48 protein-coding genes (1 of these 48 running past the window's edge) are annotated in these 55616 nt (G+C 73.3%); 21 read left to right on the top strand and 27 right to left on the bottom strand.

What is annotated here, in order from left to right; genetic code table 11:
• A protein-coding gene (locus AC069T_RS00655) for a family 20 glycosylhydrolase (protein WP_478780829.1) crosses the window boundary here: on the bottom strand, nt 1-894 show its 5' portion. Its footprint begins 705 nt before the window's first position; 894 of the gene's 1599 nt are visible here — the first part of the coding sequence; its start codon is at nt 892-894; the stop codon falls past the left edge of the window.
• Nucleotides 895-1265: 371 nt separating this feature from the next.
• Here AC069T_RS00655 and AC069T_RS00660 point away from each other — a divergent pair, with 371 nt between their 5' ends.
• The 9 genes from AC069T_RS00660 (at nt 1266) to AC069T_RS00700 (ending at nt 7892) form a co-directional block, all read left to right on the top strand.
• The gene (locus AC069T_RS00660) at nt 1266-1877 is read left to right on the top strand and encodes a 2-oxo-4-hydroxy-4-carboxy-5-ureidoimidazoline decarboxylase (protein ID WP_478780830.1); all 612 of its coding nucleotides are present in this window, start codon (nt 1266-1268) and stop codon (nt 1875-1877) included.
• A 148-nt stretch (nt 1878-2025) separates the two neighbouring features.
• Entirely contained in the window at nt 2026-2406 is a 381-nt protein-coding gene (gene sdhC, locus AC069T_RS00665) for a succinate dehydrogenase, cytochrome b556 subunit (RefSeq protein ID WP_121405616.1), read from the top strand.
• Between the two features lie 5 nt (nt 2407-2411).
• Nucleotides 2412-2897, top strand: coding sequence for a succinate dehydrogenase hydrophobic membrane anchor subunit (locus tag AC069T_RS00670; RefSeq protein ID WP_358854360.1), 486 nt, complete (start codon nt 2412-2414; stop codon nt 2895-2897).
• A 19-nt stretch (nt 2898-2916) separates the two neighbouring features.
• A complete protein-coding gene (sdhA, locus tag AC069T_RS00675) occupies nt 2917-4671 on the top strand; it encodes a succinate dehydrogenase flavoprotein subunit (RefSeq protein WP_358854359.1) in 1755 nt (584 codons plus the stop codon).
• On the top strand, nt 4671-5450 hold the full coding sequence (locus tag AC069T_RS00680) for a succinate dehydrogenase iron-sulfur subunit (RefSeq protein WP_476754472.1): 780 nt from the start codon (nt 4671-4673) through the stop codon (nt 5448-5450). The genes sdhA and AC069T_RS00680 overlap by 1 nt, the downstream gene beginning before the upstream one ends.
• 146 nt (nt 5451-5596) lie before the next feature.
• A complete protein-coding gene (locus AC069T_RS00685) occupies nt 5597-6013 on the top strand; it encodes a VOC family protein (RefSeq protein WP_478780645.1) in 417 nt (138 codons plus the stop codon).
• Between the two features lie 102 nt (nt 6014-6115).
• Complete coding sequence (locus tag AC069T_RS00690; protein WP_478780646.1) at nt 6116-6523, top strand: hypothetical protein; 408 nt, start codon at nt 6116-6118, stop codon at nt 6521-6523.
• 5 nt (nt 6524-6528) lie between these two features.
• Complete coding sequence (locus AC069T_RS00695; RefSeq protein WP_478780647.1) at nt 6529-7047, top strand: thiol-disulfide oxidoreductase DCC family protein; 519 nt, start codon at nt 6529-6531, stop codon at nt 7045-7047.
• An 11-nt stretch (nt 7048-7058) separates the two neighbouring features.
• Entirely contained in the window at nt 7059-7892 is an 834-nt protein-coding gene (locus AC069T_RS00700; RefSeq protein ID WP_478780648.1) for a TetR/AcrR family transcriptional regulator, read from the top strand.
• A 246-nt stretch (nt 7893-8138) separates the two neighbouring features.
• Here AC069T_RS00700 and AC069T_RS00705 read toward each other — a convergent pair whose 3' ends face one another.
• Nucleotides 8139-10550: an MMPL family transporter gene (locus AC069T_RS00705; RefSeq protein ID WP_478780831.1), complete on the bottom strand. Its 2412-nt coding sequence runs from the start codon at nt 10548-10550 to the stop codon at nt 8139-8141.
• 157 nt (nt 10551-10707) lie between these two features.
• Here AC069T_RS00705 and AC069T_RS00710 point away from each other — a divergent pair, with 157 nt between their 5' ends.
• Both AC069T_RS00710 and AC069T_RS00715 read left to right on the top strand, forming a co-directional pair.
• Nucleotides 10708-11424 carry a response regulator transcription factor gene (locus AC069T_RS00710; protein ID WP_478780649.1) on the top strand — a complete coding sequence of 239 codons (717 nt, stop codon included), beginning with the start codon at nt 10708-10710 and terminating at the stop codon, nt 11422-11424.
• A complete protein-coding gene (locus AC069T_RS00715) occupies nt 11421-12890 on the top strand; it encodes a sensor histidine kinase (RefSeq protein ID WP_478780650.1) in 1470 nt (489 codons plus the stop codon). Before AC069T_RS00710 ends, AC069T_RS00715 begins: the two co-directional genes overlap by 4 nt.
• Before the next feature lie 2 nt (nt 12891-12892).
• On the opposite strand, the gene AC069T_RS00720 is transcribed toward AC069T_RS00715, so the two are convergent.
• Nucleotides 12893-14440: a metallophosphoesterase gene (locus AC069T_RS00720; RefSeq protein WP_478780651.1), complete on the bottom strand. Its 1548-nt coding sequence runs from the start codon at nt 14438-14440 to the stop codon at nt 12893-12895.
• 61 nt (nt 14441-14501) lie between these two features.
• Complete coding sequence (locus AC069T_RS00725; protein ID WP_478780652.1) at nt 14502-14744, bottom strand: SCO4848 family membrane protein; 243 nt, start codon at nt 14742-14744, stop codon at nt 14502-14504.
• A gap of 91 nt (nt 14745-14835) precedes the next feature.
• Between AC069T_RS00725 and AC069T_RS00730 the strand changes: the two genes are divergently transcribed.
• Entirely contained in the window at nt 14836-16137 is a 1302-nt protein-coding gene (locus AC069T_RS00730; RefSeq protein ID WP_478780653.1) for a D-alanyl-D-alanine carboxypeptidase family protein, read from the top strand.
• Here the strand turns inward: AC069T_RS00730 and AC069T_RS00735 are convergent.
• The 4 genes from AC069T_RS00735 to AC069T_RS00750 form a co-directional block, all read right to left on the bottom strand.
• Entirely contained in the window at nt 16085-16999 is a 915-nt protein-coding gene (locus AC069T_RS00735) for a YihY/virulence factor BrkB family protein (RefSeq protein WP_478780654.1), read from the bottom strand. The genes AC069T_RS00730 and AC069T_RS00735 overlap by 53 nt on opposite strands.
• Nucleotides 16987-17391, bottom strand: coding sequence for a GtrA family protein (locus AC069T_RS00740; RefSeq protein ID WP_478780832.1), 405 nt, complete (start codon nt 17389-17391; stop codon nt 16987-16989). Before AC069T_RS00740 ends, AC069T_RS00735 begins: the two co-directional genes overlap by 13 nt.
• A gap of 98 nt (nt 17392-17489) precedes the next feature.
• On the bottom strand, nt 17490-18434 hold the full coding sequence (locus AC069T_RS00745) for a decaprenyl-phosphate phosphoribosyltransferase (RefSeq protein ID WP_478780655.1): 945 nt from the start codon (nt 18432-18434) through the stop codon (nt 17490-17492).
• Nucleotides 18431-18955, bottom strand: a complete 525-nt coding sequence (locus AC069T_RS00750; protein WP_478780656.1) for a phosphatase PAP2 family protein — start codon at nt 18953-18955, stop codon at nt 18431-18433. Before AC069T_RS00750 ends, AC069T_RS00745 begins: the two co-directional genes overlap by 4 nt.
• A gap of 142 nt (nt 18956-19097) precedes the next feature.
• Here AC069T_RS00750 and AC069T_RS00755 point away from each other — a divergent pair, with 142 nt between their 5' ends.
• Both AC069T_RS00755 and AC069T_RS00760 read left to right on the top strand, forming a co-directional pair.
• Nucleotides 19098-20471: an FAD-binding protein gene (locus AC069T_RS00755; protein ID WP_478780657.1), complete on the top strand. Its 1374-nt coding sequence runs from the start codon at nt 19098-19100 to the stop codon at nt 20469-20471.
• A gap of 54 nt (nt 20472-20525) precedes the next feature.
• Entirely contained in the window at nt 20526-21281 is a 756-nt protein-coding gene (locus AC069T_RS00760) for a decaprenylphospho-beta-D-erythro-pentofuranosid-2-ulose 2-reductase (protein WP_478780658.1), read from the top strand.
• Between the two features lie 137 nt (nt 21282-21418).
• Here the strand turns inward: AC069T_RS00760 and AC069T_RS00765 are convergent, their stop codons facing one another.
• From AC069T_RS00765 to AC069T_RS00775, 3 genes are all read right to left on the bottom strand, one after another.
• Entirely contained in the window at nt 21419-22000 is a 582-nt protein-coding gene (locus tag AC069T_RS00765; RefSeq protein WP_478780659.1) for a 2'-5' RNA ligase family protein, read from the bottom strand.
• Between the two features lie 165 nt (nt 22001-22165).
• Nucleotides 22166-23179, bottom strand: coding sequence for a tryptophan--tRNA ligase (trpS, locus tag AC069T_RS00770; protein WP_478780660.1), 1014 nt, complete (start codon nt 23177-23179; stop codon nt 22166-22168).
• A gap of 206 nt (nt 23180-23385) precedes the next feature.
• Nucleotides 23386-24831 carry a glycine hydroxymethyltransferase gene (locus tag AC069T_RS00775; protein WP_478780661.1) on the bottom strand — a complete coding sequence of 482 codons (1446 nt, stop codon included), beginning with the start codon at nt 24829-24831 and terminating at the stop codon, nt 23386-23388.
• Between the two features lie 269 nt (nt 24832-25100).
• Between AC069T_RS00775 and rocD the strand changes: the two genes are divergently transcribed.
• Together rocD and AC069T_RS00785 are read left to right on the top strand one after the other, a co-directional pair.
• Nucleotides 25101-26312, top strand: coding sequence for an ornithine--oxo-acid transaminase (gene rocD / locus AC069T_RS00780; protein ID WP_478780662.1), 1212 nt, complete (start codon nt 25101-25103; stop codon nt 26310-26312).
• A 60-nt stretch (nt 26313-26372) separates the two neighbouring features.
• A complete protein-coding gene (locus AC069T_RS00785; RefSeq protein ID WP_478780833.1) occupies nt 26373-27224 on the top strand; it encodes a DMT family protein in 852 nt (283 codons plus the stop codon).
• Nucleotides 27225-28114: 890 nt separating this feature from the next.
• Here AC069T_RS00785 and pdxR read toward each other — a convergent pair.
• Nucleotides 28115-29545 (bottom strand): MocR-like pyridoxine biosynthesis transcription factor PdxR, encoded by a 1431-nt coding sequence (gene pdxR, locus AC069T_RS00790; RefSeq protein WP_478780663.1) that lies wholly within the window; start codon nt 29543-29545, stop codon nt 28115-28117.
• A gap of 47 nt (nt 29546-29592) precedes the next feature.
• On the opposite strand from pdxR, the gene AC069T_RS00795 reads away from it, so the two are divergent.
• A complete protein-coding gene (locus AC069T_RS00795; RefSeq protein WP_478780664.1) occupies nt 29593-30102 on the top strand; it encodes a carboxymuconolactone decarboxylase family protein in 510 nt (169 codons plus the stop codon).
• A 62-nt stretch (nt 30103-30164) separates the two neighbouring features.
• On the opposite strand, the gene AC069T_RS00800 is transcribed toward AC069T_RS00795, so the two are convergent.
• The 5 genes from AC069T_RS00800 to AC069T_RS00820 all read right to left on the bottom strand — a co-directional run bounded on the left by AC069T_RS00800 (nt 30165) and on the right by AC069T_RS00820 (nt 37552).
• A complete protein-coding gene (locus tag AC069T_RS00800) occupies nt 30165-31130 on the bottom strand; it encodes an ABC transporter substrate-binding protein (protein WP_478780665.1) in 966 nt (321 codons plus the stop codon).
• 1 nt (nt 31131) lies between these two features.
• The gene (locus AC069T_RS00805) at nt 31132-33084 is read right to left on the bottom strand and encodes an ABC transporter permease (protein WP_478780666.1); all 1953 of its coding nucleotides are present in this window, start codon (nt 33082-33084) and stop codon (nt 31132-31134) included.
• Nucleotides 33084-34349: a quaternary amine ABC transporter ATP-binding protein gene (locus tag AC069T_RS00810; protein WP_478780667.1), complete on the bottom strand. Its 1266-nt coding sequence runs from the start codon at nt 34347-34349 to the stop codon at nt 33084-33086. The genes AC069T_RS00805 and AC069T_RS00810 overlap by 1 nt, the downstream gene beginning before the upstream one ends.
• Entirely contained in the window at nt 34346-35878 is a 1533-nt protein-coding gene (locus tag AC069T_RS00815; RefSeq protein ID WP_478780668.1) for a GMC family oxidoreductase, read from the bottom strand. Before AC069T_RS00815 ends, AC069T_RS00810 begins: the two co-directional genes overlap by 4 nt.
• Before the next feature lie 153 nt (nt 35879-36031).
• Complete coding sequence (locus AC069T_RS00820; RefSeq protein ID WP_478780669.1) at nt 36032-37552, bottom strand: aldehyde dehydrogenase family protein; 1521 nt, start codon at nt 37550-37552, stop codon at nt 36032-36034.
• Nucleotides 37553-37778: 226 nt separating this feature from the next.
• On the opposite strand from AC069T_RS00820, the gene AC069T_RS00825 reads away from it, so the two are divergent.
• Nucleotides 37779-38690, top strand: coding sequence for a bifunctional helix-turn-helix transcriptional regulator/GNAT family N-acetyltransferase (locus AC069T_RS00825; RefSeq protein ID WP_478780670.1), 912 nt, complete (start codon nt 37779-37781; stop codon nt 38688-38690).
• A gap of 28 nt (nt 38691-38718) precedes the next feature.
• On the opposite strand, the gene AC069T_RS00830 is transcribed toward AC069T_RS00825, so the two are convergent.
• The 7 genes from AC069T_RS00830 to AC069T_RS00860 form a co-directional block, all read right to left on the bottom strand.
• Nucleotides 38719-39807, bottom strand: a complete 1089-nt coding sequence (locus tag AC069T_RS00830) for a hypothetical protein (protein WP_478780671.1) — start codon at nt 39805-39807, stop codon at nt 38719-38721.
• 250 nt (nt 39808-40057) lie between these two features.
• The gene (locus AC069T_RS00835; RefSeq protein ID WP_478780672.1) at nt 40058-40420 is read right to left on the bottom strand and encodes a hypothetical protein; all 363 of its coding nucleotides are present in this window, start codon (nt 40418-40420) and stop codon (nt 40058-40060) included.
• Nucleotides 40417-42183, bottom strand: a complete 1767-nt coding sequence (locus tag AC069T_RS00840; RefSeq protein WP_478780673.1) for a hypothetical protein — start codon at nt 42181-42183, stop codon at nt 40417-40419. The genes AC069T_RS00835 and AC069T_RS00840 overlap by 4 nt, the downstream gene beginning before the upstream one ends.
• A 199-nt stretch (nt 42184-42382) precedes the next feature.
• Nucleotides 42383-43372 (bottom strand): malate dehydrogenase, encoded by a 990-nt coding sequence (locus AC069T_RS00845; protein ID WP_476754497.1) that lies wholly within the window; start codon nt 43370-43372, stop codon nt 42383-42385.
• A 441-nt stretch (nt 43373-43813) separates the two neighbouring features.
• Entirely contained in the window at nt 43814-45007 is a 1194-nt protein-coding gene (locus AC069T_RS00850; protein ID WP_478780674.1) for a helix-turn-helix domain-containing protein, read from the bottom strand.
• Between the two features lie 690 nt (nt 45008-45697).
• Nucleotides 45698-46189 carry a DUF3017 domain-containing protein gene (locus AC069T_RS00855; RefSeq protein ID WP_478780834.1) on the bottom strand — a complete coding sequence of 164 codons (492 nt, stop codon included), beginning with the start codon at nt 46187-46189 and terminating at the stop codon, nt 45698-45700.
• Nucleotides 46190-46379: 190 nt separating this feature from the next.
• Nucleotides 46380-47234: a bifunctional methylenetetrahydrofolate dehydrogenase/methenyltetrahydrofolate cyclohydrolase gene (locus AC069T_RS00860; RefSeq protein WP_358855001.1), complete on the bottom strand. Its 855-nt coding sequence runs from the start codon at nt 47232-47234 to the stop codon at nt 46380-46382.
• Between the two features lie 268 nt (nt 47235-47502).
• Here AC069T_RS00860 and AC069T_RS00865 point away from each other — a divergent pair, with 268 nt between their 5' ends.
• Nucleotides 47503-48087: a hypothetical protein gene (locus AC069T_RS00865; protein ID WP_478780675.1), complete on the top strand. Its 585-nt coding sequence runs from the start codon at nt 47503-47505 to the stop codon at nt 48085-48087.
• 120 nt (nt 48088-48207) lie between these two features.
• Here AC069T_RS00865 and purH read toward each other — a convergent pair whose 3' ends face one another.
• Both purH and purN read right to left on the bottom strand, forming a co-directional pair.
• Nucleotides 48208-49770, bottom strand: coding sequence for a bifunctional phosphoribosylaminoimidazolecarboxamide formyltransferase/IMP cyclohydrolase (gene purH / locus AC069T_RS00870; RefSeq protein ID WP_478780676.1), 1563 nt, complete (start codon nt 49768-49770; stop codon nt 48208-48210).
• Entirely contained in the window at nt 49767-50393 is a 627-nt protein-coding gene (gene purN, locus AC069T_RS00875; RefSeq protein ID WP_478780677.1) for a phosphoribosylglycinamide formyltransferase, read from the bottom strand. Before purN ends, purH begins: the two co-directional genes overlap by 4 nt.
• Before the next feature lie 473 nt (nt 50394-50866).
• On the opposite strand from purN, the gene AC069T_RS00880 reads away from it, so the two are divergent.
• Nucleotides 50867-51784: a hypothetical protein gene (locus AC069T_RS00880; protein ID WP_478780678.1), complete on the top strand. Its 918-nt coding sequence runs from the start codon at nt 50867-50869 to the stop codon at nt 51782-51784.
• Nucleotides 51785-51808: 24 nt separating this feature from the next.
• Here the strand turns inward: AC069T_RS00880 and AC069T_RS00885 are convergent, their stop codons facing one another.
• A complete protein-coding gene (locus tag AC069T_RS00885) occupies nt 51809-54133 on the bottom strand; it encodes a cell division protein PerM (RefSeq protein WP_478780679.1) in 2325 nt (774 codons plus the stop codon).
• A gap of 104 nt (nt 54134-54237) precedes the next feature.
• Between AC069T_RS00885 and AC069T_RS00890 the strand changes: the two genes are divergently transcribed.
• The gene (locus AC069T_RS00890) at nt 54238-55479 is read left to right on the top strand and encodes a helix-turn-helix domain-containing protein (protein ID WP_478780680.1); all 1242 of its coding nucleotides are present in this window, start codon (nt 54238-54240) and stop codon (nt 55477-55479) included.
• Nucleotides 55480-55616 lie beyond the last annotated feature (137 nt).

The following is a 55616-nucleotide window of genomic DNA, read 5'->3' on the forward strand; positions in this document are numbered from 1 at the left end:
GATCGCGCCGCGGGTGGCCGTGCCCTGCGCGTTGCGCAGCTGGAGGCCGGGGTGGGCGGCGATCACCGCGCCCAGGTGCCCTGGCGAGTCGATCTCGGGGACGACGGTGATGTGGCGGCTCGCCGCCAGCGCCAGGATGCTGCGGACCTCGGCCTTGGTGAGGTGCTCCTTCGACACGATCTCCGGATGCGAGTCCGACTCGATGCGGAAGCCCTGGTCGTCGGAGAAGTGCAGGCCCAGCTGGTTGTACTTGAGGTCGCCGAGTTCGCGTATCCGGTCCTCGATCCAGCGCGCCGTGAAGTGCTTGCGGGCCGTGTCGAGCATGAACCCGCGCACCGGCTTCGCTGGCTCGTCGCGCACCACGCCCTCGGGAGCCGTGCCGCCGCCGTGCACCTCCTGCTTGAGGGTGCGGGTGCCGTAGAAGACTCCGGTCTCGGTGGGCGCGGCCACGGTGACCTGCCCGTTCTTCACGGTCAGCGTGTACGACTCCGGGTTGGCGCCCTTGTCGCCCGCGCCGTTCAGGCTCAGCTGGACGTCGCCGGACCGGGGCTTGGTCTCGCCCGCGTACGACAGCTTGAGTTCCCCGGCGAGCAGCCGTCCCTCGTCCTCGAGGCCGCCGTCGTCCACCACCACGCGTCCGCTCGCCGCCGGGCGCCAGCCGGGACCGCGGGCGGGGGTGTGCTCACGGACGGCGGGGATCGTGCGGGGGGTCTGTGACAGGGCGTAGGAGCGGGACGGGGAGGGGGAGGTCGCGGCCGGGGACACCGAACCGCTCTCGGTGGGGGCCGCCGCCCCCGCCGGCCGGCCCTCGCCGGACGGCCAGAAAGCGACGGTCGCCGCGGTGGCGCCCGCCACCAGCACGCCCGCGGCGGCCAGCGCGCCGTTCTTCCCCAGGGGGCCGGTCCGGCTCGTCCGGGGCCGGCCGTGGGCCCGCCGCCTGCTCCCGCTCACCGCGTCACGCCCCACGCCTCGGCTCCCAGGGTCCACTCCACGTCACCCACCGCCTCCTACGCCTTTCCTCGTGCAGCACCCCGTACGGCTCTCTCGTACACCTCCTGCTACTCCTCCACGGTGAACCCAAGCCAACGTCTCCGCCTCCCCACCGTCCACTCGATGTGCTGAAACTCTCTCGTGCGGGTGAAATTGGGGCATCGCCCGGACAGGTCCTGACCGGCATCGATAACGTGGCAGCACTTCTGTCGCCCCCGCCGAACCACACGTGACGTCCCGAGGACGCCACCGGATCCCACCGCCGAGGACCCACGCTGCCTTCGCACCGTCTCCCACGCCTCCCCGGCCCGGTCGCCCTGCCGGAGCAGAAGGGCGCGGTCCCGTCCCCGGCCCGCCCGGAGCGGTTCAACGCGGCGCCCGCCGGCACCGTCGAGCACGCGCTCCTCACCTGCTGCCGCAGCGTGCGCTGGGCCAGACGGCTCACCGAGCACCGCCCCTACCCCGACCTGGGCGCGCTGCTCGCCGCGGCCGACGAGGCGGCGTACGACCTGACGCCCGCCGACCTCGCCGAGGCGCTGGCCGGGGAGTCCCTCACGGCACTCCCGGAAGGCGCGTACTCCGCCGCGCACACCGCGCTCGGCGCCGCCCACGCCGCGTACGAGAGCCGCTTCGGGCACATCTTCGTGATCTGTCTGGACGACCTCGCCCCGGACGAGGCCCTCGACCGGGTGCTCGCCGGGATCCGCTCCCGGCTCGCCAACGACCCCGAGGAGGAGCGCGTCCTGGCGGCCGAGGAGCTCAGGCGACTCGCCCGTGGCCGGATCGCGCGCCTTGTGCACCTGTTCGAAGAGGCCCCCGGCGCGGGCACCGTATGCCCGGAAACAGCCGGTTCGGGCCGACCTGATAGCCCGTACGTGCCTGTTTGATTGCCTGTTTGATCACACAGACGGGCCCGCTGTAAGCGTTCCGACAACTCGTCGCTACGATGGCCGGGGCCGGTGGACCGTACCCGGCCGGGCCCGTCCGACACAGAAGCCGGCGCGGCCCCAATCCCCGCTCCCGGAGGGTTCTTCCGTGCCGGCTGGAACGCTGTACCGCGGCCGGGAAGGAATGTGGTCCTGGGTGGCTCATCGAGTCACCGGCGTCCTCATCTTCTTCTTCCTGTTCGTACACGTCCTGGACACCGCTCTCGTCCGTGTCTCCCCCGAGGACTACGACAAGGTCGTGTCCACGTACAAGACCCCGATCGTCGCGCTGCTGGAGTACGGCCTCGTGGCCGCCATCCTCTTCCACGCGCTGAACGGCCTGCGTGTCATCGCCGTCGACTTCTGGTCGAAGGGCCCGCGCTACCAGAAGCAGATGCTCTGGTCCGTCGTCGGTATCTGGGTCGTGCTGATGGCCGGGGCTCTCTACCCGGTCCTCGGTCACGCATTCCGCGAAGTATTCGGGAGCTGACGCCGATGTCCACTGAGACCACCACCTCCGGTATCGGCCCCGTCGAGGGCGCGGGTGCTTCGCTGTACGGCGTCGACAACCCGGCTCCCCTGATCGAGGCCCCGCGCAAGCGGACCAGGAAGACCCCGAAGTCGACCCGCGGCAACTTCGAGATGTACGGCTGGCTCTTCATGCGCCTGTCCGGCATCGTCCTGGTCGTCCTGGTCCTCGGCCACCTGCTCATCCAGCTCGTCCTCGACGGCGGCGTCTCCAAGATCGGCTTCGCCTTCGTGGCGGGCCGCTGGGCGTCCCCCTGGTGGCAGGCCTGGGACCTGGCCATGCTGTGGCTCGCCATGCTGCACGGCGCCAACGGCCTGCGCACGGTCATCAACGACTACGCCGAGCGCACGACGTCCCGGCTGTGGCTCAAGGGCCTGCTCTACACCGCCACGGTGTTCACCATCCTGCTGGGCACGCTGGTGATCTTCACCTTCGACCCGAACATCCGCTAGGCACGGGGCTGCGAGAATCATGAAGATCCACAAGTACGACACCGTCATCGTCGGCGCCGGCGGCGCCGGCATGCGCGCCGCCATCGAGGCGACGAAGCGCAGCCGCACCGCCGTCCTGACGAAGCTCTACCCGACCCGCTCCCACACGGGCGCCGCGCAGGGCGGCATGGCCGCCGCGCTGGCCAACGTGGAGGAGGACAACTGGGAGTGGCACACCTTCGACACGGTCAAGGGCGGTGACTACCTGGTCGACCAGGACGCCGCCGAGATCCTGGCGAAGGAGGCCATCGACTCCGTCCTCGACCTGGAGAAGATGGGCCTGCCGTTCAACCGCACCCCGGACGGCACCATCGACCAGCGCCGCTTCGGCGGTCACTCGCGCAACCACGGCGAGGCCCCGGTCCGCCGGTCCTGCTACGCCGCGGACCGCACCGGCCACATGATCCTCCAGACGCTGTACCAGAACTGCGTCAAGGAGGGCGTGGAGTTCTACAACGAGTTCTACGTCCTGGACCAGCTGATCACCGAGGTCGACGGCGTCAAGCGCTCGGCGGGCGTGGTCGCGTACGAGCTGGCGACCGGCGAGATCCACGTCTTCCAGGCGAAGGCCGTGATCTACGCGTCCGGCGGCACCGGCAAGTTCTTCAAGGTGACGTCCAACGCGCACACCCTGACCGGTGACGGCCAGGCCGCCGTGTACCGCCGCGGGCTGCCGCTGGAGGACATGGAGTTCTTCCAGTTCCACCCGACCGGCATCTGGCGCATGGGCATCCTGCTGACGGAGGGCGCCCGCGGTGAGGGCGGCATCCTCCGCAACAAGGACGGCGAGCGCTTCATGGAGAAGTACGCGCCGGTCATGAAGGACCTCGCGTCCCGTGACGTCGTCTCGCGCTCCATCTACACGGAGATCCGTGAGGGCCGCGGCTGCGGCCCCGAGGGCGACCACGTCTACCTCGACCTCACGCACCTGCCGCCGGAGCAGCTCGACGCCAAGCTCCCGGACATCACGGAGTTCGCCCGTACGTACCTCGGCATCGAGCCCTACACGGACCCGATCCCGATCCAGCCCACCGCGCACTACGCCATGGGCGGCATCCCGACGAACGTCCGGGGTGAGGTCCTCGCGGACAACACCACGGTCGTCCCGGGTCTGTACGCCGCAGGCGAGGTCGCCTGCGTGTCGGTGCACGGCGCCAACCGCCTGGGCACCAACTCGCTGCTCGACATCAACGTCTTCGGCAAGCGGGCCGGTATCGCCGCCGCCGAGTACTCGGCCACGGCCGACTACGTCGAGCTGCCCGAGGACCCGGCGTCGCTGGTCGCCGCCCAGGTGGAGCGGCTGCGCGGCTCCACGGGCAACGAGCGGGTCTCCGACATCCGCCGGGAGCTCCAGGAGTGCATGGACGCCAACGTGATGGTGTTCCGCACGGAGCAGACGATCAAGACCGCGGTCGAGAAGATCGCCGAGCTGCGCGAGCGCTACCGGAACGTGTCGATCCAGGACAAGGGCAAGCGGTACAACACGGACCTCCTCGAGGCGGTCGAGCTGGGCAACCTGCTCGACCTGGCCGAGGTGATGGCCGTCTCCGCGCTCGCCCGCAAGGAGTCCCGCGGCGGCCACTACCGCGAGGACTACCCGAACCGCGACGACGTCAACTTCATGCGCCACACCATGGCGTACCGCGAGGTCGGCGACGACGGCACCGAGTCCATCCGTCTCGACTACAAGCCGGTCGTCCAGACCCGCTACCAGCCGATGGAGCGTAAGTACTGATGGCTACCCCGACCCTCGACAAGGCGGACAGCGCCGGCCAGCCCGAGGCGGGCTTCGCCGACTCCCCCTACATCACCGCCACCTTCCGGATCCGCCGGTACAACCCGGAGATCTCGGCCGAGGCGACCTGGGAAGACTTCCAGCTGGAGATCGACCCGAAGGAGCGTGTCCTCGACGCCCTCCACAAGATCAAGTGGGACCTCGACGGCACGCTGACGTTCCGCCGGTCCTGCGCGCACGGCATCTGCGGCTCGGACGCCATGCGGATCAACGGCAAGAACCGCCTCGCCTGCAAGACCCTGATCAAGGACATCAACCCCGGGAAGCCGATCACGGTCGAGGCCATAAAGGGCCTGACGGTGCTGAAGGACCTCGTGGTCGACATGGACCCGTTCTTCCAGGCGTACCGCGACGTGATGCCCTTCCTCATCACGAAGGACACGAACGAGCCGACGCGCGAGCGTCTGCAGTCCGCCGAGGACCGCGAGCGGTTCGACGACACGACGAAGTGCATCCTGTGCGCCGCGTGCACGTCGTCGTGCCCGGTGTTCTGGAACGACGGCCAGTACTTCGGTCCGGCCGCCATCGTCAACGCGCACCGCTTCATCTTCGACTCGCGTGACGAGGCGGGCGAGCAGCGCCTGGAGATCCTCAACGACAAGGACGGCGTGTGGCGCTGCCGCACGACGTTCAACTGCACGGACGCCTGCCCGCGCGGTATCGAGGTCACCAAGGCCATCCAGGAAGTCAAGCGCGCGCTGATCACGCGCCGCATCTGACCTTAGAGGCCGGGCCGAAGGCCCCGTTCCCTTCCGGGAGCGGGGCCTTCGGCGTGCCCCGCCCACCCCGTCGGACCCTGCGCCATGCCGGTGACGGGCGGGTCGGGTTGCCGGGGGAAGTACGGATGACGTTTTAGCCTGACGCCATGTCAGATGACGAGTCGTACGAGCTGCTCGGTTTCGACAATGTGGTGCTGCCCGTCGGGAGTCTCGGCGAGGCGGTGGGCTTCTACGAGCGGGCCGGGTTCCCCGTGGCCTTCCGGCTCGACGAGGCCGGGATCGCGCTGCTGAAGGTGGGCAAGGAGACGCCCGGCCTGCTGCTGCACCTGGACGAGGAGCTGAGCCACCGCCAGCCGCCGTGGGCCACACCCCGGGTGTGGCTGGAGGTGCGGGACGCGCGGGCCGCGGCCGACGCGCTCGCCGCGTCCGGCATCCAGCCCCTGGACGCGCCCTTCCCTGGGGCGACCGGCTGGACCGTGGAGATCGCCGACCCGTGGGGCAACGTCATCGGCTTCACGGATTACGGCAAGCGCCCCGAACTCGCGCGCACCGCACAGCCGTAGCCCGGAGCGGCGGTGGTCCCCACCCTGACTTGAACATGTTCAAAAGCAGGTCTACAGTCGGTCACGACAACGTTTTGAACGTGTTCAACAAGGGGTGGGGACATGGATCTCACAGTCGTCGCGTACGTCATCTACCTGCTGGTCAGCATCGCGCTGACCATCTGGGTGGCGCGGACGCTCAGCCACAACGGGCGGATCTTCCTCGCCGACGTGCTGCACGGGAACGAGAAGCTCGCCGAAGCGGTCAACCACCTCCTGGTGGTCGGCTTCTACCTGGTCAACCTGGGCTTCGTCGCCCTCTACCTGAACCAGGACGACGAGATCGCCGACGCCCGCGGGGTCTTCGAGGCCCTGTCGACCAAGCTCGGCGTGGTGCTGCTGGTCCTCGGGGTCATGCACCTGGGGAACGTGTTCGTCCTGAACAGGATCCGGCGGCGGGGCGTCATGGAGCGGGAGCAGGTGCCGCCCGTCGCGCCGCAGGGGTGGGTCGCCCCGTCGGCCGGGGTGTGAGCGCGATGCGTGCGACGGCCACCGCCGCCGGCCGGGACCGGGACGCCTCGCGCGTCCCGGTCCGCGGGCTCACGGTCCTGTACGACGCCCGGTGCCCGCTGTGCGCGTTCCTGCGCGACTGGCTGGTGAGGCAGCCGCAACTGGTGCCGCTGCGGCTGGTCCCGGCGGGATCTCAGGAGGCACGGCGCCGCTTCCCCGGGCTCGACCACCGGGTCACCCTCGATGAGATCACCGTCGTCGGGGACTCGGGACAGGTCTACCGCGGCTCCGCGGCCTGGATCGTCTGCCTGTGGGCGCTGCGCGAGCACCGGCCGCTCGCCCACCGGCTGAGCACCCCGGCCGGGGCCCGTCTCGCCAGGGGAGCGATGCTGGCCGCCGCGAAGTGGCGCCGGACGCACCGGTCCGGAGCCGACGGCTGGGGCGGCCGCGCGTACTACGGGAGCGACGGGTGGACCTACGACCCGCGGGCCGGCTGGGACTACACCCCGCCCGCCTGTGACAGCGGTGCCCGCGCCACTCGTTAGGCTCTGTTCCCGTGCCAGCACCGAACGACAGCCCCGGACCCGACGCGGCGCCCGCCCCCGGCCCCGGCCCCGGCGAGAGCGACGGGCGGAGCTCCGCCGCGGGCGCCGACCGGAGCCCGGCCAAGAGCGAGCAGACCCGCGCCCTGATCCTGGAGACGGCCCTGCGCCTCTTCCAGGAGCGGGGGTACGACAAGACGACCATGCGGGCCATCGCCAAGGAGGCCGGGGTCTCCGTCGGCAACGCCTACTACTACTTCGCCGGCAAGGAGCACCTGATCCAGGGCTTCTACGACCGGATCGGGGTCGAGCACCAGACGGCGGTGCGGCCCGTCCTGGAGCGGGAGAAGGACCTGGAGGCACGGATCGCCGGGGTGCTGAAGGCGTGGCTGGACGTGGCGGAGCCGTACCACGAGTTCGCGGCGCAGTTCTTCAAGAACGCGGCCGACCCGGACAGCCCGCTCAGCCCCTTCTCGCCCGAGTCGCAGGGCCCGCGCGAGGCGGCCATCGCCATGCACCGGCAGGTGCTCGCCGGTTCGAGGGCGAAGGTCCCGGAGGAGCTGCGGGAGGTGCTGCCGGAGCTGATGTGGCTGTCGCAGATGGGGCTCGTCCTGTACTGGGTGTTCGACCGCACGGAGGGCCGCGAACGCAGCTACCGCCTCGCCGAGCGCGGGGCCCGGCTCACCACGCGGGGTGTCTCGCTGGCCCGTTTCCGGGTGCTGCGGCCGCTCGTCCACGAGGTGCACGAGCTGTTCACGGACTTCCTGCCGGGCATGACCAGAGTGCTGCCGGACCCGGCGGCGAGGGGCCGGACGGCGGAACCCGCGGGCGAGCCTCCGACGGAGTGAGGCGGCGCCCCACCGGGGACGGACACGTGGCTTCCGCGTCCCCGGCGGGGCCTCGGCGGGCTAGGGCCTGTCGTTTGGATCAGGCTGGCTGTGACCGACGGTTCGTCCTGACCGACCCGAGCGGGGTCTGGCACGTGCAGCTGCAAGGCGGAGGAGGGAGTCGACGCGGAGCGTCGGCGACCGACGACAACGCCGCAGATGTGCGTGCCGGACCCCGCGACGCCGGCATGATCCAAACGACAGGCCCTAGTTCACGGCGTCCACCTCGTCCGACGAGGTCAGCTCCACGTCGTGCACGAGCGGCTCGCCGGTGACCACCACGTGCCGGGCGCGGGACCCGTACGAGGCGGCCGTGGCCGCAAGCAGATACGTGCCCGGGGCGGGCACCGAGACGATGTAGGAGCCGTCGGCCAGCGAGTGCACCCGGTCCAGCCGGCGCCCGCCCTTGGAGAGCAGGGTGAGGACGGCGCCGTCGACGGGCCGGCCGTCGGTGTCGCGGACCAGGCCGTGGACGACCGTCGCCGCTCCCCCGGCGGCCGGCCCGACGGGTCCCGCCTCCTCCCGCGGCTCGACCGCCAGATGCGGCAGGCGCTTGTCGATACCGGCCGGCAGCCACCAGTTCGAGCGCCCGAGCAGATGCATGGCGGCCGGCACCAGCGCCGTACGCAGGATGAAGGCGTCCAGGGCGACCGCGGCCGCCAGCCCGATGCCCGCCATCGCGCCCTCCGTGTCACCGCTCAGCACGAACGCGGAGAACACGCAGATCATGATCAGGGCGGCGCAGTTGATGACCCTGCTGGTCTCGGCGAGGCCGACCCGGACCGCGCGCGCGTTGTCCTTGGTGTGCACCCACTCCTCGTGCATCCGGCTGACCAGGAACACCTGGTAGTCCATCGAGAGGCCGAACAGGAGCGAGAGCATGATCACCGGCAGGAAGGACGTGATCGGGCCCTCCTTGCCGAAGCCGACGGCCTCCACGCCCCAGCCCCACTGGAAGACCGCGACCAGGACACCGAAGGACGCGGCGGCCGCGATCAGGTTCATCAGGGCCGCCGTCAACGGGACGACGAGGGAGCGGAAGGCGACGAGCAGCAGCAGGAAGCCGAGCGCGATGATCGTCGCGACGAAGTACGGGAGCCGGTCCCCCGTCACGGCCGCGAAGTCCTTGAAGACCGCGGTCACGCCGCCGACGTACGCCTTCGTGCCGGACTCGGGGATCACCTCGTCGCGCAGCTCGTCGATGAGCCGGTCCGTCTCCTCGGACTGCGGTGACGTGCTCGGGACGACCTGGATGACGGTGATGCCGCGCGCGGGCGGCGCCGCGGCCACCTGCTCGACCCCGTCCACCGCCTCGATGGCCGACACCAGGCCGGACGCGTCGCCGCGCTCCACGACGACCTGGAGCGGCCCGTTGAAGCCGGGTCCGAAGCCCTCGGCGAGCAGGTCGTAGGCCTGGCGGGTCGTCGTCGACGTCGGCTGGTTGCCCTGGTCGCTGGTGCCCAGGCGCAGCGACAGCACGGGGATCGCCAGCGCGGCCATCACGACCACCGCCGCCAGGGCGGTGGAGCGCGGGCGCCGCTGGACGTACGCCGACCAGCGCGCCGCGAGACCGCTCGTCTGCTCCGACTCCGGTCCCGTCTCGGCCAGCCGGCGGCGCTGACGGCGGCTGAGGACCTTCATGCCCAGCAGCCCGAGCAGCGCGGGCAGCAGGGTGACGGCCGCGAGCACGCTCAGGATGACGGTCAGCGAGGTCGCGATGACGACACCGTCCAGGAAGCGCATGTTCATCACGAGCATGCCGGCCAGGGCGATGCACACCGTGCCACCCGCGAACAGGACGGCGCGGCCGGAGGTGTTGAGGGCGGTGACCGCCGCGTCCTCGGGGGCGGCGCCGCGCAGGATGCCGCGCCGGTGCCGGGTGACGATGAACAGCGCGTAGTCGATGCCGACGCCGAGGCCGATCAGGGAGCCGAGCAGCGAGGCGACTTCGGGCACGTCGGTGACGTGGCTGAGCAGGGTCGTCGACATGAGTCCGGTGCCGACGCCCGCGATCGCGATGACGATCGGCAGCAGCATCGCGAAGAGGGCGCCGAAGGCGAGGAAGAGGACCACGGCGGCGGCCGCGATGCCGACGACCTCGGCGAAGCCGGTCGGCGGCTCCTGGATCCGGGTGATCGCCTGCCCGCCCAACTCGACGCGCAGGCCGTCGCGTTCGGCGTCCTGGGCGCGGTCGACGACGTCCTGCACCAGTTCCTTGGGTACGGCGTTCGCCTGTTCCTCGAAGGTGATCTGGGCGTAGGCGATCCTCCCGTCCTCGCTGATCTGCGCCGCGCCCCGGGAGCCTGCGTACGGGCCGGTGACCTGGCCGACGCCCTTCATCCTCCCGATCTCCTCGAGGGCGGGCCCGATACGGGACCGTACGGACGCGTCCCGCACGGTGCCGTCGTCGACCTTCCAGACCACCGTGTCGGTGTCGCCCGAGCTCTGCGGGAAGGCCTTCTCCATCAGGTCGTACGCGCGCTTGGAGTCCGTGTCCGGGAGGGAGAAGACGTTCGAGTAGTCGGTCCCCGCGGCCGAACCCGCCGCACCGAGACCGAACAAGGCCCCCACCCACAGCAACAGGACCACCAGCCGGTGCCGGTAGCACCACCGTGCCAATGTCGTCACGCTCTACGCTCCTTCATCGGGTCCCCCGGGTCCTGAACCCCAGGATCCCGTCGGACGCGCACCCGGCGACACGGCACACCCGGGACTCTCAAGGAACTCCAAAGCTTGAGCCGCCCCAACTGCCCTGTCACGCGCGGATACTGGGGGCATGACCGGTCACCAGGGAGCGTCCGCCGGGGGCCGCGAAGGCGCGACCGTCCTCGTCGTCGAGGACGAGCCGAGCATCGCGGACGTGCTGGCGATCGCCCTGCGCTACCACCGGTTCGCGGTGATGACGGCGGGCACCGTCCGCGAGGCACTGTCCCTCGCCGAGCGCACCAGGCCCGACGCGGCGCTGCTCGACGTGATGCTGCCGGACGGCGACGGCCGTGCCCTCGGCCGTGAACTGCGCTCCCGGCAACCGGACCTGGCGCTCGTCTTCCTCACCGCCCGCGACGCGCCCGCCGAGATCGTCGGCGCGCTCGGTTTCGGCGACGACTACATCACCAAGCCGTTCAACATCGACGAGGTGATCGCCCGGATCACGGCCGTACTGCGCCGGACGCGCCCCGCGGACGTGCTGCCGCAGCGCCCGCCGCTGCGCTACGGCGACCTGGAGCTGGACGAGTCGACGTACTGCGTCCACCGCGCGGGCCGCTCCGTCGAACTGACCCCGACCGAGTACGCGCTGCTGCGCTTCCTGGTCCGCAACGGCGGCCGGATCGTGCCGAAGGAACAACTCCTGCGGCACGTCTGGCAGTACGAGCACTCGCCCGCCGAGTCGACGGTCGTGGAGACCTACATCAGCTATCTGCGGCGCAAGCTCGACACCCTGGGGGCGCCCGTGATCACCACGCGGCGGGGTGTCGGATACGGACTCGCATGAGGTTTCGGCGCCCGCGGCACGGGATCCACTCGCTGCGCGTCAAGCTCACGCTGGCGAACGTGGCACTCCTCGCCCTCGGCATCGTCATCGCCACCGCCGTGAGCCTGATGGGCATGCGGCACTATCTGCTCGACCAGGTCGACGCCGAGCTGGTCAAGACGCGGTCCTCGCTGGGCGGTTCGCAGCTCACGCTGCGGCAGATCGAGTCGCTGACCGCCCTCGCGATCGTCCGGGACCGGCTTCTCCTGCCCACCGACGACTCGCCGGACCCGGACGCGATCTTCACGGCGGTGGACCGCCGGGGCCAGGCCGTCGCCCTCGGCGGTTTCGCCCCCACCGCCGGCCAGCGCGAACTGGCCGCCGCCGTGGACGATCCGCGCGCGCTCGCGGCCGATGCCGAGCCGCGCGACGTCACCGTGCACGGCGCCGCCTACCGGACCACGGGGGCGCGGCTGGCCGACGGCTCGTACGTCGTGTTCGCCACCTCCACCGACGGACTGCACAAGGGCGTCGAGAAGGCCCTCAAGCTCGATGTGGCCGTGGGGACGCTGCTGTTGGCGCTGCTCGCCGCCCTGACGATGATCAGCGTGAGCCGCCGGACGCGGCCGCTGGAGGCCATGGTGGAGACCTCGACGGCGATCGCCGAGGGGGACCTGACGCGGCGCGTGCCCTCCAGCCACCATCCGACGCAGGAGGTCGAACAGCTGAGGCTCGCCCTCAACTCCATGCTCCACCAGGTCGAGTCGGCCCACCGGACGCGGGAGCGCAGCGCGGCCCAGCTGCGCCGTTTCGTCGGGGACGCCTCGCACGAGCTGCGCACCCCGCTGTCGGCGATCCGCGGCTATCTCCAGCTGTACGACAAGGGGATGCTGCGCGCCCCCGAGGAACGCGCCCGCGCCTGGGAGCGGGTGAACGCGGAGGCCGACCGCATGAGCCGCCTGGTGGACGAACTCCTGACGCTGGCCCGCCTGGACCAGAGTCCCGAGCTGCGGTTCAGGAACGTGGACCTGAGCGCCCTGGTGCGGGACGCGGCCGAGGATCTGCGGGCCCAGCAGCCGGACCGGCCGGTGACCGTGGGCGCCGAGGGGAAGATCCTCGTGCACGCCGACGAGTCGGGGCTGCGCCAGGTGCTCGGCAACCTCGTGGGCAACGTGCGGACCCATACGCCCGCCGACGTGCCGGTGCGGATCGGGCTGGAGCGTGCGGACGGGGTCGTACGCGTGTGTGTCGCCGACCGGGGGCCGGGGCTCGCGGACGACGACGCGGCCCGCGTCTTCGACCGCTTCTTCCGCGCGGGCGGCAACGCGGGCAGCGGCCTCGGGATGGCCATCGTGCAGGGCGTGGTGGCGGCCCACGGCGGGGAGGTGGCGGTGCGCACGGCACCCGGCGAGGGGCTGGCCGTGACGGTGACGCTGCCGACGTGCTCCCACGGGCCCCGGCCGGACCGGGAGCCGGCGGGCGGCTGACCTCACGCCCGTTTCGACGCCAGCTCCACGACCGTGATGTCGGAGGGGGCGCCCACGCGGACCGGCGGTCCCCAGGCGCCCGCGCCCCGGGAGACGTAGAGCTGGGTGTCGCCGTACCGTTCGAGACCCGCGACCGTCGGGTTGGCCAGTTCCGCGACGAGGTTGCCGGGCCAGAGCTGGCCGCCGTGCGTGTGGCCGGAGAGCTGGAGGTCGACGCCGTGCTCGACGGCCTCGTGGATCTGGACCGGCTGGTGGGCGAGGAGCACGCACGCGCGTGCCGGGTCCCGGTCGCCGAGCGCCTTGCCGAAGTCGGGCCCCTGGCCCTCGCTCTCGCCCTGCACGTCGTTGACGCCCGCGAGGTCGAATCCGGCCAGCTCCGTCCGGGCGTTCTCCAGCGGGTGCAGGCCCAGTTCCCGTACCTCGCGGACCCACTGCTCGGCTCCGGAGAAGTACTCGTGGTTGCCGGTGACGAAGTAGGCGCCGTGGCGCGCGCTGAGCCGGGCCAGGGGTGCGGCGGCCGGTCCGAGGTTCTTGACGCTGCCGTCGACCAGGTCGCCGACGACGGCGATGAGGTCGGGCTGCGTGGCGTTGATCGTGTCGACGACCCTGGCGCAGAAGTCCCGGCCGAGGACGGGCCCGAGGTGGATGTCGCTGACCACGGCGATCCGGAACCCGTGCGCGGCGCGCGGCAGCCTGGCCAGCGGCACGGTGACCCGCTTGACCGCGGGCCCGCGCAGGACGCCGTACGTCCCGTATCCGACGGTCCCCACGGCGACGGCGGCCGCGGCACCGCCCACGACCCGTGAGACGAACAGCCGCCGGGAGGGTGCGCCGCGCGCCGCGGCGGCACCACCGGACACACCGCCGCCGTCGCACGCCACCCCGGCCACACCGGGCCCGCGCGCCGCGGTACCCGCACCGGCGCCACCGGACACACCGCCGCCGTCGCACGCGACCCCGGCAGCACCGGGCCGCACGTCGGCGACGGCGTCCGGCGCCTCCGCGGCGGTCGGCTCCGCACCGGCACCGGCACCGGCACCGGCACCGGGAAGGCCACCTCGGCCGGAGCCCGGGCGCCCGGCGGCCGCGGGCTCGCCGGGCCGCCCGGCGGCGGAGCCCGTACCGGCGCCGGTACCGGCAGGACCGCCGCGGCCGGCCCGCGGCCTCCCGGCGGGGGCCGAAGCCCCGGCGCCGGACGCATCCCCGGCGGGCCCCCCGCCGGAGGCCGCCCGCCGCTCCGTCGCCCGGCGCAGCAGCGGGCGGACCAGTTCGCCCGCCGCCAGCGCCAGCAGGAGGTACATCGACAGGGCCATCCACAGGAACCCCGGCCAGGCCAGCGCCTGCTGGAGCGGGAAGGGGGCCCCGCCCCGCTCGGCGGCCACCGCGGCGAACATCAGGACCGGGCCGGCGACGAACACCGCCGTGCCGGCGCGGCGGGCGGGCCCGGGACCGCGCGTGGTGTCGCGCACCAGGCGGCGCCACACGTACCAGTGCCACGCGCCGAACGCGGCCAGTACCACCAGCCCGATCAGCACGAGGACGACGACCATGACGCAGCAACCCCCGCGGTTCGCAGATCCGATGTGCCCGAACGGCTCGCCCGCCGGTTGGCTACGGCGTGCGGCGCAATGCGCGCAGACCGCGCAACCCGATGGCCCCGACGATCGTCCCCAGAACAAAGGAGACGACGGCCAGAGTCAGGTGCACCCAGAAGTACGCCGTCGGGGCGCCCGCGTCGTCGAAGGCGAGCCCGCTGCCGTCCTTGACAAGGTTCTTGACGAAAGTGATCCAGATGACCCAGCTCCACACCCCGAAGGCGAGCAGGAACCAGGAGACGGGGCGGCTGAGCTTCATGAGTTCAGTATCGTCGCCGGCCGGCGGACACCGTGGCCGGGGTGAGGAGGGTGGCGGGACTTCCGGTGCGCGGCCCTGTACTTTCTCGACCGTGCCCGTCTCGAAACGGACCGCCAGGTATCGCCTGCCGGTCGCTTCCGCCGCCCTGTTGTCGTTCTCGCTGTCCCTCTCCCTCGCGGCGCCCGTCTTCGCCGACGCGACCCCGACGGCGACGCCGGCCGCCTCCCCGTCCACCGAACCCGCGGACGCGCCCCCGGCGGGCATGTCGACCGTGGGCGGTGCCCGCCTCGGGCAGGCCGGGACGCAGGTGAACCTCGGCAGCGGCGCCCCGGTACTGCCCAAGGACGTGACCGCGCGCTCCTGGATCGTCGCCGACGCCGAGTCGGGTGCCGTCCTGGCCTCCCACAACGCGCACTGGAGGCTGCCCCCGGCGAGCACCCTGAAGATGCTGTTCGCGGACACCGTGCTGCCGAAGTTCCCGAAGACGCGGAAGCACCGGGTCGAGGCCTCCGACCTCGCGGGCATCGGCTCGGGCTCCAGCATGGTCGGGATAAAGGAGGGTGAGACGTACTCGGTCCACGACCTGTGGCTCGGCGTCTTCCTGCGCTCCGGCAACGACGCCGTGCACGTCCTGTCCGCGATGAACGACGGCGTGGAACAGACGGTGGCCGACATGCAGGCGCACGCCGAGGAGCTCCAGGCCCTGGACACCCACGTGGTGAGCCCCGACGGCTACGACCAGAAGGGCCAGGTGTCGTCGGCGTACGACCTTACGCTGATCGCCCGGTCGGGGCTGCAGAAGAAGGACTTCCGGGAGTACTGCTCGACGGTGCGGGCGTCGTTCCCCGGCGCGACGACGAAGAACGAGAAGGGCAGGACGTCCCGCGAGTCCTTCGAGATCCAGAACACCAACCGGCTGCTGGCCGGCGACAGCGACATCGCGCCGTACCAGGGCATCGCGGGGGTCAAGAACGGCAACACGAGCAACGCGGGCGCCACCTTCACGGGTGTCGCGGAGCGCGACGGCAGGGTGCTGCTGGTCACCGTCCTGAACCCGAAGAAGGACGAGCACAACGAGGTCTACAAGGAGACCGCGCGCCTCTTCGACTGGGGCTTCAAGGCGGCGGGCAAGGTCGACCCGGTGGGCGAACTGGTCGCGCCGAAGAACGCGGAGGCCACCGCCCAGCCGGGGGCGAACGCGTCCGGCACCCCCGAGAGCAACGCCTCCACGAAGCCGGTGGCGGCCTCCTCCGCCGGCAAGGGCGGCGCGAGCGGGATGGCGACCGCGCTGGCCGTCACGGGCGGGCTGCTGGTGCTCCTCGCGGCTGCGGTGTTCCTGGTCAACCGCCGGTGGCCGGTACCGGATCTGGTGCGCCGCCGGACGCGTCGCTGACCGCCTCGTGCTCCGCGCTGCTCGGCGTCGCCGTCCACGCGGCGCAGAACAGCACGAGCTTCGAGGTGAAGTTGATCCACAGGAGCAGTGCGACGGGCACCCCGAACGCGCCGTACATGCTCTTCGAGGCGACGCCCTGGATGTAGCCGCTGAGCAGCAGTTTCAGCAGTTCGAACCCGACGGCGCCGATCAACGCGGCCACCACCAGCCGGCGCCGGGTCGGCTCGACGCCGGGCAGCAGGGTCAGGACGTACAGCAGGAGCAGGAAGTCGGCGAGGACGGCGACGAGGAAAGCGGCGACGCGCAGCAGGACGCTGCCCCAGCCGCCCTCGTCGAGGCCGAGCCGGCCGGCCGTCCAGCCGACCAGGGCCGAGGCGAGGGTGGACGCCGCGATCGTGGCGAGGACGGCGCCGCCCAGGCCGATGAGCACTCCGCCGTCCTTCAGCTTGCGCAATATCGGGTTCTCCTCCGCGTCGTCCAGCTCCCAGACGGCGCGCAGGCACTCCCGCATCGAGCCGACCCACCCGATGCCGGTGAACAGCAGCACGGCACCGGCGATGACCCCGACCGTGCCGGCGTTCTGCACCAGGCCGTTGATGTCGAGCTGGTCGGCGATGCCGGGGATCTGCTCGGCGATCTTGTCCTGGATCTCCTGCTGCTGCTTCGTGCTGAGCGTCGCCGCGGTGACCGCGGCGGACACGGTAAGCAGCGGGAAGAGCGCCACGAAGCTGATGAACGTCATCGCCGCCGCGAGCCGCGTCCACTTCACCCGGTCCAGACGCTCGTACGACCGCCACGCGTGCGTCTGCATCAGCCGCGCGACGAGCGGGCCGATTCCCGGGAGCTTCTTCAGCCAGTCCATGCTCCGCCTCTGCCCGCCTTGCGGAAGACCCATGTCCGGGTGCCCCAAAAGCGCAGGATCGTGGCGAGTGCCATGCCGACGCCCGCGCCGGAGACGGTGTCCGCGCGCCGCGAGGTGAGGCCGAGACCGTAGTGGCTGACGGCGATGCAGAGGAGCTGGACGAGGGCGCCCGCGATGTTCACCGCGAAGAAGGCGGCGTACCGGCGCAGTCCCCGGGCCCCCGTGTGCCGGTAGGTGCCGAGCGCGTTGCCCGCGTACGCCACCGAGCAGCCGGCCACGAACGAGAGCGCCTTGGCGGTCAGCGGATCAAGGCCGGCGGGTCCGCGCAGCCAGAGGAAGAGACCGAGGTCGGCGGCGTAGGCGAAGACCCCGACGACGGCGAAGCCGAGCAGCTCCCGCGCGAGCGACCGCTCGCGGGGGACCTCCCGTGCGGAGGCGGCCGGTCCGGCGGCGGCGCCCGTTCCGTGCGCCGCGGGCTGTCCCGTGACGCTCACCAGTTCGCGACGGCGAGGCCGTACATCGCCAGCCACACCAGGGCGATCAGGGCGAGTGCCCGGTCGCGCAGGACCACGTCCTCCGGTTCGCCCGCCGTGCCCCGGTCGGCGAAGACCGCGTACCGCAGGATCGCGAGGATGAACGCGACCATCGACAGCTGCCGCCAGGGCAGCACGCTGGTGCTCGCCACTCCGCCCTCCTCCAGCGCCCACAGGCAGTAGCCGAGGACGGCGACGCCGGCGGCCAGCTGCCAGACGAAGCGGAGGTAGCCGGTGGTGTACTCGGTGAGCAGCGCGCGGGTGGCGCCCGCCTTGCCGGCCATCTGCACGGCTTCGGAGTAGCGCTTGGCGGCCACCATGAACAGCGCGCCGAAACCGGTGGTGATCAGGAACCAGCGCGACAGCGGGATGCCGAGAGCCAGCCCGCCGATCATCGCGCGCATCAGGAAGCCGGTGGTGACGACGGCGAGGTCGACGACCAGGACGTGCTTGAGGCTGACGCAGTACGCCAGCTGCATTCCGAGGTAGGCGGTCAGCAGCGCCGCGGTGAGCGGCGGGCACAGCCAGGCGGCGACGGCCGGGGCGAGGACGCCGAGAACCCCTCCGACGGCGTACGCGAGCGGGACGGGGACCTGTCCGGCGGCGACCGGGCGGTGGCGCTTGACCGGGTGGGCGCGGTCGGCGGCGGCGTCCCGGGCGTCGTTGACCAGGTAGACGGCGGCGGCGCTGGCGGTGAACAGCACGAACACGAGCGCGAGCTGAGTGAGTGCGTGGCGGGAGAAGAGCTCGCCCGCGGCGGCCGGCGCGGCCACCACCAGGACGTTCTTCACCCACTGGCGGGGGCGTGCGGTCCTGAGCAGGCCGAGGGCGACGCCGCCGCGACGCCCGGGTGCCCGCGGGGAGGTGCTCGGGACGTCCAGGACCGCCGTGCGCTCGGTCATCGTCCCGCCTCCATCCAGCGGGCGCCCAGCCGGGCCGTCAGCGCGCCCAGGGCGGCGCCCGCGGCGACGTCGGAGGGGTAGTGGACGCCGACGACCATCCGGGAGAGGCACATCGCCGCGGCGAGCGGCGGGACCAGGCGGGCGCCGAGCGCCCCGTAGGCGACCGCGGCGGCCGTCGCCGACGTGGCGTGCGAGCTGGGGAAGGAGTGCCGGCCCGCGGTGCGGACCAGCGGCTCGACGTGCCCGGGGCGCGGGCGCCGCACCAGCCGTTTCACACCCATGCTGGTCAGGTGCGCGGTCGCGGTCAGCGCGGTGCCGCGCAGCCAGGCGCCGCGCCGCTCCCGGTCGGCGGCCGCCCCCGCGAGTCCCGCCGCGAGCCACAGCGCGCCGTGCTCCCCGGCCCAGGACAAGGTGCGCGCGACGGCCGCCACGCGCGGATCGGTACCGCAGCCGTGGAGAGCCGACAGCAGCCGACGGTCCATGTCGTCGAGCCGACGGTCCAGGTCGTCAAGGTCGTCCATGTGATCTCACTCTTCTAGGGACCGGTCCCAGAATTACGGCAATCTTGGACGACATCCCATTAATCACCCATTTCGGTGAGGAGCCGTGAGGGCCGCACTGATTACGGCGTTGTGCACCCATACCGGCGATACGGTCACGGGCATGCCTTCCGACACCGTCCCCGTCACGGGTTGGGGCCGCACCGCCCCGACCGCCGCCCGCCTGGTCCGCCCGCGCAGCTACGAGGAGGCGGTCACCGCCGTCCGGGAGTGCGGGGCGCGCGGCGGGATCGCCCGGGGACTGGGACGGGCCTACGGGGACGCCGCGCAGAACGCGGGCGGTGCCGTGCTGGACATGACGGGCCTGGACCGGGTCCACGCCATCGACGCGACGACGACGGCCCCCGACGGCACGGTGAGCGCCACCGTCCTGTGCGACGCGGGGGTGAGCCTGCACCGGCTGATGGAGGTCCTGCTCCCGCTCGGCTGGTTCGTGCCCGTCTCGCCCGGCACCCGCTACGTGACCGTCGGCGGCGCGATCGGCGCGGACATCCACGGCAAGAACCACCACGTGTCCGGTTCCTTCTCCCGGCACGTCCACTCCTTCGAACTGCTCACCGCGGACGGCGAGATCCGCACGGTGAGCCGCGGCACGCCCCTCTTCGACGCCACCACCGGCGGCATGGGCCTGACCGGCGTGATCCTCACGGCGGCCGTGCGGCTCCAGCCCGTCGAGACCTCGCTGATGACGGTCGACACCGAACGCGCGGACGACCTCGACGACCTGATGGCCCGGCTCACCGCCACCGACCACCGCTACCGGTACTCGGTCGCCTGGATCGACCTGCTCGCCCGGGGAGCCGCCCTGGGCCGCTCCGTGCTCACCCGCGGCGACCACGCGCCGCCGGCCGCCCTGCCCGGCCGGGCGCGCCGGCGCCCCCTGGAGTTCCGGCCCGGACACCTCCCGGCCGCGCCCTCCTTCGTACCGGAGGGACTCCTCGGCCGGACGACGGTGGGCCTCTTCAACGAGCTCTGGTACCGCAGGGCACCCCGCGCACGGACCGGTGAACTGCAGAAGATCTCCACCTTCTTCCACCCCCTCGACGGCGTCCCGCACTGGAACCGCGTCTACGGGCGCGGCGGCTTCGTGCAGTACCAGTTCGTCGTCGGCCACGGGAAGGAGGAGGCCCTGCGCCGGATCGTGCGGCGCATCTCCGAGCGCCGGTGCCCGTCCTTCCTCGCCGTGCTCAAGCGGTTCGGGGAGGGCGACCCGGGCTGGCTGTCCTTCCCCCTGCCCGGCTGGACCCTCGCCCTGGACATCCCCGCGAACCTGCCCGGCCTCAGCGCCTTCCTCGACGAGCTGGACGAGGAGGTGGCCGGGGCGGACGGGCGCGTCTACCTGGCGAAGGACTCCCGGCTGCGGCCCGAGCTGCTGGCCGGGATGTATCCGCGGCTGGCGGACTTCCGGGCGCTGCGCGCGGAACTGGACCCGCGCGGCGTCTTCACCTCGGACCTCTCCCGCCGGCTCGGCCTCTGAGCCGCGCCCTGCGCCCGCCCCCCTTCCGTCGCCTCGCTCCAGGAGTGGTTTCTCATGAAGGACGCCTTCGGCCTCCCGCAGTCCCTGCTGATCCTCGGCGGCACGTCGGAGATCGCGCTGGCCACCGCGCGCCGCCTGATCACCCGCCGTACCCGCACCGTGTGGCTCGCCGCCCGCCCCTCCCCGGCCCTGGACGCGGCGGCGGCGCACCTGAGGGACCTCGGCGCGGACGTCCGCACCGTGGCCTTCGACGCGCTCGACCCCGAGTCCCACGAGACCGTGCTCGGCAAGGTCTTCGCGGAGGGCGACATCGACATGGTGCTGCTCGCCTTCGGCGTCCTGGGCAACCAGGCGCGCGACGAGAACGAGCCCGCGGCCGCGGTGCGCGTCGCGCAGACCAACTACACGGGAGCGGTCTCGGCGGGGCTGGTGAGCGCGCGGGCCCTGCAGACCCAGGGCCACGGCTCGCTCGTGGTGCTCTCCTCCGTCGCCGGGGAGCGGGCCCGGCGGTCCAACTTCATCTACGGGTCGAGCAAGGCGGGACTGGACGCCTTCGCCCAGGGGCTGGGCGACGCGCTGTACGGCACGGGCGTGCACGTGATGGTCGTGCGCCCCGGGTTCGTGCGGACGCGGATGACGGCCGGACTGGCCGATGCGCCGCTGGCGACCACGCCCGAGGCGGTCGCGCTGGCCGTCGAGACGGGCCTGCGGCGGCGCTCCGAGACCGTGTGGGTCCCGGGGGCACTGCGGCTCGTGATGGCGGCGCTGCGGCACGTGCCGCGGTCGGTGTTCCGGCGGCTGCCGGTCTGAGCGGCTGCGCCCCGCCGGGGTCGGGTGAGGGTGGGCCCGGCCGCGTCCTCGTGGGTCCCGCGGCCGCGACGCCTGCCGTCAGCGCCGTCCCGGTCCGCGGGGCGCCGCGTGGATGCCGGTGACCGCGACGCCCGTCGTCAGTGCGCCGGCAGCGTCGTGTCCCGGCCCGCGGGCGCGCCCTGCGGGGGCACCACCGCGCCGCCGAAGAGGAAGTCACGCAGCTTGCGCCAGACGCCGTCCGCGCCCTGCTCGTAGAGCGCGAAGCCGGTGCACGGCCACTCGGCCGCGTACGGCGACAGCTCCTCGTACGCCCGGTCCATCGCGGCCTCGTCGATGCCGTGCGCCACCGTGACGTGCGGGTGGTACGGGAACTGCAGCTCGCGCGCCACGGGACCGGAGGCGTCCCTGACCTGCTTCTGCAGCCGGTCGCACGCCTCGGCGCCCTCGGCGACCCGGACGAAGACCACCGGCGACAGCGGCCGGAACGTGCCGGTGCCCGACAGCCGCAGCAGGAAGGGCCGCTCGGCGGCGGCGACCTCCGCGAGATGCGTCTCGACCGCGGGCAGTGCCGCGTCCTCGACCACCGTCGGCGGCAGCAGCGTGACGTGCGTGGGGATGCCGGAAGCCGCGGGGTCGCCGAAGCCCACGCGCCGCTCCTGGAGCAGGCTGCCGTGAGGCTCCGGGACCGCGATCGACACGCCGATCGTTACGGTCCCCACGTCGTCTCCTGTCGTCGGTCGAGTCGGTTGTCTCGTCGGTCCGTCGCGGCCACCCGGGCAGGGGAGGCCACTGCTTCAGCTATCGACTGTACGGCGGTGCGGCCCGGTACCGGAGGCCGTCCGGGACGACGACCGGTCGTCGTGCCCTGACCCCGGTCCCCGACCTCAGTGCTTGGCGGGCAGGAAACCGACCCGGTCGTACGCCTGGGAGAGCGTCTCCGCGGCGACGGCGCGGGCCTTCTCGGCGCCCTTGGCCAGGATCGAGTCGAGCGTCTCCGGGTCGTCCAGATACTGCTGGGTGCGCTCCCGGAACGGTGTCACGAAGTCGACCATGACCTCGGCCAGGTCCGTCTTCAGCGCACCGTAGCCCTTGCCCTCGTACTTCTGCTCCAGGTCCGCGACACCGGCTCCGGTCAGCGTGGAGTAGATGGACAGCAGGTTGCTGACGCCCGGCTTGTGCTCCGGGTCGTACCTGATGACCGTGTCCGTGTCGGTGACCGCGCTCTTGACCTTCTTGGCCGTCGCCTTCGGCTCGTCGAGCAGGTTGATGAGGCCCTTCGGCGTGGAGGCCGACTTGCTCATCTTGATCGCCGGGTCCTGGAGATCGAAGATCTTCGCCGTCTCCTTGAGGATGTACGGCTTCGGGACCGTGAACGTCTGGCCGAACCGGCCGTTGAAACGCTCGGCCAGGTCGCGCGTGAGCTCGATGTGCTGGCGCTGGTCCTCGCCGACCGGGACCTCGTTGGCCTGGTAGAGCAGGATGTCCGCGACCTGCAGGACCGGGTACGTGAACAGCCCGACGGAGGCGCGCTCGGCGCCCTGCCTGGCGGACTTGTCCTTGAACTGGGTCATGCGGCTCGCCTCGCCGAAGCCGGTGAGGCAGTTCATGACCCAGGCGAGCTGCGCGTGCTCGGGGACGTGACTCTGGACGAACAGCGTGCAGCGGTCCGGGTCGAGCCCGGCGGCGAGCAGCTGGGCCGCGGCGAGCCGGGTGTTGGCGCGCAGGTCCGCGGGGTCCTGCGGCACGGTGATCGCGTGCAGGTCCACGACCATGTAGAACGCGTCGTGGGACTCCTGCAGGGCCACCCACTGGCGGACGGCGCCGAGGTAGTTGCCGAGGTGGAACGAGCCTGCGGTGGGCTGGATTCCGGAGAGCACGCGAGGACTGTCAGGGGCCATGCCCACCATTCTCTCAGGTGACGGGACCCGGTCCGGAACTGGCCGGGAACAGCCGGGCACCGATCCGGCCCCGGCGGTGCGACGAAGGAGCGTCGCCGATGAGACGAGGAACACAGGTGGACGGCGGCCCGGCGCGAGGCCGGACCGCCGCGGGAACCACGAAAGGAGCTGGCCGGCCGGTGATCCGGCCGGGGTGGGCGCCGGCGTCAGCCGAGGTCGATCTCCGGGTAGAGCGGGAAGCCGGTCAGCAGGTCGGTGGCCCGGTGGGAGATCTCGTCCGCGATCTTCGGGTCGAGGACGTGCTGCGCCTTGGAGGGGGCGCCCTTGGCGGTGGTGCCGGGCTCGGCGGCGGTGAGGACGCGGTCGATCAGGCCGGCGATCTCGTCCATCTCGGTCGCGCCGAGACCGCGTGTGGTCAGCGCGGGCGTGCCGATGCGGATGCCGGAGGTGTACCAGGCGCCGTTCGGGTCGGCGGGGATGGCGTTGCGGTTGGTGACAATGCCGGAGTCGAGCAGGGCGGTCTCCGCCTGGCGGCCGGTGAGGCCGTAGGAGGAGGCGACGTCGATCAGGTTCAGGTGGTTGTCGGTGCCGCCGGTGACCAGCGTGGCGCCCCGGCGCAGCAGGCCCTCGGCGAGGGCGCGGGCGTTGTCGACGACCGCCCGGGCGTAGTCGCGGAACTCGGGGCGGCGGGCCTCGGCGAGCGCGACGGCCTTGGCGGCCATGACGTGCGGGAGGGGGCCGCCGAGGACCATCGGGCAGCCGCGGTCGACCTGGTCCTTGAGGGAGTCGTCGCACAGCACCATGCCGCCGCGCGGGCCGCGCAGCGACTTGTGCGTGGTGGTGGTGACGATCTGGGCGTGCGGGACCGGGTCGAAGTCGCCGGTGAGGACCTTGCCGGCGACGAGGCCCGCGAAGTGCGCCATGTCGACCATCAGGGTCGCGCCGACCTCGTCGGCGATCTCCCGCATGATCCGGAAGTTCACCAGGCGGGGGTAGGCCGAGTAGCCGGCGACGATGATCAGCGGCTTGAACTCGCGGGCGGACGCGCGCAGGGCCTCGTAGTCGATGAGCCCGGTGGCGGGGTCGGTGCCGTAGGAGCGCTGGTCGAACATCTTGCCGGAGATGTTCGGGCGGAAGCCGTGGGTGAGGTGGCCGCCCGCGTCGAGGGACATGCCGAGCATCCGCTGGTTGCCGAACGCCCGGCGCAGCTCGGCCCAGTCGGCGTCGGAGAGGTCGTTGACGTTGCGGACGCCGGCCCGCTCCAGGGCGGGGGCCTCGACGCGCTGGGCGAGGACGGCCCAGAAGGCGACGAGGTTGGCGTCGATGCCGGAGTGCGGCTGAGCGTAGGCGTGCCGGGCGCCGAAGAGTTCGCGGGCGTGCTCGGCGGCGAGGGCCTCGACGGTGTCGACGTTGCGGCAGCCGGCGTAGAAGCGGCGGCCGATGGTGCCTTCGGCGTACTTGTCGCTGAACCAGTTGCCCATCGCCAGCAGGGTGGCCGGGGAGGCGTAGTTCTCGGAGGCGATCAGCTTGAGCATCTCGCGCTGGTCGGCGACCTCCTGGCCGATGGCGTCGGCGACCCGGGGCTCCACGGCCCGGATCACGTCGAGGGCGCTGCGGAAGGCGGTGGACTCGGTGGAGAGGGGCTCTGGCATGACGGCCTCCGGTCGTGGCGTTCGATCACGGTTCGGCCCAGGCGCTCGGCACTCGGTGCCCGTGTCTCCGCGCGGACGCTCCGGTCCCCGGGAGATCACAGCACGGGCCGCTCCCCGATGGTCGGTCCCATCCCAGCGCGCCAGTCACGGCCCGTCGGCCAGCCTACCGGGCGCGCCGGACCGAGGGCGTCTCCCGTCCACCATGCGAGCGACGATAGAAAGGAGGCCGCAGACCGGACAGCCTCGCCCTTCTCCCCCTTGGAGATCCCGTGACCGCCGCGGAGACCACACAGGCGTTCATCGCCTCGGCCGATGCGCACAGCGCGCACAACTACCATCCGCTGCCGGTCGTCGTGGCCACGGCGGACGGTGCCTGGATGACGGATGTCGAGGGCCGCCGCTTCCTCGACCTGCTGGCCGGCTACTCGGCGCTGAACTTCGGGCACGGCAACCGCCGGCTGATCGACGCGGCGAGAGCGCAACTGGAGCGGGTGACGCTGACGTCGCGGGCGTTCCACCACGACCGGTTCGCCGCGTTCTGCGCGCAGTTGGCGGAGCTGTGCGGCATGGAGCTGGTGCTGCCCATGAACACGGGGGCGGAGGCGGTGGAGACCGCGGTGAAGACGGCCCGCAAGTGGGGCTACCGGGTCAAGGGCGTCCCCGACGGACGGGCCAGGATCGTGGTGGCGGGCGACAACTTCCACGGGCGTACGACGACGATCGTCAGCTTCTCGACGGACGCCGAGGCGCGGGCGGACTTCGGGCCGTACACCCCCGGGTTCGACATCGTGCCGTACGGGGATCTCCCGGCGCTGCGCGCGGCGGTCACCGAGGACACGGTCGCGGTGCTGCTGGAGCCGATCCAGGGCGAGGCGGGGGTGGTGGTGCCGCCGCCCGGCTACCTGCGGGGTGTGCGGGAGCTGACGCGCGAGCGGAACGTGCTGTTCGTCGCCGACGAGATCCAGTCGGGGCTCGGCCGGACCGGGAGGACCTTCGCGTGCGAGCACGAGGGCGTCGTGCCGGACATGTACGTGCTGGGCAAGGCGCTGGGCGGCGGGGTCGTCCCGGTGTCGGCCGTGGTGTCGGGGCGCGAGGTGCTCGGGGTGTTCCGGCCCGGTGAGCACGGGTCGACGTTCGGCGGGAATCCGCTGGCCTGCGCGGTCGCGCTGGAGGTGATCGCCATGCTGCGGTCGGGCGAGTACCAGCGGCGGGCGGCGGAGCTCGGGGACCATCTGCACCGGGAGCTGGGCGTGTTGCGGGACGAGGGGCGGCTGACGGCGGTGCGCGGGCGCGGGCTGTGGGCGGGCGTCGACATCGCCCCCGCGTACGGCACGGGCCGGGAGGTCTCCGAGCGGCTGATGGACCGCGGTGTCCTGGTAAAGGACACCCACGGCGCCACGATCCGCATCGCCCCGCCCCTGGTGATCGGCAAGGACGACCTGGACTGGGGGCTCGCCCAGCTGCGCGGCGTGCTCGCGTAGGCGGTGCGCGGCGGTCGCCCGCGGCCCGTGCCCGTCTAAGGTCGCTTCGTGCTCTTCGGAATGATGTGCGCCCTCGGTGCGGCGGTCTGCTTCGGTACGGCGACGGTGCTGCAGGCGATCGCGGCGCGGGCGGCGGCCGGTGACGGGCCCGGCGGGGACGCGGCGCTGCTGCTGCGGGCGTTGCGCCAGTGGCGGTATCTCGCCGGCCTCGCGCTCGACGGACTCGGTTTCGGGCTCCAGGTCGCGGCGCTGCGTTCGCTCCCCATCTACGCGGTGGGGGCGGCGCTCGCCGCGAGCCTCGCGGTGACGGCGGTGGCCGCGGCGCGGCTGCTGAACGCCCGGCTGAGCCGGGTCGAGTGGGGCGCCGTCGCGGTGGTGTGCGCGGGGCTGGCGACGCTCGGTCTGGCGTCCGGGACGGAGGGCGGCCGGGCCGGTTCGACGGCGCTGTCCTACGTGCTGCTCGGCACCGCGGTGCTCGTGCTGCTCGCGGGCGCGGCGGCCGGGCGGCTGCCCGAGCGGGGGCGGGCGCTCACCCTGGGACTCGGGGCCGGGGTCGGTTTCGGCGTGGTCGAGGTCGCGGTCCGCCTCGTCGACGACGTGTCCCCGGGCGCGCTGGTCGCCGATCCGGCGGCGTACGCGCTGCTGCTGGGGGGAGGCGCGGCGTTCCTGCTGCTCACCTCGGCCCTGCAGCGCGGCTCGGTGACCACGGCGACCGCCGGACTGATCATCGGCGAGACGATCGGCCCCGCCCTGGTCGGTGTGATCTGGCTGGGTGACCGGACCCGGGAGGGAATGACCTGGCCGGCAATCCTCGGCTTCACCGTGGCGGTAGCGGGAGCGCTGGCGCTGGCCCGCTTCGGCGAGGCCCCGGCGGAAACGGTGCCACTGCGGCCGGCCGGAGTCCCCCGGTAGGCCGGCTGGGGCAACGCCTGGTGGGCCGGCTGGGGCGACGCCTGGTGGGCCGGCTCGGGCGACGCCCGGGGGTGGCCGGCTCGGGCGACGCCCGACGGGGCCGGCTCGGGCGGTGGCCGGGGGCCGACTCGGGCGAAGCCCGTGGGGCCGACTCGAACAGCGGCCGGGGGGCCGACTCGGGCGAAGCCCGTGGGGCCGACTCGAACAGCGGCCGGGGGGCCGACTCGGGCGAAGCCCGTGGGGCCGACTCGGGCGGCGGCCGCGGCTGGTCATCGCTGCGGCAGAGCCGCGGCCGGGCGTCTCCGGTGGGCCCGGCTCAGAGGGCACCCGGCAAGCCGGCTCGCTCATCCCCCGGCAAGCCGGCTCGGGCCGCGCCGGTGGGCCGGCTCAGGCGACGCCCGCAGCCGCGGTCATGGCTGCGGCAGGGCCGCCGACTCGGGCGGCGCCCGGTAGGCCGGCTCGCCGGGCGCCCGGCGGGTCGGTGCGCGCGGCCCCCGCGCCGCGGTCATCGCTGCGGCAGGGCCGCGGCTCGGGCATCCCCCGATAGGCCGGCTCGGGCGTCTCCCGGTAAGCCTGCTCGGACGGCGCCTGGTGGGTCGGCTCGGGCGGCGCCCGGTAGGCCGGCTCGCCGGGCGCCCGGCGGGTCGGTGCGCGCGGCCCCCGCGGCCGCGGTCATCGTTGCGGCAGGGCCGCGGCTCGGGCATCCCCCGATAGGCCGGCTCGGGCGTCTCCCGGTAAGCCTGCTCGGACGACGCCTGGTGGGTCGGCTCGGGCGGCGCCCGGCAAGCCGCTCAGACGGCGCCTGCTAAGCCGGCTCGGGCGTCCCCCGGTGGCCCGGCTCAGGCGTCCCCCGGTGGGCCTGCTCGGGCGGCGGCCCCCGCGGGCCGCGGTCATGGCTGCGGCAGGGACCGGCACAGGGCGTCCAGGGCCCCTGTCCAGGCGTGGTCCGGGGGTGTGCCGTAGCCGACGACCAGCGCGTCGAGGGGGTCGGTGTCGGCGTCGGGATGGCGGTGGCGGGCGAGGCCGTGGACGGCGAGGCCCTGCCAGGCCGCCGCGCGGACCACCGACGCCTCGGTGCCCGGCGGCAGCCGCAGGACCGCGTGCAGGCCCGCCGCGATGCCGGTGGCGTGCACCTGCGGGGCGCGGGCGGCCAGCGCGGCGACCAGGGAGTCGCGTCGGCGCCGGTAACGCAGGCGGGCCGCGCGGACATGGCGGTCGTAGGCGCCCGAGGTGATGAACTCCGCCAGGGTCAGCTGGTCCAGGACTCCGGAGGACCACCCGCCGCCGCTCTTCAGCGCCGTGACCTCGGTGACCAGCGACCGGGGCAGCACCAGCCAGCCCAGCCGCAGGCCGGGGGCCAGCGACTTGCTGGCGGTGCCCATGTAGACGACCTGCTCGGGGCCCAGGCCCTGCAGGGCGCCCACGGGCTGCCGGTCGTAGCGGAACTCGCCGTCGTAGTCGTCCTCCAGGATCAGTGCGCCGGTGCGGCGGGCGCGGTCCACGAGCGCGGCCCGGCGGTCCGGATGCAGCGGCACCCCCATCGGGAACTGGTGCGCGGGCGTCATCAGGACCGCCCGCGCACCCGTCAGGTCGCCCGGGCGGGTGCCGAGTCCGTCGAACGGCAGGGGCACGGTGCGCAGACCCGAGCGGTGCAGCAGGTTCCAGTGGACGTCGAGGCCGTAGGACTCCACGGCGAGGGTGCGCAGGCCCCGCTGCCGCAGCACCGCGCCGAGCAGGGTCAGCCCGTCGGAGAACCCGGAGCAGATGACGATGCGGTCCGGGTCGGCCCGTACGCCGCGGGCCCGGGACAGGTAGCCGGCGAGGGCGGTGCGCAGTTCCGTCCGGCCGCGGGCGTCTCCGTAGCCGAGGGCGTCGGACGGCGCGGCGGCCAGGGCGCGGCGGGCGGCCTTCAGCCACTCGGCGCGCGGGAAGGAGGCGAGGTCGGGGGTGCCGGGGACGAGGTCGTGGGCGGGCCGGCCCGGCCGCTGTCCGGCGGGCGCCGACTCCGGTGCGGCTCGCGGGACCGTCCGCTCGGCCACCCGGGTGCCCGAGCCCTGGCGGGCGGTCAGCCAGCCTTCGGCGACGAGGTCTCCGTAGGCCTCGGCGACCGTGTTGCGGGCGATGCCGAGGTCGGCGGCGAGGGAGCGGGAGGAGGGCAGCCGGGTGCCGGGGGCCAGCCGGCCGCCGCGGACCGCCTCCCGCAGGGCGTCGGTCAGACCCCGCCGGACTCCGGAACCGGCCGGTTCCAGGTGCAGGTCGACGCCGAGCGCGGCTCCGCGCGCGGGGTCGGGCCGCTTGGAAGTGGCCCGGTGTTCTGCCATGGAAATGGACCATACTCCTGGGCTGTTCCGCTCGTAGGGTCGACGGCATGACGACGAACGAGGACAACACGACGACCGCCGGGTACGCCGCCGAGGAGGCCCCCCGCCTGGAGTGGGCGAAGCTGGTGCCCGATGTCTACAAGGCCATGGTCAAGCTGGACGCGGCGGCCCGGCAGGGCCTCGACCCGCTGCTGCTGGAACTGGTGAAGGTCCGCGCGTCGCAGCTCAACCACTGCGCGTTCTGCCTGGACATGCACACCAAGGACGCGCTGGCCGCGGGTGAGAGCGTCGAGCGCCTCGTGCAGCTGAGCGCGTGGGAGGAGTCGAGGCACTTCTACACGGAGAAGGAGCTCGCCGCGATCGCGCTGACGGAGGCGGTGACCGTCCTGACCGACGGCTTCGTGCCGGACGAGGTCTACGCGAGCGCCGCCGAGCACTTCGAGGAGACCGAACTGGCGCAGCTGGTCGCCGCGATCACGGTGATCAACGCCTGGAACCGGTTCGGGGTGACCTGCCGGCTCGTGCCCGGTCACTACCAGGCGGGCCAGTACAAGTAGGAGGCGGGACGGACCGGCGGCGGGGCGCCTTGGCGGGAGACGCCCCGGCGCCGGTCACGGGGTCAGGACGGAATCCAGGGACGCCAGGTCGACTCGTGGGACCGGACCCACTTCTCCGCCGCCTCCTGGGCCGACAGCCTGTCGTCGGCGATCATCAGGGAGACCTCGTTCTGGTCCTCGGTCGTCCACCTGAAGTTCTTCAGGAACCGGGCCGCCCTGCCGCCGCTTTTCGCGAAGTCCGCGTTCAGGTACTTCTGCAGCGGGGTGTGCGGATAGGCGCAGGCGACCTTCTCGGGGTCGGCGTCGCAGCCCTCCTTGTAGGCGGGGAGCCCCACCTCCGTCATGGGCACCTTCTCGAAGAGCCACTGCGGCGAGTACCAGTAGGTGAGGAAGGGCTTCTTCTCCTTGGCGAACTGCTTGATCTGCGTAATCTGTGCCGCCTCCGATCCGGCGAAGACGACCTGGTAGTCGAGCTTCAGGCTGTCCACCAGCGCCTTGTCGTTGGTGACGTAGGAGGGGGAGCCGTCGAGCAGCTGGCCCTTGGCGCCGCTCTCCGCGGTGCGCAGCCGGTCCGCGTACTTGTTCAGGTTCTTCCAGTTCGTGACGTCCGGGTGCTGCTCGGCGAAGTACGTCGGGACGTACCAGCCGATGTGGCCGGTGACCCCGAGGTCGCCGCCGCGGGTGATGGTCTTCTTGTCGTCGACGTACCGCTTCTCCTGCTCGGGGTGGCCCCAGTCCTCCAGGATCGCGTCGACGCGGCCCTGGCTGAGCGCGTCCCAGGCGGGCACCTCGTCGACCTGCACGGTGTCGACGCGGTAGTCCAGCTCGTGTTCGAGGAGGTACTGCGCGACGGCCTCGTTGGACTGCGCGCCCACCCAGGACTGCACGGACAGGGTCACCGTCCTCGCGCTCTGCGCGTTGGCGAACGGCGACGCCTGCCGGGTCATGTCGGCGGCGCCGCAGCCGGTGGCGAGCACCAGCACGGTGAGGGCGGCGGTCAGACGCGTCTTCGTCGGCGTGCGGGACATGTCACGCTCCCTTCTCGGTGCGGCGCTGCGTCGGCTGGGTGACCCGGTCGAGCATCAGGCCGAGGCAGACGATCGCCGCGCCGGCGACCAGTCCGGTCGCCAAGTCGCCCTGGGCGAGGCCGAACACGACGTCGTAGCCGAGCGCGCCGCCGCCGACCAGGCCGCCGATGATGACGACGGCGAGGACCAGGACGACGCCCTGGTTGACGGCGAGCAGCAGGGCGGGGCGGGCCAGCGGGAGCTGGACCTGGCGCAGTTGCTGTCCGCCGGTGGCGCCGAGCGAGCGCGCGGCCTCCAGCGCGGCCGGGTCGACCGAGCGCAGCCCCTGGGTGGTGATGCGGACGACGGCGGGCAGGGCGTAGACGACGGCCGCGGCCACGGCGGGCGCCCGGCCGATGCCGAACAGCGCCACCACCGGGATCAGGTACACGAACTGCGGCATCGTCTGGAAGACGTCGAGGACCGGGCGCAGGACCCGCTCGACGCGTTCGCTGCGGGCCGCCGCGACACCGGTCGCGAAGCCGGTGACGAGGGTCACCGCGACCGCCGCGAGGACCTGCGACAGCGTGTCGAGGGAGGGCTTCCAGACGCCGAGCACACCGATCGCGGCCATCGCGAGGACGGCGGTCAGCGCGGTGCGCCAGGTGCCGATCAGCCAGGCCAGGGCGGCGACGAGCAGCAGGACCGCCCACCAGGGCAGCCACTGGAGGCCGTCGCGGAGCGGGTCGAGGACCCAGGTGGTGAAGTGGCCCGCCCAGTCGGCGGTGCCACCGATGTAGGGGACCCCCGAGTAGAGGTGGTCGGTCATCCAGTCGACGGCGGTGTTCACCGGTCCTGCGATGCGCACGATCCAGGCGTCGGGCCAGTCGAGGCGGCCCGTGAGGCGCCCGGCGACGGCCACGGCGACGACCGCGACGGCGGCGTACGCCCAGTGCGGGCCCCTCGTCTCCGTGTGCGCGCCGAGCCGTTCCCCCGCGGCGGCGGTCACCCGGTCGAGGACGACGGCGAGCAGCACGATCGGGATGCCGGCGGCGAGGGCGGCGCCCACGTCGACGGAGGCCAGGGCCTGGTACACACGGTCGCCGAGTCCGCCCGCGCCGATCACGGAGGCGATGACCGCCATGGACAGCGCCATCATGATCGTCTGGTTGAGACCGAGCAGGAGTTCCTTGCGCGCCAGCGGCAGCCGGGCGGTGAGCAGCCGCTGGCGGGCCGTGGCGCCGAGCGACGCGACGGCCTCCATGACGCCGGGGTCGGCGCCGCGCAGGCCGAGGGCGGTGAGCCGGGCCATGGGCGGGGCGGCGTACACGACGGTGGCGAGGACGGCCGCGGGGACGCCGATGCCGAAGACCAGGACGACGGGCAGCAGGTACGCGAACGCGGGCAGCACCTGCATGGTGTCGAGGACCGGCCGCAGCGCGCGGAACGTGCGGTCGGACAGTCCGGCCGCGAGGCCGAGCAGCATGCCGAGGACGACGGAGACGAGGACGGCGACGACCATCAGGGCCAGCGTCTGCATGGCCGGCACCCACATGCCGAGGAGTCCGCAGGCGAGGAACGCGGCGGCCGTGCCGAGGGCGAGTCCCAGCCCGGCGGCCCGCCAGGCGACGGCGGCGGCCACCGCCGTCACACCCGCCCAGCCCGCCGCGAGCAGCACCAGGTAGACGGCGCGCACGGAGAGCACGACCGCGTTGCTGACGTGGCCGAAGAAGTACAGGAACAGCGGGTGGCTGTCCCGGTTGTCGATGATCCAGTCGCTGGTCCTGCCGAGCGGTCCGGTGAGGTCGACGGTCAGTGCGTGCGGCCAACTGCCGCTCGACCAGCGGGCGTCGAGCAGCGGGACGGCGGCGAGCACGGCGAGCAGCAGGAGCTTGCCCGCGGCCCGGTGGCGCAGGAGGCTCCTGGCCCGGTCCGCCGGGCCCCTGCGGCCGGCGGGCGCCGTGACGGCAGCCATCAGGCCACCCCTTCGCCGGTGCCGTGCGGGTCCCCGCCGGCCACCACCCCGGGGCCGCCGTGGCCGGGCGTGTCCGTGCCGGCCACCACTCCGGGTCCGCCGTAGCCGGGCGTGTCCGTGCCGGCCACCACTCCGGGTCCGCCGTAGCCGGGCGTGTCCGTGCCGGCCACCACTCCGGGGCCGCCGTAGCCGGGCGTGTCCGTGCCGGCCACCACTCCGAGCAGGGTCTCCGAGTCGACGACGCCGACGCACCGGCCCTCGTCCACCACGCGGGCCGCGCATCCGGAGCGCGCGACCGCCTCGATGGCCTCCGAGACGGTGGCCCCGGGCTTCACGGCCGGCCCGCGGCCGGCCTCGCCGGCGGACGCGGCACGCATCGCCGACCGTACGGTCATGACCTGCTCGCGGGGCACGTCGCGGACGAACTCGCGCACGTAGTCGTCGGCGGGTGAGCCGACGATCTCCTCGGGGGTGCCGAGCTGCACGATGCGGCCGTCGCGCATGAGGGCGATCCGGTCGCCGAGCCGCAGGGCCTCGTTCAGGTCGTGGGTGATGAAGACCATCGTGCGGCCCTCCTCGCGGTGCAGCCGGATGACCTCCTCCTGCATGTCGCGCCGGATCAGCGGGTCGAGGGCACTGAACGGCTCGTCGAACAGCAGGACTTCGGGGTCGACGGCGAGCGCCCGGGCGAGTCCGACGCGCTGCTGCTGGCCGCCGGAGAGCTGCCCCGGCCTGCGCTGCTCCATGCCCTCCAGGCCGACCTTGGCGACCACCTCGGCGGCCCGCTCACGGCGTTCGGCACGCGGGACGCCCTGGATCTCCAGGCCGTAGGCGACGTTGTCGAGGACGGAGCGGTGCGGCAGCAGCCCGAAGTGCTGGAAGACCATCGCGGCCCGGTGGCGGCGCAGTTCGCGCAGCCGGCCGCGGTCCATGGCCAGCACGTCCTCGCCGTCGATGGCGAGCGCGCCGCAGGTCGGCTCGATGAGCCGGGTCAGACAGCGCACCAGTGTGGACTTGCCGGAGCCGGACAGGCCCATGACGACGAAGACCTCGCCCTTGCGCACGTCGAAGCCGACGTCGCGGACGGCGGCGGTGCAGCCGGTGCGGGCACGCAGGTCCGCCGCGGACAGCGAGGCGAGTTCGGGGTCGGCGGGCACCCGCTCGGACTTGGGACCGAAGACCTTCCACAGGTTGCGCACGGAGAAGACGGGGGACCCGGCCTCCGGGCTCCCGGGGCTCCGCGGGGTTTCCAGGATCGTACTCATCGGGCCTCGCCTCCCAGCAGGTCGGCGCACTTCTCGCCGACCATGAGCACCCCGATCATCGGGTTCACGGCGGGCATGGTCGGGAAGACGGAAGCGTCGGCGATCCGGATGCCGTCGAGCCCGCGGACGCGCAACTCGGGGTCGACCACGGCGAGTTCGTCCGCCGGGTCGCCCATCCGGCAGGTGCCCGCCGGGTGGTAGACGGTGTGCGCGACCTGCCGGGCGTACGCGCTGAGTTCCTCGTCGCCGGTGACCTCGGGGCCGGGGCACACCTCACGCTTGAGCCAGCCGGCCAGCGGCTCGGCCCCGGCGATCTCACGGGCGATCCTGATGCCGTCGACGAGCGTCCGGCCGTCGTAGTCGTCCTCGTCCGTGAAGTAACGGAAGTCGAGGGCGGGCTTCTCGTCCGGGTCGGCGCTGGTCAGGTAGAGCCGGCCGCGGCTGCGCGGCTTCGGGATGTTCGGGGTCATCGAGACGCCGTACGCGGGGCGTTCGTAGCCCAGCCGCTCCGGATTGTCCGTGAACGGGATCTGGTAGAAGTGGAACATCAGGTCCGGGCCCGGCCGTTCGGGGTCCCGGCGCACGAAGAGGCCCGCGTCGGAGTCCATCGCGGAGTTCTCGGGGATCGGCTCGTTCGTCTCCCACACGATCACCGACTCGGGGTGGTCGAGCAGGTTCTCACCGACGCCCGGCAGGTCGAGCGCGACCGGTATGCCGAGCCGCTCCAGGTCCTGCTTCGGGCCGATGCCGGAGTGCAGCAGCAGCCGGGGCGAGTCCACGGCTCCCGCACAGAGCAGCACCTCGTTCCTGGCCCGTACGAGGGTCTCCGTGCCGTCCTCGCCGCGGACGTGCACGCCCGTGACGCGGGTCCCGTCCAGCTCCAGCCGGTACGCCCAGGTCTCCAGCAGGAGCGTCAGGTTGGGCCGCCGGTCCATGACGGGGTGCAGGTACGCCACGGACGCGCTGGACCGCTTGTTGTTCTCGGGGTGGTAGGCGAGGTCGAAGAAGCCGACGCCCTCGGTGAACGGCTTCTTGTTGAAGCCCTCCACCCGCGGCACGCCGAGCGCGGCCTGGGCGGCGTCGACGAAGTCGCGGGCGATGGCGTTCCGGTCCTTCTCGTCGACCGCCACGATGTTGTTCAGGAGGCGCTCGTAGTACGGCTCCATCGGCGCCGCGCCCCAGCCCTCGGCACCCGCCGCCTCCCACTCGTCCCAGTCGGACGGCAGCGGCTTGAACGCGATGAGCGTGTTGTGGGACGAGCATCCGCCGAGCACCCGGGCCCGGCTGTGCCGGATGTGCGAGTTGCCGCGTGGCTGCTCGGTGGTGGGGTAGTCGTAGTCCAGCTCCCCGCCGAGCAGGCCCATCCACCGGCGCAGGGTGAGGACGTCCTCGCGGTCCACGTCACTGGGGCCGCCCTCGATGACGGCGACGGTGACGTCCGCGTTCTCGGTCAGGCGGGACGCGATGACGGAGCCCGCGGTGCCGCCGCCGATGACGACGTAGTCGTACGTGTTCTCGTGCTCGGACATGAAGGGGGTGCTCCTCTTCGTGCAACGTGCTGCGCGTGACCGGTGGGGGATGCGCGGCGGTGGGGGGTCGGTCCGGTCGGGGGCGCGCGCCCGGCCGAGGGGTGATGGGCCGGCCGGGGCGCGCCCGGGTGGTCGGGTCGCGGTGCGCCCGCGTCAGCCGGCGAACCAGCGCACCGGCTTCGGCGCGAGGTTCTGGTAGACGTGCTTGGTCTCCCGGTACTCGGCGAGGCCGGCGGGGCCCAGTTCGCGCCCGACGCCGCTCTTGCCGAAGCCGCCCCACTCCGCCTGCGGGAGGTAGGGGTGGAAGTCGTTGATCCAGACGGTGCCGTGGCGGAGCCGGGCGGCGACCCGTCGGGCGCGGCCCGCGTCCGCGGTCCAGACGGCGCCGGCGAGGCCGTACTCGGTGTCGTTGGCGAGCGCGACGGCCTCGTCCTCCGTGCGGAACGTCTCGACGGTCAGCACGGGCCCGAAGACCTCCTCGCGGACGACCTTCATCTCCCGGTGGCACCCGTCGAGGACGGTCGGCTCGTAGAAGTACCCGGCGGCGGGCCGGACTTCGGACGGCTCGGGGCGCCTGCCGCCGCTGCGCAGCACCGCGCCCTCCGCGAGGGCGGACGCCACGTACGCCTCGGTCTTCTCGCGCTGCTGCGCCGAGACGAGCGGGCCGCACTCGACGCCGTCCTCGGTCCCGCGTCCGAGCCTGATCCTCGCGGCGCGGGCGGCGAGTTCGGCGACGAAGCGCTCCCGCACGGACTCCTCGACGATGAGCCGGGAGCCCGCCGAGCACACCTGGCCGCTGTGGATGAACGCGGCGTTCAGGGCCTGGTCGACGGCGGTGTCGAAGCCCTCGTCCGTGGCGCAGGAGTCGGCGAAGACGACGTTAGGGTTCTTGCCGCCGAGTTCCAGGGCGACCTTCTTGACGCCGACGGCGGCGGCCTGCGCGACCTTCGTCCCGCTCGCCAGGCCGCCGGTGAAGGAGACCAGGTCGACATCGGGGTGCTCGGCCAGCCGGGCGCCGACCGAGTGGCCGGGCCCCGTGACGATGTTGGCGACTCCGGTGGGCAGCCCGGCCTCGACGAGCAGTTCCACGAGGGCGATCGTCGTCAGCGGAGTGATCTCACTCGGCTTGACGACGAAGGTGTTGCCCGCGGCGAGCGCCGGCGCGACCTTCCAACTGGCCTGGAGCAGCGGGTAGTTCCACGGAGTGATCATGGCGCAGACGCCGACGGGCTCGTGCACGACGACACTGTGGACGTCCGCGGACCCGGCGTCGACGACCCGTCCGCCGCCCTCCCCCACGACCAGACCGGCGAAGTAGCGGAAGGCGTCGGCGACGCAGTCGATGTCGACGCGCCCCTCCTCCACCGTCTTGCCCGCGTCACGGCTCTCCAGCAGCCCCAGTTCCTCGCGGTCGCGTACGAGCAGGTCGGCGACGCGGCGCAGCAGCGCGGCACGGTCGGCGACGGGGGTGCGGGGCCACGGGCCCTCGTCGAAGGCCCGCCGGGCGGCCTCGACCGCCAGGTCCACGTCCTTCTCGTCACCCTCCGCGACCACGGCGAACGGCTCGGCATCCGCGGGATCGAGGATCTCGCGCGTGGCTCCGGAAGCGGCCGCACGCCACTGCCCGCCCGCATGAATGGTGTGCTGCGCCTGTCGTTCGGTCTGTCGCGCCATGATCGGCATCGCCTTCCGTTCCAGTTTCCTGCCCCTGCGTCACACTCGGTCACCCTTGGGGGCCGTGAGCACCTGCCCATCCGCCCCTCATGCATGCGAACCCGTGGCCGAAAGTGCCCGGTGTCACTGAACAACCAGCAGAAATAACGACAGGGTCGGACAAATGCCGTCGGCCCGATCGGCTTCCTGGACATACGGCATTTTCTTTGACTAGGGTCAAACACGTATGGAGCCAGTCTCAGTGGACGACGTGCGGGCGCTGCGCCGCTTCCACCGGTACTTCACCCGCCGGGTGGGCGCGCTCGGCGAGCACTGCCCCGGCCGGGAGCGCCCGCTCGGCGAGGCCCGGCTGCTGTTCGAGGTGGGACACGGGACCTCGCTGCGTGACCTCAGAAGCCGGCTCGGGCTCGACGCCGGGTATCTGAGCCGGATGATCAAGACGCTTCAGGCGCAGGGGCTGATCCGGGTGAGCGTGCACCCCGAGGACAGCAGACTGCGGGTCGCGGAGCTCACGCCCGCCGGACGCGCCGAGGTCGCGGAGCAGAACCGGAGGGCCGACGGACTGGCCGCGGGCCTGCTGCGGGGGCTCAGCCAGGCGCAGCGCGGCGAACTCACCGCCGCCGTCGCCGTCACCGAGCGGCTGCTGCGGCTCGCCGGGATCGGCGTCGAGGTCGTCGACGGCGCCTCCCGCGACGCGCGGACCTGCCTCGCCGCGTACGCCGCCGACATCGGCGAGCGGTTCCCCGAGGGCTTCGACCCGGCGGCCCTGGTGCGGCCGGGCGAGGTGTCGGGGCGGGCCGGTGCCTTCGTCGTGGCGTACGAGGAGGGGCAGCCCGTGGGCTGCGGGGCGCTGCGCCGGCTCGAACGGGGGGTGGGCGAGATCCGGCACGTGTGGGTCCATCCCGACGCGCGGCGGCTCGGACTGGCCCGGCGCATCCTGAAGGAACTGGAGCGGCAGGCCGTCGAGCGCGGACTCAACACCGTGCGGCTCGACACCCACGCGGTCCTCACCGAGGCCCAGGCCATGTACCGGGCCTGCGGGTACACGGAGATCCCGCCGTACGACGACAACGCCCACGCGGCCCACTGGTTCGAGAAGCGCCTGCGCCGCACACCGGCCCGCCGCCCCTCCGGCTGACGGGACGCGGGCGGGCGGCCCGGACCGCTCACGCCGTCGCGCAGTCCGCTCCCGTCGGGCAGAACGAGTTCAGGGCCACCCGGAACGGGGTGCGCACGTCCGTGCCTTCGGTCCCGATCGAGCGGATCGCGTACGCCGTACCGTCCGGGGCCTCGAAGCGGTGGTCGACGACCTGGAGGGGGCCGTCCTGCACGTCGTCGTAGCGGTAGCCGAGCTCGGCCCAGTCGGTTCCGGAGCGCCGGTCCAGGACCCGGTAGCCCGCCAGCTTGGCGTCGAACCCGAAGGACGGGTCGTTCTCGGCCTGGGACAGCGAGTCGGCGGGGCTGGCCTCCATGAGCTCGAACAGTTCGAGTTCGGCGGTGCCGTCAGGGGACGTGTAGTGGACGACCGACGGCTTCCCCGTGCGCCGGTCCACCGAACGGTCCCAGCCCTCGGGCACGTCGACGGTGTAGCCGACGCCGTCCACCGAGCGGCTGTAGCCGGGGGACGGCGACGCGGAGGCCGAGGGCGACTCGGAACCCGCGAGAGGATCCCCTTCCTCCGAGCCTCCGGCGCCCTCCGAACCCTGCGCCGAGGGGGCGCCCTGCGTGGCGGTGACGGTCACGGACGACCGCGGCCCGCCGGAGCCCGCCCGGTCCGTTGAGCCGTCCCGGGTCAGCGCCCACACCCCGCCGCCCACGCCGCCCGCCAGCAGCGCCCCGGCGACGATCACGAACAGCAGCCGCCGTGAGCCGTCCGGCCGGGCCGGCGGCGGACCGCCGCCCGGCACCGGGGCGCCCCAGGACGGCGGCACCGGGTCCTGAGCCGGGGGTGGGGACTGATGCGGCTGGGGCTGCGGCTGCTGAGGAGGGGGCGGTGGTGGCGGGAACACGGCCGACTGGGTCTGCGCCGAGGCCCACCACTGCTGCTGCGGATCCCGCGGACCCGCCCCCGAACTCCCGCCCGCGTCATCGGCTCCCCCGGCGCCCCGTGCCGGACCGTCCGCTCCCTCGGCGCCCCGCGCCGGGTCCGCGGCACCCGGTACCGCTGCTCCCGCCTGCCCGGACGACCCGGACGGCCCGCCCGTTCCGTCGTCGTCGACCCACCGCTGGCGGTCCGCGTCCCACCGTTGTCGCATGTCCTCCCCCTCTCCTCACCCCGTGCTCCCACGATCCCGCGTGCCGGGCGTCGCGGGGCGGACGGGAACGGCCCTAGGCCGTGTCCGCAAAGTCCCGCCTGTTCCGCGACGCCTGGCACGCACTCTCGCCGCACCGGGCGAAGCCCCAAGTACGTCCAGTACGAGGGTCTCCGCCCGGCACGCCGAGAGCACGCACCAGACGCCGCGGAACCCGCCCTCCGGGCGGACGACGAGACTTTGCGGACACGACCTAGCCCGCCAGTTGCGTGATCGCCTGCACCACGGCCGCCGTCGACGCCAGCCCGGCCACCGCCGCCGCGGCGGTCTCCAGTCGCAGCCGCAGCCGCCCGAGCCGCTGCGGATCGGCGGTTCCCGTCCGCTCGATCTCCCCCTGCACGACGGCGAGTTCACCGTCCAGACCGGCCGCACCCGATGACTCCGTGAGCAGCCGCAGATGGTCGCGCAGGCTGCGTACGGCGTCCAGCAGCGCCTCGGTCGCCTCATCTGCGGCCGGCGCGCGCGGCGCCTCGTGGTACTCGGCCCTGCCGTGGTCGCCGAAGCTCACCGCGCTGCGCGTGATGCGGTCGATCCGCCCTCCCGTGCCGTCGCTCATTCCGTGTCCCCTTCCCCGTACATGGCGCTGCCGACGCCGGTGGTGACGGCGCTCCTGCTGATCCGGCCCACCGCGGTCCCGCCGCTCATCTGTCCGATGAACTGGCCGCCCGCGGAGACGTTGACGATGTTCTGCTCGAAGCTGCCCGTCTCGCAGCCGCTGCGCCGCAGCGCCTCGCGCACCCCGCTCGCGATGCGGTCCTCGACGGTCTTGATGTAGCGGCTGACGTCCATCTCCTGGAACAGCGACAGCCCGTCCGTGCTGCCCAGTTCGCGCACCGACGCCAACGGGGCGTCGGGCGGCGCCTGTTCGCGGTGCGCCAGCCAGGTGTGCAGGCACTGCGCGAGGGTGCGGACCGCGGAGATCCCGGCCACGACGTTCGTCGCCGGACCGGACAGCAGCGTCCGCACCGCCTCGCGCAGCGCCTCGTCCTCGCGGCGGGACGCGATGAGGTCCACGTGCCGGTACTCCGCCGCGATCGGTCCCAGGACGTGCGGCACGACCTCCAGGACCAGCATCCGGCCCTGGGTGTGGACGCGGACCAGCACCGAGACCACCACCTGCTCGTCCCAGGCACCGATCCGCACCCAGAGGAAGTGGCGGCGCGCCTCGCCGCCCTCGTCGACCGCTCCCTCGGCATGCGCCCGGGCGGACTCGGCGCCGTACACGCCTTCGCTGCGGCCGACGCCCGAGGGCAGATAGACGAACTCCTCGATCTCCAGGTCCTTGAGCCGGTCCCGGCTGGTCAGGGCGGCCGACTCGCGCAGCGCCTCCAGCTTCGGGCGTACCAGGTCGATGATCTGGCGGTTGGTCAGCCGCACCGGGGGCGCGGCCCCGTCGGGCGGTCCGTTGACCCCGTCGGGCAGTCCGTTGCCGGCCGGCAGTCCGTTGCCGTCGCCGTTCGGGCGGCCGTCGGGCGAGTCCCCGTTCAGCGACAGCCGGTGCTTCCTGGCCGGGGTGATCTCCATCGCGAACGACCAGGGCTCGTACGGCTTTCCGGCCCCGACGAACGGCCGGTGGGCGTCGTAGAGCGCGACGCCCGCGTGCTGCTCCCAGGCGATGGCCCGGGCGACGCGGATCTGGCGCTCGTTGCCCGCGGGGGTCGCCGGCGCCGTGCCCTCGAAGACGTCGCGGCCGAGTTCCCTGCGCATGACCTCGGCGACGTGGGAGCGGTGGACCCCGGTGGCGAAGGTGAGCGCGAGCGGGAACAGCAGCGGGAACGGATCGTCGGGGAGCCGCTGGAGGGCGTACCCCCAGTAGACGAGCTCCAGGCCCCGGGCCATGATCGTGAGCCCCCAGGCGGTCGCGCGCCGGGGCAGCCGGAGCCTGGTCGACTCCGCCCGGCTCACCGCGTACATGGTCGTGCCGCCGCCGGATGCCGCCCGCGCGGCCCAGAGCAGGACGCATACGGCCGCGTAGAAAAGCGCCGGGAAGGCGCCGACCAGCACGCCGAGTCCCACGACCCCCGGCGCCAACTCCCCGCCGGCGGCTGCCCCGTTCCGCGCCAGGGCCGCCTCCACGGCGAAGAAGACCACCCAGATGCCGCCCAGGGCGAGCGCGGTCGAGACCTCCTGCCGCCGTGCCCGCACGGCATGCGCGAGCACGGAGACGACATCGACACCGAGGGACGGCGCGGCCGGCCGCTCCTCGTGCCCGATGAGTTCGTCGATGACCCGCGCCCTGAACCCCGTGTCCAGATAGGCCCCGGCGCACAGCAGCCGGGTGGACTCGCTGTGCGCGTACCGCCGATTCGATCCCGTCAACGGGACCACCCCCGCCATGTCTTGCTCGGCCCGGCCGGCAACCCCGGGCGGACCGTACGCCACGACGATAGCGAGGGTTACTCCTGTTGCAGCCGCCATATGCCGATAAAGCACGGGTGTTCGATACGTACTTTTCGTACGCATGCGTCGGCCCCCACCGGAGTACGTTCCGATGGGGGCCGGCGGAGGCTGGGGCGGCTCAGATGAGGCCGAGACCGCGGACCGCCTCGCGCTCCTCCTCGAGCTCCTTGACGGAGGCGTCGATGCGGGCGCGGGAGAACTCGTTGATGTCCAGGCCCTGGACGATCTCGTACGTGCCGTTCTTGGTGGTGACCGGGAAGGAGGAGATGAGGCCCTCCGGGACACCGTAGGAACCGTCCGACGGGATGCCCATGGAGGTCCAGTCGCCGTCCGCGGTGCCGTTGACCCACGTGTGGACGTGGTCGATGGCGGCGTTGGCGGCGGAGGCGGCCGAGGACGCGCCGCGGGCCTCGATGATCGCGGCACCGCGCTTGGCGACGGTCGGGATGAAGTCCTCGGCGAGCCACTTCTCGTCGTTCACGGTCTCGGCGGCGTTCTTGCCGGCGACCGTGGCGTGGAAGATGTCGGGGTACTGGGTCGCGGAGTGGTTGCCCCAGATGGTCAGGCGCTTGATGTCGGCGACCGTGGAGCCCGTCTTCTTCGCGAGCTGCGTCAGCGCGCGGTTGTGGTCCAGGCGGGTCATCGCGGTGAAGCGCTCCGCCGGGACGTCCGGGGCGGCGGCCTGGGCGATCAGGGCGTTGGTGTTGGCCGGGTTGCCGACCACCAGGATCTTGACGTCGTCCGCGGCGTGGTCGTTGATGGCCTTGCCCTGCGGCTTGAAGATGCCGCCGTTGGCCTCCAGGAGGTCACCGCGCTCCATGCCCTTGGTGCGGGGGCGGGCGCCGACGAGCAGACCGACGTTCGTGCCGTCGAAGGCGACGTTCGGGTCGTCGGTGATGTCGATGCCCTGGAGGAGCGGGAAGGCGCAGTCGTCGAGCTCCATCGCCGTGCCCTCGGCGGCCTTGAGCGCCGGGGTGATCTCCAGAAGGCGCAGCTTGACCGGAACGTCCGCGCCGAGCAGCTGGCCGGAGGCGATGCGGAAGAGCAGTGCGTAGCCGATCTGGCCGGCCGCGCCGGTGACGGTGACGTTCACGGGAGTGCGGGTCATGGCGTTCTCCGTATGACAGCTGGCGGTGGGGCGTCGCTGCCCCGGGTGCAGGATCCCGCCGCCTGCCGGATGGCCGGCGCCGACCGCCGCGAGGATCGATCAGGCGTACAGATGATCGATCTCTCGGCGTCAAGAGAGATCCGCCCGTCAGGCTATCGCGCATCCGGGGGCCCGCACGGCCGGGTCTCGTGTGGCCCGTCCCACAGCCGCCGTTCCGGGCACAGAAGAAGCGGCCGCCCGTCCGTTGGAGGGGACGCGGCGGCCGCCGGATGGGTACCGGGGTGTGCGGGAGAGGGGGTCTCGTCCTCCCGGAGCAACCGGATCCCGTGGGGGTACGGTCCGCCTGCCCCGGCCGGCCCGGACCATGCGCCCGTGCGGCGGGATTTTCCGCACACCGGCGCGCGAGCGGGCCCCACGCGCGCGGGCACGCTGCCGCGCCGCCTACCGAGTGCAGCCCTTCTCGCCCGACTTGAGGGTCGCGCAGGCCTTCGCGTCACCCGCGTCCTTCACGGCCACCATCGGGGTGTACGCGTCGAAGTCCCCGTCGGCCGAGCCGCTCCGTCCGGCGGCCTCCGTCGAGGACACCATGACCTTGTCCCCCGGAGCCGCCCGGGTGATACGGGCCCAGGCGGCACCGCAGGCCTTGTTGTAGCGGACCTCGACGAGGACCGTGCCGACGGTGACGCTGGTGGTGGTCCTGGCCCGTTCGTCACCGCAGCCCATCTCCTCCGGGTCCTTGCCGGTGCAGCCCCTGCCGCTGCACTTCACTCCGGCCGGCAGGCCGGGGCCGGTGCTCGCGGAGGCGGCGGGCGGCTTCGGTGTACCCGCGTCCCTCCCGTCCCCGCCGCGGTCGGTGAGCACGACGGCAGCCGCGGTCACCACGAGCGCGCCGACCGTGCCCGCGAGGAACATCGTGAGCCGCCGCATGCGCCGCGCCCCGTCGGCCGAACCACCGCCCCGCGGCGGGGCGTCGGACGGCGGCGGCCCCGCGTCCCGACCGGGTACCGGGGACCCCGGTACCCCGGCATCCGGTGGCGTCACGGGCGCGGACGGGCGGGACGGCATGCTGAGCCCCCACCCGCCGCGCCGGGGCCCGCCGGGTGCCGCGCCGCCGCCGGCGCCGCGTGCGGCGGCGCCGTCCTGCCCGGAACCGTACGAGGAGTCCTCCACGTCACGCGGTGACGGCTGGGGCGGGACCGTGGGCATCACGCCGGCGGGTCCCGCGATCCCCGGCGTCGCCGTCGCCCCGCCGCCCCTGCGGGCCTGCCTGCCGCCCGTGCCGTTGGCCGGCGGCCCGAACTCCCCGAGCGCCGCCCGGGCTTGGGAGATGCGGAGCGCCTCCATCGTCATGTCGTGACGCATCTCCGCGCGGCTCCAGGCGCGCTCGGCCAGCTCCCACATGGTGGCGAGGTGCACGGGACTGGTGCCGGTGACCTCGGCAAGCGCCACGACCGCACCCTTGGGCGCGAGCAGCCGGCCGTTCAGATAGCGCTCCCAGGACGTCTTGCTGTAACCGGTGCGGTCCGCCACCGCGGCGATGCTCAGCCCGCCGCGGTCGACGAGCCGGCGCAGCTGACCGACGAACTCCCTGACCTGCGGATCGAGTTCATCCGGCAAGGCCTTCCAACGAGGCATCGCTTCCCCCTCTTTCCCCCCGTACGTGCCTGATTTCCGTCCGCGCCTTCCCCGCGCGCACCGCCCGCTGCCGAGTCCCCGATCCGGCTGTCCACAGGGATGCACCGGGCGAGGCTGTCAGTTCCCGGGAAAGGGGCGCACGGGAGTGTCCGACCCGCTCCCGCACCGTCGCACGCCGCCGGACCGCGGTCCAGAGCCCCCTCTCGGACGCCCGCGCCGGGCCGGCCGAACCCCCGTCTGTCGTACAGAGGCTCCGGACCGTCCCGGCTGGACACGCTAGCCCCGGCGCGCAGTGCCTTCGCGGCGGTTCCCGAACTTGTCCGCGCATCAGCAGAACGGGGGTGCACAGGAGGGCACTTGCGTTACGGGAGTGACCGGATACGCCGAGGGGCACGGGCCGGCGGCCGTGGCGCGACCCGGCGTCGGCGGTCCCCTGGACGCGGTCCTGGACGCGGTTCCCGTTGCGGGGCGCGGACACCGTAGCGGAATGGTCACTTCCGTGCCACAGCGAACAGCCAGGTGTTGAACAGGCCGTTCACCGTGCGTGAGTGTGGACCCCGGGCGGAACACTCGCCCGGCCGCGGCTCGTCCTTACTCGGGGGAGGGGATGGGCCGCGGTCACCTCGCCGCCCTGTCCAGGTCCGGACCGGTGGCCCGCACTCTCCGGGGGAGGTGCGGGCCGCCGTCAGGTCACTGGATCGTGAAGTGCAGGGTGTCGTCCAGGAACGGGATCTCCAGCAACGGATCGGGCTGCGCCATCAGCGCGAGCAGCACGATCGCCACGCCCAGCACGCCGTACGTGACCATGTCCGTGAAGCGGGAGCGGACCGCGAGCATGCCGACGTCGGGCACCGCCCAGCGCAGCACACCGCCGGCCAGCAGGGCCACCCCGATCAGGACGGTGCCGAAGCGGAAGACGTCCAGCGCGGTCAGCAGCAGCCCGAGCCCGACACCCGCCAGCACGACGAGGATCGGCCACTGGCGGGCGGGCGCGGGAGCGTCCCGGGGTGCCGCGCGGCCGCCGCCCTCGGGTCGCGCGGTGTCCCGCGTGAACAGCGGGAAGCGGCGGGTGGTGCGGCGCGGCCTGCCCTGCGCGTCGGGCGCGCTGACGGCGTCCCGCACGGTCGGTTCCGCGCTCGTGCCGACTACGTCGTCGATGCTCACGCCGGCCAGGCCGTCCAGGCCGTCCACGCCGTCGATGTCCGTACTCGACGCGCCGCGGGTGCCGGCAGCGGCCGCGTCCCGGGTGCCCTTACCGGCCGCGTCCACCGGTTCCGCCGCGGGTTCCCAGGGGGCCGCGGTGTTCTTGGCGGACGCGGTGTTCTCGGCGGACGCGGTGTCCTCGATCGCGGCCGTGTCCTTGGCGTCGCCGTCAGCCGACACTGCGCTCCGCCGCCTCGACCACGTTGACGAGCAGCTGGGCGCGGGTCATCGGACCGACGCCGCCCGGGTTCGGGGAGATCCAGCCGGCCACCTCGGCGACGCCGGGGTGGACGTCACCCACGATCTTGCCCTCGGCGCTGCGCGAGACACCGACGTCGAGGACGGCGGCGCCCGGCTTCACGTCCTCGGGACGGATCAGATGCGCGGAACCGGCCGCGGCGACGATGATGTCCGCCCGCTTCAGGTGGGCGGAGAGGTCACGGGTGCCGGTGTGGCACTGGGTGACCGTGGCGTTCTCGGAGCGGCGCGTGAGCAGCAGGGGCATCGGGCGCCCGATGGTCACCCCGCGGCCGACGACGACGACCTCGGCGCCCTTGATCTCCACGCCGTACCGGCGGAGGAGGGTGAGGACGCCGTTCGGGGTGCAGGGCAGCGGCGCCGGCTCGTTCAGGACCAGCCGCCCGAGGTTCATCGGGTGCAGGCCGTCCGCGTCCTTGTCCGGGTCCATCAGCTCCAGAATGCGGTTCTCGTCGATGCCCCTGGGCAGCGGGAGCTGGACGATGTAGCCGGTGCAGGCGGGGTCCTCGTTCAGTTCGCGGACGACCGCCTCGATCTCCTCCTGCGTGGCGGTCGCGGGCAGTTCGCGCTGGATGGAGGCGATGCCGACCTGCGCGCAGTCGCGGTGCTTGCCCGCGACGTACTTCTGGCTGCCGGGGTCGTCGCCGACCAGGACGGTCCCCAGGCCGGGCGTGACGCCCTTCTCCTTGAGGGCCGCCACGCGGGCGGTCAGGTCGGACTTGATCGCGGCTGCGGTGGCCTTGCCATCGAGAATCTGGGCGGTCATGGCCCCATCCTCGCGGATGACCCGGCCCCGGTTCCAATCCGGGCCGCCGACGGCGCCCCGCCGGCCCTGCCACGTGGTGGCCACCATGATCGTGGATGTTGCACTTGCACAACACGTACGGATGTCCGCTGGACAAATGAGCGAGTGTTTGAGAACGATGAGCGGCACAGTGCCGCGGGCAGTACCGGGGGGACGGACCGCTCTGTAGAACTCTCCTCCGAACCGTGCCGCGCGTAGTCCCCGCATCAGGCATCGGAGGAAACCCGCCATGAGCTACGGCGACCCGAACAATCCCTACGGCCCCCCGCAGGGCCAGCAGCCCGGCTACGGCTACCCCCAGGGCGGTGCGCCGCAGCAGCCCGGTTACGGCTACCCGCAGGCCCCGCCGCTCCAGCAGCAGCCGTACGGCGGCGGCTACCCGGGCGGCCCGGCCGTGATTCCGGGCGGGGTGAAGGCCGCGCGCGTGATGCTCTTCGTCATCGGCGGTCTCCAGGTCCTCGGCGCCATCCTGATCGCACTGTCCGCGGTGGCCGTCTCGGCGGCGAAGAACGACGAGACCCTCAAGGACGACGTCCAGTTCCAGCAGCTCGCCGACTACTCGGCCGGCGTGCTGTGGGCCGTCACCGTCGCCGTACTGGCCTGGGGCATCTTCGCCATCTGGCTCGGCGTGAAGACCGGCAGCGGCGGCAACGGCGTCCGCGTCGCCATCCTGGTCTTCGGCATCCTCACGGCGATCCTCGGCATCTACCCGTTCGTCGTCATCGGCCTCGCGCACACCGTCATGGCGATCCTCATCGCGGTGTTCGTCGGCAAGCAGGACGGCGAAGCCTGGTTCAACCGCCCGCGGTACTGACCGGCGGCGGCACCGGAACCGTCCGCGGTACGGGGCACGCGCACAGGACGGCGGCCTCCGGCACCCCTCGGTGGAGGGGGCCGGAGGCCGCCGTCAGGTGCGTCGGCGGCAGAGCGCGGCTCAGTGGAAGAAGTGGCGCGTCCCCGTGAAGTACATCGTGACACCCGCCTTCTTCGCCGCCTCGACGACCAGCTCGTCGCGGACCGAACCGCCGGGCTGGACCACGGCCTTGACGCCGGCCGCGGTGAGGATCTCCAGGCCGTCGGGGAACGGGAAGAACGCGTCCGAGGCGGCGTAGGAGCCACGGGCCCGCTCGGCGCCCGCCCGCTCCACGGCCAGCTTCGCGGAGTCGACGCGGTTGACCTGGCCCATGCCGACGCCCACCGAGCCGCCGTCCTTGGCGAGCAGGATCGCGTTGGACTTGACCGCGCGGCACGCCCTCCAGGCGAACGCCAGCTCGGCCAGCTCGTCCCCGCTCAGGGCCTCGCCCGTCGCGAGGGTCCAGTCGGCCGGGTCGTCGCCGTCGGCCTGGAGCCGGTCGGTGACCTGGAGCAGCGCCCCGCCGTCGATCGGCTTGACCTCGACCGGGTTGGCAGGCGCGCCGTCCGCGCGCAGCACCCGGATGTTCTTCTTCTTGGTGAGCACGTCGAGCGCGCCGTCCTCGTAACCGGGCGCCACGATGACCTCGGTGAAGATCTCGGCGACCTGCTCGGCCATCTCCCGCGACACCGGACGGTTGACGGCGATCACACCGCCGAACGCGGAGAGCGGGTCGCAGGCGTGCGCCTTGCGGTGCGCCTCGGCGACGTCCGCGCCGACGGCGATCCCGCACGGGTTGGCGTGCTTGATGATCGCGACGCAGGGCTCTTCGTGGTCGTACGCGGCACGGCGCGCGGCGTCCGTGTCCGTGAAGTTGTTGTACGACATCTCCTTGCCGTGCAGCTGCTCCGCCTCGGCGAGGCCCCCCGTGCCGTCGACGTACAACGCGGCGCCCTGGTGCGGGTTCTCGCCGTAGCGGAGGGTGTTCTTGCGCTCGTAGGTGTGGCCGAGGAACTCGGGGAAGCCGCTGTCGTCCGCCGGGGCGTACCCGTCGGCGAACCAGGAGGCGACGGCCACGTCGTACGCGGCCGTGTGCCGGAAGGCCTCGGCGGCGAGCCGCTTGCGGGCGGCGAGGTCGAACCCGCCGTCCCCGACCGCGGCCAGGACGTCGCCGTACCGCGCGGGGCTGGTGACGACGGCCACCGACGGGTGGTTCTTGGCGGCGGCGCGGACCATGGACGGGCCGCCGATGTCGATCTGCTCGACGCACTCGTCGGGCGACGCACCGGACGCGACGGTCTCGCGGAACGGGTACAGGTTGACGACGACGAGGTCGAACGGCTCCACGCCCAGCTCGGCGAGCTGCGCCCGGTGGTCCTCCAGGCGCAGGTCGGCGAGGATGCCGGCGTGGACCTTGGGGTGCAGGGTCTTGACGCGGCCGTCCAGGCATTCGGGGAAGCCGGTGAGCTCCTCGACCTTGGTGACCGGGACACCGGCCGCGGCGATCCTCGATGCGGTGGAGCCGGTGGAGACGAGCTCGACCCCGGCCTCGTGCAGCCCGCGCGCCAGCTCTTCCAGACCGGTCTTGTCGTAGACGCTGACGAGCGCCCGGCGAAGGGGCCGCTTGTTGCTCTCGGCGGTCACTGGATAACTACCTTTCGTCCCTCGATGCGATAGCCGTTGCGGGCGAGCCGCCCCACGACATCGACGAGCAGCCTTCGCTCGACTTCCTTGATGCGCTCGTGAAGAGCGGTTTCCTCGTCCTCGTCCCGCACCTCGACCACGCCCTGGGCGATGATCGGGCCGGTGTCGACGCCGTCGTCGACGAAGTGGACGGTGCATCCGGTGACCTTCGCGCCGTACGCGAGCGCGTCCCGCACGCCGTGGGCTCCCGGGAAACTGGGCAGCAGCGCGGGGTGGGTGTTCACGAACCGCCCGCCGAACCGGGCCAGGAACTCCTTGCCCACGATCTTCATGAACCCGGCGGAGACGACCAGGTCGGGCTCGTACGCGGCGGTCGCCTCGGCGAGCGCCGCGTCCCACTCGTCACGGGTGCCGTAGTCCCCGACCCGCCGGACGAACGTCTCGAGCCCGGCCCGCCGCGCGCGCTCCAGCCCCACGATGCCGTCCCGGTCCGCGCCGACGGCCACGATCTCGGCTCCGTAGGCCTCGGTGCCCTGGGACTCGACGGCGTCGAGCAGTGCCTGCAGGTTCGTGCCTGATCCGGAGACCAGCACGACGAGGCGCTTGGCCTTGGCCTTGGCCACGGCGGGGCCCTTTCTCGGGGAAGCGTTTGTACGGTCGTACGAATGCTTCGCGCCCCCGGATACGGGGAAGTCTACGAAGCGGCCGACCGGCAGCAACGATACCGGCACACGGGGCGGCCCCCACGGGACGGGGGCGTGGCCGGAAGGTAGCGTCTGGTGAGCGCCTGTCCGGGAACGCCGCTCGGCGCGGGGGAACGCCCCGCGCGCGTGGGACGTTGATCCGGACGGGCACACATGCGCGGGCGCGGGTCCTGTACGTCGGGGCGCGAGCCCGGGACCCGGACGCCGGGGCGCGAGCCCCGGGCCGTTACGCGGGGCGCAGACCCGGAGCCGTACACGCCGGGGCACAAGTCCCGGTCCCGTACACGCCGGGGCGTGAGCCCCGGACCCGAACACTCGGGGCGGGTGTCGCGAGCACCGAAGCTCGCGCGCACACCGCCCGCCAGAACCACCAAGGGGAAGACGCACACCTGATGCCGGACCGCAGCCTCCGACTCCCTCCGCTCCTGCTGCGCGAGCGGCGCCCTTCGCCCACGCCGCCGCGGGAGGGCGGGGACGCGCCCGGAACCGGGCCCGCCCCCACCGGCGGACGCGACACCTCGGGTGGCGACGGCTCCTCGGCCGGGCGCGACAGCTCGGGCGGGCGTGACGCCTCGGGCGGGCACGGCCCCTCGGACGGGCACGGCCCCTCGGACGGGCGTGACGGCTCGGGTGCCGGTCCCGCGCCCGGGTCCGACGCGGACCACAACCCGTTCGCGCCGCCGCCCGAGGGCACCCCGGACCAGCCGTGGCAACCGCGCCGACCGGCCGACGGAGGCCGCGGAGAGGGTTCCGAAGAGGGCGGTCGTTCGCCCTGGGGCAGCCAGTGGAGCGACCGCCAGCCCGGACCCTCGCAGAACGGCGGGTTCGGCGACCGTCCCGGCGCGCCCGGCGGCCAGGGCGGCCCCGGCGACGGCCGTGAAGGCGGCAAGGGCGGCCCCGGCACCGGTATGCGCTGGGACCCGGCCGACCCGGCCCAGCGCCGCGCCCGCTACTCGCTGCTCACCGGCATGTGGGCCTTCTTCTTCGCCCTCTTCAGCTGGCCGTCCGTGGCCCTGCTGCTCGGCGCGCTGGCCATGTACTGGGGCATCAGCTCCGTCCGGGCCAAGCCCCGCACGCCGGAACCGGGCGCCCCGGCCCCCGACCCGAGCGTCCGCCCGCAGACGAGCGCCGCCGTGAGCGGCCTGGTCACCGCGTCCCTCGCGCTCGCCATGGTCGCCCTCACGTTCACCGCCCAGCTGGTCTACAGCGACTACTACACCTGCACGAACGACGCCCTCACCACCGCGGCCAAGCAGTCCTGCGACGATCTGCTCCCGAAGGAGCTGCGGAGCCTGCTGGGCAAGAACTGACCCGGACCGCCGGGACCGTTCCCGTCAGGGCTCGGGGTCCGCGGCGGGGTCCGCGGGAGCGGCCGCCGCTTCCCTGAGGGCCGCCCAGCGGGACGCGCGCGCCCCGTCGTCGTGCCAGCCCGGGGCATCGGACGGCAGGAGGTCGTACGGCGCGAGATCGGGGTCGTCGTCCGGCGGCACGGCCGCCGTGCCGGGCGTCGGGCGGGGTGCCGCGCGCTCCTGGTCCCGTGCGTCCGCCCGGCCGCGACGGGGGACCCTCAGCCGGGAGAGCCAGGAGCCCGTCGGGGGCGGGCCCGCCGCGGGACGGCGCGCGTCGGCATCCCGCCCGACCGCGTCCGGTTCGGTCGCGTCCAGTTCGACAGCGTCCGGTTCGGCCAGGCTCGGCTTCCCCGGGCGCGATGCGGCCGGGCTCGGCCTCCCCGCCTTCCGCTTCTCCGGCCCCGGTTCGGCCGGGCTCGGCTTCCCCGGGCTCGATGCGGCCGGGCTGGGCTTCCTCGCCTTCCGCTTCTCCGGCCCCGGTTCGGCCGGGCTCGGCTTCCCCGGGCGCGATGCGGCCGGGCTCGGCCTCCCCGCCTTCCGCTTCTCCGGCCCCGGTTCGGCCGGGCTCGGCTTCCCCGGGCGCGATGCGGCCGGGCTCGGCCTCCCCGGCCCCGGTTCGGTCCGCTCCGTGTCTCCCGTCGTCGGGCGTACCGCCGGGTCCGGCGTCTCGGGCGTGCCTGCGCCCGGCGCCGGCACGTCCACGGCCCCGCCCGGTGCCTCACCGGTACCGGAGTCCCGGGCCCGGGCGTCCTGCCCGGCCGCCTCGCGGACATCCGGGGTCCGGCCTCCTGCCTCACGGGCACCCGGGTCCCGTACCTCCGCGGCCCGTCCCTGCGCCCCGCCGGTACCCGCGCCCCGGTCCGGCGCCTCTCGCACCGCCGAATCCCGTACCGCCGTGCCTCCTTCCGTCGATCCCGGCTTCGGCTTCTTCTTCAGCGCCGACGTCAACTTCAGCCTCAGCTCCTGTGCCGGTGCCGGTGCCGGCGTCCGTGCTAGCGGTTCCTGCTTCGCCGCCGGACTCGGTGTCCGGAGCCACCACGCCCGCAGGCCCCACGCCACCGGGGTTCCCACCACCGCGGTCCACCCCGCGGCCGCGCTCCCGGCCTGCCACCACACCGGCCCGAAGTGGGCCAGGGCGGAGACCCCGAGCGGCCCGCCCGCCACCCCGGCGAGCAGCGCGAGGGCGATGCCGCACAGCCCCGCGGCGAGACAGACCGTGCCCGCCGTGCGCCGCACGGACCAGGCCGCCGTCCGCTCCCGCGAGGCCGTCCGCGCCACGTACCAGGCGACCGTCACCCCGCCCGCCGCGGGCACCACCGCGGCCGCGAGGCCCCACGGCGACCCGGGGGCCGCCGGAACCGCCGCCAGCAGCGGAAACGGCGGCAGCGTCGGGCCCACGGCGGCAGCGGACAGCGGCGCCGCCACCTGCCCTGCGCCCAGCACGAACCCCGGCCCCAGTCCGTACGCCGCCGCCCACACGGCCGCGTTCGGCACGAGGGCCAGGCACAGCAGCAGGACGGCGAAGCGGCCCGACCACACGTCCGTGAGCTGGAGGAAGGAGTTCCGGGCCGCTCCCCCGTGCCAGACCAGGGAGACCGCGACCAGCAGTGAGCCCGCGCCGACGAGAGCCGCCGTCCCGGCCCCGGCCGCCCGCAGCGCGGCCGCCAGCCTGCGGCGGGCGTCCGGCACGAGGGCGGCGGCGACGACGAAACGGCGTACGCCCGGGGGAAGGGTGCCGAGCCCGCGGCGCACGGCCGGGGGCAGCGGACCGCCCGGCCGCCCGTACGCGGCCCACACTCCCGCGCCCGCCGCGACCACGACCAGGACGGGCAGGCACAGGAGGGTCCACAGCCAGGAGGGCCGCAGCTCCCCGCCCGAGGCGTACAGCGCGGCCGCGCCGCCGACCGCGAGGTAGCCGCCGACGACCCCGGCCCACGCCCTGCCGGGGACGGGCACGGCGTCCACGGTGTCCCGCGCCGCCCGGTACAGCAGCCACGCGGGAAGCGCGACCAGGAGCAGCGGGGTGACCCCGACGGGGGCGGGGACGCCGGTCAGGGTTTCGGTGCGGACGAGTTCGACGCCGTGCGCCAGCAGCCACAGGGCCGCGGCGACGTGCAGGGCCCCGCTCGGGCCGCTGTCCGGGTACGGCGAGCTGATCCACAGCACCGTCACCAGCACGGCGAAGCAGCCGAGCCCGAGGCCCGCCGCGACGGCGCCGCCCAGCGCGCCCGTGCCGAGGCCCGGGGATCGGTCGCGCCACCGGAGGCGCAGGGACGACAACGACGGGCTGCGGTCGGTCAGATGGGTCACGACGCCATGCTGCCAACGACACGCGCTTTCTCGTCGTAACAGGCAAACACCCGATGTGTCGCTCAATATACGTTTATGTACTTTTTCGCGCGAAAGGGCACCCTGTGACGCAGAGCCCCGCCACCCCGCTGCCCTCCCCCAAGCGGCGCCGGCGCCTGCGCGAGGCCGCCGGGCTGACCCAGGCTCAGGTCGCGGACCTGGTGGGTGTCAGCCGCGAGACGGTCCGCTCCTGGGAGAGCGGGCGCAGCACTCCACACGGCCGCGAGCGGGAGGCGTACGCCGAACTGCTGTCCGAACAGGAGATCGAGCACACGTCCCGGCGCGGCCCCGAGACCGTGGCGGCACATGCCGGGTCCGGGACGCCCGTACAGCGGTCCCAGCTCGTCCTCGTGCCCGCCGGCGCCGACGCGCTCCCCTCGACGGACCCCGGTGGATCGACGGAAACAGCGCCATCCACGCCCTCACCGGGCGCCCCGGACCAGGCCGACGCCCCCGCGGGGACCGGGCCGGCCGCTCCTCAGAAGACCGAACCGAGGCCCCGGGCAACGCCCCTCACGCCCTCTCAGGCCTTCGACATGCTCTACGAGTTCTGCGCGCCCGCCCTCGTACGGCAGACGTATCTGCTGACCGGGCGGCGCGAGCTGGCGCGGGAGTCCGTGGAGCGGGCCTTCCAACTGGCCTGGCAGCGCTGGCCCGAGGTGGCCGTCGACCGGGACCCGGCCGGCTGGGTGCGGGCGACGGCGTACGAGTACGCGCTCTCCCCCTGGCACCGGCTTCGGCTGCGCCACCGGCATCCGGAGCCGCCGCCCGCCGACGCGGCCGACCGCGCCCTGCTCGCCGCCATCCTGAAGCTGCCGCCGGTCCACCGGCGCACCCTGGTGCTGTACGACGGCGTCGGGCTCGACCTGCCCGACACCGCGGCCGAGACGGAGGCGAGCACGCCCGCGACCGCGAACCGGCTGCTGCACGCACGCGAGGCCGTCGCCGCGCGCATGCCGGAACTCTCCGCCCCCGAGGAACTGCACCGCCGCCTCGCCGCGCTGGCGGGCTCGGAGCGGCTGCACGCGCCCGGTCCAACTGCGGTGCGCACCGGCAGCGAGCGCCGCGCCCGCAGCTGGACCCGCGCGGCCATCGCCGTCACGACGCTCCTCGTCAGCGCCACGGCGCTGACGCTGGCCACCGCCCCGGACCACTACGAGCCCCCGCTGTCCCCGGGCACGACGGTGCGCGGGGTACCGCCGCGCGCCGCTCCCGGCACCCTCTCCGAGGACGAACTCGATCTGCGCTCCAAGCTCAGGTCGGAGACGGAGAACGGTCCGGGAAGGCTGGTCCCGGAGGGCAGGTGACGACAGCCCGGCGCGCGTCCGGGAACACCGAGTGGGGCCGGGCGCCATCTGGGGTGCGGGGACACCCCGTGCCGAGCCGGGGCGTCAGCCCCCTAGGAGCTCCCGCTCCCGCTCCCTCTTCTCTGTCCGTGCCTTTC

This window comes from Streptomyces sp. NPDC043867, assembly GCF_056435845.1.

Bases quoted from the DNA above. Each gene is read 5' to 3' on its own strand.
- AC069T_RS00735 (WP_478780654.1), bottom strand. From the start codon at position 16,999: ATGGACTGGCTGAAGAAGCTCCCGGGAATCGGCCCGCTCGTCGCGCGG.
- AC069T_RS00850 (WP_478780674.1), bottom strand. From the start codon at position 45,007: ATGCCTCGTTGGAAGGCCTTGCCGGATGAACTCGATCCGCAGGTCAGG.
- AC069T_RS00860 (WP_358855001.1), bottom strand. From the start codon at position 47,234: ATGACCGCCCAGATTCTCGATGGCAAGGCCACCGCAGCCGCGATCAAG.
- AC069T_RS00695 (WP_478780647.1), top strand. From the start codon at position 6,529: ATGCGTGCGACGGCCACCGCCGCCGGCCGGGACCGGGACGCCTCGCGC.
- AC069T_RS00820 (WP_478780669.1), bottom strand. From the start codon at position 37,552: ATGGCGCGACAGACCGAACGACAGGCGCAGCACACCATTCATGCGGGC.
- AC069T_RS00880 (WP_478780678.1), top strand. From the start codon at position 50,867: ATGCCGGACCGCAGCCTCCGACTCCCTCCGCTCCTGCTGCGCGAGCGG.
- AC069T_RS00800 (WP_478780665.1), bottom strand. From the start codon at position 31,130: ATGTCCCGCACGCCGACGAAGACGCGTCTGACCGCCGCCCTCACCGTG.
- AC069T_RS00845 (WP_476754497.1), bottom strand. From the start codon at position 43,372: ATGACCCGCACTCCCGTGAACGTCACCGTCACCGGCGCGGCCGGCCAG.
- AC069T_RS00865 (WP_478780675.1), top strand. From the start codon at position 47,503: ATGAGCTACGGCGACCCGAACAATCCCTACGGCCCCCCGCAGGGCCAG.
- pdxR (WP_478780663.1), bottom strand. From the start codon at position 29,545: ATGGCAGAACACCGGGCCACTTCCAAGCGGCCCGACCCCGCGCGCGGA.
- AC069T_RS00775 (WP_478780661.1), bottom strand. From the start codon at position 24,831: ATGCCAGAGCCCCTCTCCACCGAGTCCACCGCCTTCCGCAGCGCCCTC.
- AC069T_RS00715 (WP_478780650.1), top strand. From the start codon at position 11,421: ATGAGGTTTCGGCGCCCGCGGCACGGGATCCACTCGCTGCGCGTCAAG.
- AC069T_RS00815 (WP_478780668.1), bottom strand. From the start codon at position 35,878: ATGTCCGAGCACGAGAACACGTACGACTACGTCGTCATCGGCGGCGGC.
- AC069T_RS00825 (WP_478780670.1), top strand. From the start codon at position 37,779: ATGGAGCCAGTCTCAGTGGACGACGTGCGGGCGCTGCGCCGCTTCCAC.
- AC069T_RS00805 (WP_478780666.1), bottom strand. From the start codon at position 33,084: ATGGCTGCCGTCACGGCGCCCGCCGGCCGCAGGGGCCCGGCGGACCGG.
- AC069T_RS00830 (WP_478780671.1), bottom strand. From the start codon at position 39,807: ATGCGACAACGGTGGGACGCGGACCGCCAGCGGTGGGTCGACGACGAC.
- AC069T_RS00750 (WP_478780656.1), bottom strand. From the start codon at position 18,955: ATGGACGACCTTGACGACCTGGACCGTCGGCTCGACGACATGGACCGT.
- AC069T_RS00835 (WP_478780672.1), bottom strand. From the start codon at position 40,420: ATGAGCGACGGCACGGGAGGGCGGATCGACCGCATCACGCGCAGCGCG.
- AC069T_RS00670 (WP_358854360.1), top strand. From the start codon at position 2,412: ATGTCCACTGAGACCACCACCTCCGGTATCGGCCCCGTCGAGGGCGCG.
- AC069T_RS00755 (WP_478780657.1), top strand. From the start codon at position 19,098: ATGCCTTCCGACACCGTCCCCGTCACGGGTTGGGGCCGCACCGCCCCG.
- AC069T_RS00745 (WP_478780655.1), bottom strand. From the start codon at position 18,434: ATGACCGAGCGCACGGCGGTCCTGGACGTCCCGAGCACCTCCCCGCGG.
- AC069T_RS00690 (WP_478780646.1), top strand. From the start codon at position 6,116: ATGGATCTCACAGTCGTCGCGTACGTCATCTACCTGCTGGTCAGCATC.
- AC069T_RS00795 (WP_478780664.1), top strand. From the start codon at position 29,593: ATGACGACGAACGAGGACAACACGACGACCGCCGGGTACGCCGCCGAG.
- AC069T_RS00720 (WP_478780651.1), bottom strand. From the start codon at position 14,440: ATGGTCGTCGTCCTCGTGCTGATCGGGCTGGTGGTACTGGCCGCGTTC.
- trpS (WP_478780660.1), bottom strand. From the start codon at position 23,179: ATGGCCCCTGACAGTCCTCGCGTGCTCTCCGGAATCCAGCCCACCGCA.
- AC069T_RS00680 (WP_476754472.1), top strand. From the start codon at position 4,671: ATGGCTACCCCGACCCTCGACAAGGCGGACAGCGCCGGCCAGCCCGAG.
- AC069T_RS00710 (WP_478780649.1), top strand. From the start codon at position 10,708: ATGACCGGTCACCAGGGAGCGTCCGCCGGGGGCCGCGAAGGCGCGACC.
- sdhA (WP_358854359.1), top strand. From the start codon at position 2,917: ATGAAGATCCACAAGTACGACACCGTCATCGTCGGCGCCGGCGGCGCC.
- AC069T_RS00760 (WP_478780658.1), top strand. From the start codon at position 20,526: ATGAAGGACGCCTTCGGCCTCCCGCAGTCCCTGCTGATCCTCGGCGGC.
- AC069T_RS00685 (WP_478780645.1), top strand. From the start codon at position 5,597: ATGTCAGATGACGAGTCGTACGAGCTGCTCGGTTTCGACAATGTGGTG.
- AC069T_RS00810 (WP_478780667.1), bottom strand. From the start codon at position 34,349: ATGAGTACGATCCTGGAAACCCCGCGGAGCCCCGGGAGCCCGGAGGCC.
- AC069T_RS00785 (WP_478780833.1), top strand. From the start codon at position 26,373: ATGATGTGCGCCCTCGGTGCGGCGGTCTGCTTCGGTACGGCGACGGTG.
- AC069T_RS00725 (WP_478780652.1), bottom strand. From the start codon at position 14,744: ATGAAGCTCAGCCGCCCCGTCTCCTGGTTCCTGCTCGCCTTCGGGGTG.